56 protein-coding genes and 1 pseudogene (2 of these 57 only partly in view) are annotated in these 55,644 nt (G+C 58.4%); 34 read left to right on the forward strand and 23 right to left on the reverse strand.

The genetic code is table 11. From position 1 onward, the window contains the following. The 4 genes from hemF to betT all read left to right on the forward strand — a co-directional run. Positions 1-336, forward strand: the 3' portion of a protein-coding gene (gene hemF / locus KO536_RS11555) for an oxygen-dependent coproporphyrinogen oxidase (RefSeq protein WP_133074962.1). It extends 579 nt beyond the left edge of the window; only the last 336 of its 915 coding nucleotides appear in the window; its start codon lies off the left edge, out of view; the stop codon is at positions 334-336. Positions 337-358: 22 nt separating this feature from the next. Beyond that, the gene (gene aroE, locus KO536_RS11560) at positions 359-1,180 is read left to right on the forward strand and encodes a shikimate dehydrogenase (protein WP_133074963.1); all 822 of its coding nucleotides are present in this window, start codon (positions 359-361) and stop codon (positions 1,178-1,180) included. Positions 1,181-1,285: 105 nt separating this feature from the next. Continuing rightward, entirely contained in the window at positions 1,286-1,612 is a 327-nt protein-coding gene (locus KO536_RS11565; protein ID WP_133074964.1) for a DOPA 4,5-dioxygenase family protein, read from the forward strand. A gap of 350 nt (positions 1,613-1,962) precedes the next feature. After that, positions 1,963-3,921: a choline transporter BetT gene (gene betT / locus KO536_RS11570; RefSeq protein ID WP_219262037.1), complete on the forward strand. Its 1,959-nt coding sequence runs from the start codon at positions 1,963-1,965 to the stop codon at positions 3,919-3,921. Between the two features lie 72 nt (positions 3,922-3,993). Here the strand turns inward: betT and KO536_RS24295 are convergent, their stop codons facing one another. The 11 genes and pseudogenes from KO536_RS24295 to KO536_RS11620 form a co-directional block, all read right to left on the reverse strand. After that, positions 3,994-4,122 carry a hypothetical protein gene (locus KO536_RS24295; protein ID WP_257622897.1) on the reverse strand — a complete coding sequence of 43 codons (129 nt, stop codon included), beginning with the start codon at positions 4,120-4,122 and terminating at the stop codon, positions 3,994-3,996. After that, a pseudogene (locus tag KO536_RS11575) lies at positions 4,119-4,373 on the reverse strand (type II toxin-antitoxin system RelE/ParE family toxin); the annotation flags it as partial. The gene KO536_RS24295 and the pseudogene KO536_RS11575, both read right to left, overlap by 4 nt. 4 nt (positions 4,374-4,377) lie before the next feature. Continuing rightward, positions 4,378-4,569, reverse strand: coding sequence for an antitoxin (locus tag KO536_RS11580; RefSeq protein ID WP_133074966.1), 192 nt, complete (start codon positions 4,567-4,569; stop codon positions 4,378-4,380). A gap of 149 nt (positions 4,570-4,718) precedes the next feature. Then, positions 4,719-4,934, reverse strand: a complete 216-nt coding sequence (locus KO536_RS11585; protein WP_003444581.1) for a molybdopterin-binding protein — start codon at positions 4,932-4,934, stop codon at positions 4,719-4,721. A gap of 34 nt (positions 4,935-4,968) precedes the next feature. Beyond that, positions 4,969-5,775: an aliphatic sulfonates ABC transporter ATP-binding protein gene (gene ssuB / locus KO536_RS11590; RefSeq protein ID WP_219261983.1), complete on the reverse strand. Its 807-nt coding sequence runs from the start codon at positions 5,773-5,775 to the stop codon at positions 4,969-4,971. After that, positions 5,772-6,578, reverse strand: coding sequence for an aliphatic sulfonate ABC transporter permease SsuC (ssuC, locus tag KO536_RS11595; protein ID WP_133074967.1), 807 nt, complete (start codon positions 6,576-6,578; stop codon positions 5,772-5,774). Before ssuC ends, ssuB begins: the two co-directional genes overlap by 4 nt. Before the next feature lie 7 nt (positions 6,579-6,585). Further along, entirely contained in the window at positions 6,586-7,734 is a 1,149-nt protein-coding gene (gene ssuD, locus KO536_RS11600; protein WP_019828602.1) for an FMNH2-dependent alkanesulfonate monooxygenase, read from the reverse strand. Between the two features lie 31 nt (positions 7,735-7,765). Then, on the reverse strand, positions 7,766-8,731 hold the full coding sequence (locus KO536_RS11605) for a sulfonate ABC transporter substrate-binding protein (RefSeq protein WP_219261984.1): 966 nt from the start codon (positions 8,729-8,731) through the stop codon (positions 7,766-7,768). A 100-nt stretch (positions 8,732-8,831) separates the two neighbouring features. Continuing rightward, positions 8,832-9,425, reverse strand: coding sequence for an NADPH-dependent FMN reductase (gene ssuE / locus KO536_RS11610; protein WP_133074969.1), 594 nt, complete (start codon positions 9,423-9,425; stop codon positions 8,832-8,834). Between the two features lie 293 nt (positions 9,426-9,718). Then, positions 9,719-10,357 (reverse strand): peroxiredoxin, encoded by a 639-nt coding sequence (locus KO536_RS11615; RefSeq protein ID WP_095027738.1) that lies wholly within the window; start codon positions 10,355-10,357, stop codon positions 9,719-9,721. Between the two features lie 293 nt (positions 10,358-10,650). Beyond that, positions 10,651-12,009, reverse strand: a complete 1,359-nt coding sequence (locus KO536_RS11620; protein WP_133074970.1) for an OprD family porin — start codon at positions 12,007-12,009, stop codon at positions 10,651-10,653. Between the two features lie 498 nt (positions 12,010-12,507). On the opposite strand from KO536_RS11620, the gene tauA reads away from it, so the two are divergent. From tauA to tauD, 4 genes are read left to right on the forward strand one after another with little or no spacing between them, the layout of a single operon-like run. Beyond that, positions 12,508-13,491 carry a taurine ABC transporter substrate-binding protein gene (gene tauA, locus KO536_RS11625; RefSeq protein ID WP_219261985.1) on the forward strand — a complete coding sequence of 328 codons (984 nt, stop codon included), beginning with the start codon at positions 12,508-12,510 and terminating at the stop codon, positions 13,489-13,491. 26 nt (positions 13,492-13,517) lie between these two features. Continuing rightward, entirely contained in the window at positions 13,518-14,312 is a 795-nt protein-coding gene (gene tauB, locus KO536_RS11630) for a taurine ABC transporter ATP-binding subunit (protein ID WP_133074971.1), read from the forward strand. After that, on the forward strand, positions 14,309-15,145 hold the full coding sequence (gene tauC, locus KO536_RS11635; RefSeq protein ID WP_019828595.1) for a taurine ABC transporter permease TauC: 837 nt from the start codon (positions 14,309-14,311) through the stop codon (positions 15,143-15,145). The genes tauB and tauC overlap by 4 nt, the downstream gene beginning before the upstream one ends. Positions 15,146-15,195: 50 nt before the next feature. After that, positions 15,196-16,029, forward strand: a complete 834-nt coding sequence (gene tauD / locus KO536_RS11640) for a taurine dioxygenase (RefSeq protein ID WP_133074972.1) — start codon at positions 15,196-15,198, stop codon at positions 16,027-16,029. A gap of 157 nt (positions 16,030-16,186) precedes the next feature. Here tauD and KO536_RS11645 read toward each other — a convergent pair whose 3' ends face one another. From KO536_RS11645 to KO536_RS11655, 3 genes are all read right to left on the reverse strand, one after another. Beyond that, complete coding sequence (locus tag KO536_RS11645; RefSeq protein WP_133074973.1) at positions 16,187-16,834, reverse strand: TetR/AcrR family transcriptional regulator; 648 nt, start codon at positions 16,832-16,834, stop codon at positions 16,187-16,189. Between the two features lie 67 nt (positions 16,835-16,901). Next, complete coding sequence (locus tag KO536_RS11650) at positions 16,902-17,645, reverse strand: carbonic anhydrase (RefSeq protein ID WP_219261986.1); 744 nt, start codon at positions 17,643-17,645, stop codon at positions 16,902-16,904. A gap of 188 nt (positions 17,646-17,833) precedes the next feature. After that, positions 17,834-19,210: a glutamine synthetase family protein gene (locus tag KO536_RS11655; RefSeq protein ID WP_019828592.1), complete on the reverse strand. Its 1,377-nt coding sequence runs from the start codon at positions 19,208-19,210 to the stop codon at positions 17,834-17,836. A gap of 278 nt (positions 19,211-19,488) precedes the next feature. Between KO536_RS11655 and KO536_RS11660 the strand changes: the two genes are divergently transcribed. From KO536_RS11660 to KO536_RS11695, 8 genes are all read left to right on the forward strand, one after another. Further along, positions 19,489-20,265, forward strand: a complete 777-nt coding sequence (locus KO536_RS11660; RefSeq protein ID WP_219261987.1) for a gamma-glutamyl-gamma-aminobutyrate hydrolase family protein — start codon at positions 19,489-19,491, stop codon at positions 20,263-20,265. Positions 20,266-20,301: 36 nt separating this feature from the next. Then, positions 20,302-21,660 (forward strand): glutamine synthetase family protein, encoded by a 1,359-nt coding sequence (locus tag KO536_RS11665; protein ID WP_133074976.1) that lies wholly within the window; start codon positions 20,302-20,304, stop codon positions 21,658-21,660. Positions 21,661-21,721: 61 nt separating this feature from the next. Then, positions 21,722-23,086: an aspartate aminotransferase family protein gene (locus KO536_RS11670; protein ID WP_133074977.1), complete on the forward strand. Its 1,365-nt coding sequence runs from the start codon at positions 21,722-21,724 to the stop codon at positions 23,084-23,086. Positions 23,087-23,270: 184 nt separating this feature from the next. After that, the gene (locus KO536_RS11675; protein WP_133074978.1) at positions 23,271-24,383 is read left to right on the forward strand and encodes a polyamine ABC transporter substrate-binding protein; all 1,113 of its coding nucleotides are present in this window, start codon (positions 23,271-23,273) and stop codon (positions 24,381-24,383) included. Between the two features lie 267 nt (positions 24,384-24,650). Continuing rightward, positions 24,651-25,745 carry a polyamine ABC transporter substrate-binding protein gene (locus KO536_RS11680; RefSeq protein ID WP_219261988.1) on the forward strand — a complete coding sequence of 365 codons (1,095 nt, stop codon included), beginning with the start codon at positions 24,651-24,653 and terminating at the stop codon, positions 25,743-25,745. A gap of 69 nt (positions 25,746-25,814) precedes the next feature. Further along, entirely contained in the window at positions 25,815-26,957 is a 1,143-nt protein-coding gene (potA, locus tag KO536_RS11685; protein ID WP_046808802.1) for a polyamine ABC transporter ATP-binding protein, read from the forward strand. Further along, positions 26,954-27,874 (forward strand): ABC transporter permease subunit, encoded by a 921-nt coding sequence (locus tag KO536_RS11690; protein WP_133074980.1) that lies wholly within the window; start codon positions 26,954-26,956, stop codon positions 27,872-27,874. Before potA ends, KO536_RS11690 begins: the two co-directional genes overlap by 4 nt. Further along, positions 27,871-28,761 carry an ABC transporter permease subunit gene (locus tag KO536_RS11695; protein WP_133074981.1) on the forward strand — a complete coding sequence of 297 codons (891 nt, stop codon included), beginning with the start codon at positions 27,871-27,873 and terminating at the stop codon, positions 28,759-28,761. Before KO536_RS11690 ends, KO536_RS11695 begins: the two co-directional genes overlap by 4 nt. Before the next feature lie 82 nt (positions 28,762-28,843). Here the strand turns inward: KO536_RS11695 and KO536_RS11700 are convergent, their stop codons facing one another. Continuing rightward, positions 28,844-29,224, reverse strand: a complete 381-nt coding sequence (locus KO536_RS11700) for a hypothetical protein (protein WP_133074982.1) — start codon at positions 29,222-29,224, stop codon at positions 28,844-28,846. A gap of 152 nt (positions 29,225-29,376) precedes the next feature. Here KO536_RS11700 and phoB point away from each other — a divergent pair, with 152 nt between their 5' ends. The 7 genes from phoB (at position 29,377) to epsC (ending at position 38,837) form a co-directional block, all read left to right on the forward strand. After that, positions 29,377-30,069 carry a phosphate regulon transcriptional regulator PhoB gene (gene phoB / locus KO536_RS11705; RefSeq protein WP_016782809.1) on the forward strand — a complete coding sequence of 231 codons (693 nt, stop codon included), beginning with the start codon at positions 29,377-29,379 and terminating at the stop codon, positions 30,067-30,069. 44 nt (positions 30,070-30,113) lie between these two features. Further along, complete coding sequence (gene phoR, locus KO536_RS11710; protein WP_133074983.1) at positions 30,114-31,436, forward strand: phosphate regulon sensor histidine kinase PhoR; 1,323 nt, start codon at positions 30,114-30,116, stop codon at positions 31,434-31,436. Between the two features lie 99 nt (positions 31,437-31,535). Continuing rightward, positions 31,536-32,876, forward strand: coding sequence for a hemolysin family protein (locus KO536_RS11715; protein WP_219261989.1), 1,341 nt, complete (start codon positions 31,536-31,538; stop codon positions 32,874-32,876). A 266-nt stretch (positions 32,877-33,142) separates the two neighbouring features. Further along, positions 33,143-34,450 carry a CitMHS family transporter gene (locus KO536_RS11720; protein ID WP_133074985.1) on the forward strand — a complete coding sequence of 436 codons (1,308 nt, stop codon included), beginning with the start codon at positions 33,143-33,145 and terminating at the stop codon, positions 34,448-34,450. Positions 34,451-34,695: 245 nt separating this feature from the next. Next, positions 34,696-36,354: a Na/Pi cotransporter family protein gene (locus tag KO536_RS11725; RefSeq protein WP_133074986.1), complete on the forward strand. Its 1,659-nt coding sequence runs from the start codon at positions 34,696-34,698 to the stop codon at positions 36,352-36,354. An 83-nt stretch (positions 36,355-36,437) separates the two neighbouring features. Continuing rightward, entirely contained in the window at positions 36,438-37,814 is a 1,377-nt protein-coding gene (locus KO536_RS11730) for a pitrilysin family protein (RefSeq protein WP_219261990.1), read from the forward strand. A gap of 96 nt (positions 37,815-37,910) precedes the next feature. Beyond that, the gene (gene epsC / locus KO536_RS11735) at positions 37,911-38,837 is read left to right on the forward strand and encodes a serine O-acetyltransferase EpsC (protein ID WP_133074988.1); all 927 of its coding nucleotides are present in this window, start codon (positions 37,911-37,913) and stop codon (positions 38,835-38,837) included. A gap of 67 nt (positions 38,838-38,904) precedes the next feature. On the opposite strand, the gene trpA is transcribed toward epsC, so the two are convergent. Then, the gene (gene trpA, locus KO536_RS11740; protein WP_219261991.1) at positions 38,905-39,711 is read right to left on the reverse strand and encodes a tryptophan synthase subunit alpha; all 807 of its coding nucleotides are present in this window, start codon (positions 39,709-39,711) and stop codon (positions 38,905-38,907) included. Next, complete coding sequence (trpB, locus tag KO536_RS11745) at positions 39,711-40,931, reverse strand: tryptophan synthase subunit beta (RefSeq protein ID WP_133074990.1); 1,221 nt, start codon at positions 40,929-40,931, stop codon at positions 39,711-39,713. Before trpB ends, trpA begins: the two co-directional genes overlap by 1 nt. A 113-nt stretch (positions 40,932-41,044) precedes the next feature. On the opposite strand from trpB, the gene KO536_RS11750 reads away from it, so the two are divergent. Continuing rightward, entirely contained in the window at positions 41,045-41,941 is an 897-nt protein-coding gene (locus tag KO536_RS11750) for a LysR family transcriptional regulator (protein ID WP_133074991.1), read from the forward strand. On the opposite strand, the gene KO536_RS11755 is transcribed toward KO536_RS11750, so the two are convergent. Next, the gene (locus KO536_RS11755) at positions 41,938-42,264 is read right to left on the reverse strand and encodes a YqjD family protein (RefSeq protein WP_133074992.1); all 327 of its coding nucleotides are present in this window, start codon (positions 42,262-42,264) and stop codon (positions 41,938-41,940) included. The two genes, KO536_RS11750 and KO536_RS11755, sit on opposite strands and share 4 nt — an antisense overlap. Before the next feature lie 154 nt (positions 42,265-42,418). On the opposite strand from KO536_RS11755, the gene KO536_RS11760 reads away from it, so the two are divergent. Both KO536_RS11760 and KO536_RS11765 read left to right on the forward strand, forming a co-directional pair. Beyond that, entirely contained in the window at positions 42,419-42,634 is a 216-nt protein-coding gene (locus tag KO536_RS11760) for a dodecin (RefSeq protein WP_133074993.1), read from the forward strand. 121 nt (positions 42,635-42,755) lie between these two features. Then, complete coding sequence (locus KO536_RS11765; RefSeq protein ID WP_095027717.1) at positions 42,756-42,980, forward strand: DUF1161 domain-containing protein; 225 nt, start codon at positions 42,756-42,758, stop codon at positions 42,978-42,980. A gap of 120 nt (positions 42,981-43,100) precedes the next feature. Here the strand turns inward: KO536_RS11765 and KO536_RS11770 are convergent, their stop codons facing one another. After that, the gene (locus KO536_RS11770; RefSeq protein ID WP_133074994.1) at positions 43,101-44,105 is read right to left on the reverse strand and encodes an LLM class flavin-dependent oxidoreductase; all 1,005 of its coding nucleotides are present in this window, start codon (positions 44,103-44,105) and stop codon (positions 43,101-43,103) included. A gap of 215 nt (positions 44,106-44,320) precedes the next feature. Between KO536_RS11770 and KO536_RS11775 the strand changes: the two genes are divergently transcribed. Beyond that, positions 44,321-44,752 (forward strand): OsmC family protein, encoded by a 432-nt coding sequence (locus KO536_RS11775; RefSeq protein ID WP_133074995.1) that lies wholly within the window; start codon positions 44,321-44,323, stop codon positions 44,750-44,752. 147 nt (positions 44,753-44,899) lie between these two features. Then, entirely contained in the window at positions 44,900-45,145 is a 246-nt protein-coding gene (locus KO536_RS11780; RefSeq protein WP_133074996.1) for a DUF1161 domain-containing protein, read from the forward strand. Here the strand turns inward: KO536_RS11780 and KO536_RS11785 are convergent. Next, on the reverse strand, positions 45,137-45,553 hold the full coding sequence (locus KO536_RS11785) for a hypothetical protein (protein WP_133074997.1): 417 nt from the start codon (positions 45,551-45,553) through the stop codon (positions 45,137-45,139). The genes KO536_RS11780 and KO536_RS11785 overlap by 9 nt on opposite strands. Before the next feature lie 169 nt (positions 45,554-45,722). Here KO536_RS11785 and KO536_RS11790 point away from each other — a divergent pair, with 169 nt between their 5' ends. Next, positions 45,723-46,772, forward strand: a complete 1,050-nt coding sequence (locus KO536_RS11790; protein ID WP_219261992.1) for an aminopeptidase — start codon at positions 45,723-45,725, stop codon at positions 46,770-46,772. Here the strand turns inward: KO536_RS11790 and KO536_RS11795 are convergent, their stop codons facing one another. Then, complete coding sequence (locus KO536_RS11795) at positions 46,773-47,408, reverse strand: dual specificity protein phosphatase family protein (protein ID WP_219261993.1); 636 nt, start codon at positions 47,406-47,408, stop codon at positions 46,773-46,775. It lies immediately after the preceding gene. A gap of 289 nt (positions 47,409-47,697) precedes the next feature. Here KO536_RS11795 and KO536_RS11800 point away from each other — a divergent pair, with 289 nt between their 5' ends. Genes KO536_RS11800 through KO536_RS11810 form a run of 3 tightly spaced genes read left to right on the forward strand, consistent with a single transcriptional unit; the run spans position 47,698 to position 51,491 of the window. Further along, entirely contained in the window at positions 47,698-48,435 is a 738-nt protein-coding gene (locus KO536_RS11800; RefSeq protein ID WP_133075000.1) for a gluconate 2-dehydrogenase subunit 3 family protein, read from the forward strand. A 2-nt stretch (positions 48,436-48,437) separates the two neighbouring features. Next, positions 48,438-50,222: a GMC family oxidoreductase gene (locus tag KO536_RS11805; RefSeq protein ID WP_133075001.1), complete on the forward strand. Its 1,785-nt coding sequence runs from the start codon at positions 48,438-48,440 to the stop codon at positions 50,220-50,222. A gap of 12 nt (positions 50,223-50,234) precedes the next feature. Further along, positions 50,235-51,491: a cytochrome c gene (locus KO536_RS11810; RefSeq protein WP_219261994.1), complete on the forward strand. Its 1,257-nt coding sequence runs from the start codon at positions 50,235-50,237 to the stop codon at positions 51,489-51,491. A gap of 101 nt (positions 51,492-51,592) precedes the next feature. Here the strand turns inward: KO536_RS11810 and KO536_RS11815 are convergent, their stop codons facing one another. Beyond that, the gene (locus KO536_RS11815) at positions 51,593-52,234 is read right to left on the reverse strand and encodes a transporter substrate-binding domain-containing protein (RefSeq protein WP_133075004.1); all 642 of its coding nucleotides are present in this window, start codon (positions 52,232-52,234) and stop codon (positions 51,593-51,595) included. Positions 52,235-52,373: 139 nt separating this feature from the next. On the opposite strand from KO536_RS11815, the gene KO536_RS11820 reads away from it, so the two are divergent. After that, positions 52,374-52,811 carry a DUF4399 domain-containing protein gene (locus tag KO536_RS11820; RefSeq protein ID WP_037032682.1) on the forward strand — a complete coding sequence of 146 codons (438 nt, stop codon included), beginning with the start codon at positions 52,374-52,376 and terminating at the stop codon, positions 52,809-52,811. Between the two features lie 58 nt (positions 52,812-52,869). Here KO536_RS11820 and serA read toward each other — a convergent pair whose 3' ends face one another. Continuing rightward, positions 52,870-54,099, reverse strand: coding sequence for a phosphoglycerate dehydrogenase (gene serA, locus KO536_RS11825; protein WP_219261995.1), 1,230 nt, complete (start codon positions 54,097-54,099; stop codon positions 52,870-52,872). Positions 54,100-54,305: 206 nt separating this feature from the next. On the opposite strand from serA, the gene KO536_RS11830 reads away from it, so the two are divergent. Then, positions 54,306-55,644, forward strand: the 5' portion of a protein-coding gene (locus KO536_RS11830) for an FAD-binding oxidoreductase (protein ID WP_019828298.1). Its footprint extends 56 nt past the window's final position; only the first 1,339 of its 1,395 coding nucleotides appear in the window; it begins with the start codon at positions 54,306-54,308; its stop codon lies beyond the right edge, outside the window.

The following is a 55,644-nucleotide window of genomic DNA, read 5'->3' on the forward strand; positions in this document are numbered from 1 at the left end:
TGGGATTTCGATACCTGTTTCGCCTTTATTCGTGCCATTGGCGACGCCTATATCGACGCCTACCTTCCGATCGTTCAGCGCCGCAAAAACGACGAATACACCGCCCAGCAGCGTGAATTCCAGGAATTCCGCCGTGGCCGCTACGTGGAATTCAACCTGGTCTATGACCGTGGCACCCTGTTTGGCCTGCAATCGGGCGGTCGCACCGAGTCGATCCTGATGTCGCTGCCGCCGCAAGTTCGCTGGGGCTACGACTGGAAAGCCGAGCCGGGCAGCCCGGAAGCGCGTCTGACGGATTACTTCCTGCAAGACCGCGACTGGTTAGCCAACGCCTGACATTGCCCGAGGAGCTTGCCTGATGGACCGTTACGTCGTTTTTGGTAACCCGATTGCCCACAGCAAATCCCCGGTACTGCATCGCCTGTTTGCCGAGCAAACCGGTCAAGTCATGCAATACGACACCTTGCTCGCGCCGCTGGATGATTTTTCCGGCTGTGCCACGGCGTTCTTTCAAGAGGGGCGCGGTGCCAACGTCACCGTGCCATTCAAAGAAGATGCCTACCGCCTGGCCGATCAACTGACCGCCCGCGCGCAACGGGCCGGTGCCGTCAATACGCTGAGCAAGCTGGCCGACGGCAGTTTGCTGGGGGACAACACTGATGGCGCAGGGCTGGTGCGCGACCTGACAGTCAATGCCGGTTTCAGCCTCAAGGGCAAACGCATCCTGGTACTGGGCGCGGGCGGTGCGGTGCGTGGCGCATTGGAACCCTTGCTGGCCGAGGGGCCGGCCTCGGTGACAATCGCCAATCGCACGGTTGAAAAGGCCGAACTGCTGGCTGAACTGTTCTGCGACCTGGGCCCGGTGGCGGCCAGTGGTTTTGACTGGTTGCACGAGCCTGTCGACCTGATCATCAACGCCACCTCGGCCAGCTTGAGCGGCGAACTGCCACCTATTGCCAGCAGCCTGATCGAGCCGGGTAAAACCCTGTGCTACGACATGATGTACGGCAAGGAGCCGACGCCTTTTTGCGTGTGGGCCAGCGGGCATGGCGCGGGTCAGGTGATGGACGGTTTGGGGATGCTCGCTGAACAGGCGGGTGAGGCGTTTTACCTGTGGCGCGGTGTGCGGCCGGACACGGCCCCGGCGTTGGCTGAGTTGCGGCGGTTGCTGGCGCTTTAACTGTGTGTGGGCTTGCTTGCGATTCGGCTGGTGCGGTGTATCAGCAACCCTGTGCCGATCCCATCGCGAGCAAGCCCGCTCCCACATCACCCGTACGAGAGCGATATGCAGAGAATCAAGGGCTACCACGCTCACATCTATTTCGACGCCTCGACCATCGATCAGGCGCGGGCCTTGTGCGAAGAGGCGAAGCAACTGTTTGGCGTCACCATGGGCCGCGTCCACGAACGCCTGGTCGGCCCGCACCCGGACTGGAGCTGCCAGCTGGCGTTCGGCCCGGAACTCGTGGGTATCGTCCTGCCGTGGCTGGCGCTCTATCGCCACGGGCTGGTGGTGTTTATGCACCCCGATACCGGTAATGACCTGCTGGACCACACCGACCATGCGATCTGGATGGGCGCGATTCGGCCACTGGATTTGTCTGTTTTTTGATCAATTTAGCAGGGGGTAAATTTTTTTTCGGCTCTCCCTGGTCCTGCTGTTCCCAACCACCTCCCACCCCCCTGACAGCCCCACCCCACAACGGCTGAACGTTGATCATGGCCATGTGTCATACCCAGTCATGAGCTAACGTATCAGACGTGTAGCCGTGGGCAGCGATTAGTGCTGAAAGGCCATCCATGTTTAACTTGAATGCTCGTTCAACTTAAACCGGTGGTCCGCTGCCCGCTCACAACAGGAGGCTAACCCTTGCCGAATCCGCTCTTTTTGATCCCGTTTTACCTCTATAAGGTGCACATCCAATGAGTGTACCGATCACGCCTGAAACGTCTTCGATCCGCATGAACCCGCCGGTATTTTACTTTGCCGCCGTGTTTATCCTGATCTTTGGCCTGGTGGTCATCGCCATGCCACAAGCGGCCGGTGAATGGCTGCTGGCCGCACAGAACTGGGCGGCCAATACGGTCGGCTGGTACTACATGTTAGCGATGACCCTGTATCTGATCTTCGTGGTCGTCACCGCCTTGTCCGGCTACGGCAAGATCAAGCTCGGTGCCGACCACGACGAACCCGAGTTCAGTTACCTGTCCTGGGCGGGCATGCTGTTCGCCGCCGGGATCAGCATCACGCTATTTTTCTTCTGTGTGTCCGAACCCCTGACCCATATGCTCGCCCCGCCCCAAGGCCCGGCCGGTACGTCAGAGGCTGCGCGCCAGGGCATGCAGCTGCTGTTCTTGCACTGGGGCCTGCATGGCTGGGGCGTGTTCGCCTTTGTGGGCATGGCGCTGGCCTACTTCGCCTACCGTCACAACCTGCCGCTGGCGCTGCGCTCGGCGCTCTACCCGCTGATCGGCAAGCGCATCAACGGGCCTATCGGCTATGCGGTGGATGGCTTCGGCATCATCGCCACCGTGTTTGGCCTGGGCGCCGACATGGGCTTTGGGGTGTTGCACCTCAACTCCGGGCTCGACTACCTGTTCGGCTTGCCGCATACCCAATGGGTGCAAGTGGGCCTGATCACGCTGATGATGGGCGCGGCAATTCTGGTGGCCATTGCGGGCGTCGATAAAGGCGTGCGGGTGATGTCCGACATCAACATGCTGCTGGCATGCGCGCTGCTGCTGTTTGTGCTGTTCGCAGGCCCCACCCAGCATCTGCTCAACACCCTGGTGCAAAACATCGGTGACTATCTTGGCGCCTTGCCGACCAAGAGTTTCGACGTGTACGCCTATGACAAACCCAGCGACTGGCTGGGCGGCTGGACGGTGTTCTACTGGGCCTGGTGGATCGCATGGTCGCCGTTTGTGGGCCTGTTCATTGCGCGTATTTCACGGGGCCGTACCATCCGCGAGTTCGTGTTCGGCGTACTGCTGATTCCGTTGGGCTTCACCCTGGCGTGGATGTCGATTTTCGGCAACAGCGCCATTGATCAGGTGCTCAACCACGGCATGGTTGCCCTCGGCCAGTCTGCCATCGACGACCCGTCGCGCACGCTGTACCTGCTGCTGGAGACCTACCCGTGGAGCCGGACCGTGATTGCGGTGACGGTGTTTATCAGCTTTGTGTTCTTCGTGACCTCGGCCGACTCCGGCACCGTGGTGCTGTCCACCCTCTCGGCGCGTGGCAATAACGCGGATGAGGACGGCCCTAAATGGCTGCGGGTGTTCTGGGGTGCGATGACGGCGCTGGTTACCAGTGCGCTGCTGTTCTCGGGCAGTATCGATGCGCTCAAGTCAGCGGTGGTGCTGACCTCGCTGCCGTTCTCGCTGATTTTGCTGCTGATGATGTGGGGCCTGCATAAGGCGTTCTACCTTGAGTCGCAAAAGCAGATTGCGCAGATGCACTCCCTGGCGCCGGTTTCGCACTCCCGTCGCGGCGGTTGGCGTCAGCGCTTGAGCCAGGCCGTGCACTTCCCGTCCCGTGACGAGGTGTATCGCTTCATGGATACCACCGTGCGCCCGGCGATTGAAGAAGTGAGCGCGGTGTTCCTGGAGAAAGGCCTGAATGTCGTCACCCAGCCGGACCCGGCCAACGACAACGTGAGCCTGGAAATCGGCCACGGCGACGAACATCCGTTCATCTACCAGGTGCAGATGCGTGGCTACTTCACGCCTTCCTTCGCCCGTGGTGGCTTTGGCAAAAAAGAGCAACTGCGAAACCGCCGTTACTACCGCGCTGAGGTGCATTTGGCCGAAGGCAGTCAGGATTACGACCTGACGGGCTACACCAAAGAGCAAATCATCAACGACATCCTCGACCAGTACGAACGTCATATGCAGTTTTTGCATTTGGTGCGGTGACAGCCAAGGCCCGCCTGCAATGGGCGGGCCTTGATTTTGTAGTTGCTGCTACGGGGGGCGACTCTAAAGAAATTACAGGGATAGCGATCTGACAGTTTCATCGCGTTTTGGCAGATCCAGTTCCACGTATCCGGCTTTCTCGAAGCGTTTATGGATACGGCTGCCCAGCCCTCTGTTCTGCTGCTTGTTGTTTTTGCTCATGGATATTCCTGCCTTGCGTGCAGAACGGTGACTATCTCGATCCGATTCGTGACTCTGTAGACCACCAGGTAATTGGGATGCACGACAATTTCCCGAGTCCCGGGTACTCGACCGAATCTATACAAATAGGGATGCTGAGGTAGAGCGGATATAGCAGCTTCAATGTTCTTGTAGAGCTCACTGGCCGCGACAAGATGGCGGTCGCTGATGTACTCAAGGATCTCGCTGAGTTGAGCCCGAGCAAGGGGCCGTCACTCAAACAGCATCGCGCTCTTTGCGTTTTGACTCGATCAGGGCCTGCATCTGGGCCATTACTTGATCGTGGGGGATACCCGGGCGCGGATCATCAAGTGCGGCCTGTACCTTGGCTCGGAACCAGCGATCATAACTGGCGGCCTGCTCTTCGGTTTCGAACTCTGAAACGATCGGGGAAAGGTGGGCGCTCATGGAGACCTCCTGCGAGGGTGCCTTTGAGTCTAATCCGTCCACCGCTTGCTGTCTTTGTAGCCACGACGAAGTGCACCTCAAGGGGTGTTTTTCAGCCACAAAAAACCCCGAAGGGCTCACACCTTTCGGGGTTGTGGATAAACCACGGTTTACAGCTTGGCGATGGACACTTCGGTGGATTTTACAAACGCGATCACTTCGCTGCCGACCACCAGTTCCAGCTCTTTGACCGAGCGGGTGGTGATCACGGAGGTCACGATGCCCGATGCGGTCTGTACGTCGATTTCCGACAGCACGTCGCCCAGCACGATTTCCTTGATGTGGCCTTTGAACTGGTTGCGAACGTTGATGGCTTTAATGGTCATGGTGTCGATTCCTGTCTTGGGATAGAAAGTGGTTTTATTGCGCCCAGCGCAGTTGCGTAGGCAGCGGTGCAACGGGTTCCGGCTCAGGTGGCGAGCCAGGCAGTGCGAGAACACGGTTCAGTACTTCGGTTTCCAGTGCGGCCAGGCGGTGCGAGCCGCGTACCCGAGGGCGTTGCAGATCGACGGTGAGGTCAAGCCCCACCTGCCCTTCTTCAATCAAAATCACCCGGTCAGCAATCGCGACGGCTTCGCTGACGTCGTGTGTCACCAGCAACACGGTAAAACCATGCTGGCGCCACAGGCGTTCGATCAGGTCCTGCATTTCAATCCGGGTCAGGGCATCCAGCGCGCCCAGCGGTTCGTCGAGCAGCAGCAAGCGCGGCTGGTGGATCAGGGCGCGGGCCAGGGCCACACGCTGTTTTTGCCCGCCCGACAGTGCTGCTGGCCATTCATTGGCGCGTTCGGCCAGGCCGACTTCTTCCAGTGCCTTGAGCGCTTTGGGGCGCCAGTCGCCTTTAAGGCCAAGGCCCACGTTGTCGATGACTTTTTTCCAGGGCAGCAAACGTGCTTCCTGAAACATCAGTCGCGTGTCTTCACGGGCCGCTTGCAGCGGTGCGCTACCGGCCAGCAATTGGCCGGCGGTGGGCTGGTCTAGCCCGGCCAGCAGGCGCATCAGGGTGCTTTTGCCGCAACCGCTGCGCCCGACAATGGCGACAAATTGCCCCGCCGGGATATGCAGATTGATCTCTCGCAGCACCAGCCGCTCGCCGAAGGCTTTTTGCAGGCCGTTGATGGCCAGCGGGATGCCCTGGCGCAAACGTGGAGGTTGTTGAGCTGTCATGCTGCACCGCCTTTAACGACTTGATACGCCGGGTGCCAGCGCAACCAGATGCGCTCCAGACCACGGGCCGCGGTATCGGCCAGCTTGCCGAGCACGGCGTACAAAACAATTGCCAGCACCACCACGTCGGTTTGCAGGAACTCCCGGGCGTTCATCGCCAGGTAGCCGATGCCGGAGCTGGCGGAGATGGTTTCGGCCACGATCAACGTCAGCCACATAAAGCCCAGGGCAAAGCGCACGCCCACCAGGATCGAAGGCAACGCCCCCGGCAAGATCACCTGCCAGAACAGGCTGAAACCGGACAACCCGTAGTTGCGCGCCATCTCGACCAGCGCCGGGTCGACGTTGCGGATGCCGTGGTAGGTGTTGAGGTAGATCGGGAATAAAGTCCCCAGTGCTACCAGAAAAATCTTCGCCGACTCATCGATACCGAACCACAGGATGACCAGCGGAATCAGCGCCAGGTGCGGCACGTTGCGGATCATTTGTACCGAGCTGTCGAGCAGGCGTTCGCCCCATTTCGACAGGCCGGTAATAAAGCCCAGCGCCAGGCCGATGCTGCCGCCGATGGCAAAGCCCAATCCGGCACGCCAGCCGCTGATGGCCAGGTGTTTCCAGATTTCGCCACTGCGTACCAGCTCGATCCCGGCCGTGATCACGGCACTGGGGGCGGGCAGGATGCGTGTCGACAACCAGCCCGCCGACACGGACAGCTGCCATACCGCCAGCAGCAACACAGGCAAGGCCCAGGGCGCCAGGGTGTGACCGATTTTATTGAGGCCCGAGGCCTTGCCTGAACTCATGGCGACCTCAGCTCTGCGACGCGGCTTTAGGGAGAATGTCATTGGCGACCATTTCGCCAAACGGGCTCACGTAGCTGGCGCCTTTTGGCAGTTCCGGGCGCTCGATATCCAGGTGCGGGAACAGCAGTTCGGCAACGCGGTACGACTCTTCCAGGTGGGGATAACCCGAGAAGATAAAGGTGTCGATGCCAAGGTCGGCGTATTCCTGAACCCGGGCTGCCACGGTTGGGCCGTCACCGACCAGTGCCGTGCCGGCACCGCCACGCACCAGGCCCACGCCGGCCCACAGGTTGGGGCTGACTTCGAGGTTGTCGCGGCTACCGCCATGCAGGGCGGCCATGCGTTGCTGGCCGACCGAGTCGAAGCGCGACAGCGAGGCTTGAGCGCGGGCGATGGTGTCGTCATCCAGATGGGAAATAAGTTTGTCGGCGGCTTTCCATGCCTCTTCGTTGGTTTCACGCACGATCACGTGCAGACGAATGCCGAAGCGTACGGTGCGGCCCAGCTTGGCGGCCTTGGCACGTACCTGTTCGATTTTCTCGGCGACGGCGGCCGGTGGCTCGCCCCAGGTCAGCACCATTTCAACTTGTTCGGCAGCCAGGTCTTGCGCAGCTTCCGACGATCCACCGAAGTACAGCGGCGGGCGCGGCTGCTGGATCGGCGGGTAAAGCAGTTTTGCGCCTTTGACGGTGATGTGTTCGCCGTCGTAGTCCACGGTTTCGCCTTCGAGCACACGACGCCAGATGCGGGTGAACTCCACCGAGGCCTGATAACGCTCTTCGTGGCTGAGGAACAGGCCATCACCGGCCAGTTCCTCCGGGTCGCCGCCAGTCACCAGGTTAAACAGTGCGCGGCCACCGGACAGACGGTCCAGGGTCGCGGCCTGACGTGCCGCCACCGTGGGCGAGACAATGCCAGGGCGCAGGGCCACCAGAAACTTCAGGCGCTGGGTAACGGGGATCAGCGCTGCGGCCACCAACCAGGAGTCTTCGCACGAACGTCCTGTCGGAATCAGTACTCCGCCAAAGCCCAGACGGTCTGCGGCCTGTGCGACTTGTTGCAGGTAGCCGTAGTCAACGGCACGAGCGCCTTCGGAGGTGCCAAGGTAATGGCCGTCACCGTGGGTAGGCAGGAACCAGAAAATATTGAGGCTCATGGAGTGGTCTCCTAAATGGGGGCAGCAAGCGTTAGTTGGCTTTGGCCAGATTGGCCGGGGGCGTCCAGATCACGTCTTTCACAACCAGCGGCTTGGGGATCAACTTGAGTTGGTAAAAGGTGTCAGCGATTTTTTGCTGCGCGTTGACCACTTCAGGGGTCAGAAACTGTGCCCCATAGCCTTGGCGTTTGACCGCTGTCAGGGTGATTTCAGGAGACAGGCCCAACAGGGGCGCGACTTGTTGGGTCACGTCGTCAGGGTGGGCTTTGGCCCATTCGCCAATGTTGCGCACTTCATCGACCAGGGTTTCGATCACCTTGGGATGCTGTTCGGCATAAGGCTTGGTGGCCAGATAGAACTGATGGTTGTCGGCGATACCGCTGGCGTCACGCAGGGTGCGCGCTTGCAGCTGTTGTTCGGCGGCGGCCTGGTACGGGTCCCAGATCACCCAGGCATCGACACTGCCGCGCTCGAAAGCGGCGCGGGCATCGGCGGGTGGCAGGAACACGGTCTGGATATCGGTGTATTTCAGGCCAGCGTCTTCAAGGGCCCGCACCAGCAGGTAGTGAACGTTGGAGCCTTTGTTGAGCACGACCTTTTTGCCTTTGAGGTCTTTGACCGAGGTGATCGGTGAGTCCTTGGGCACCAGAATCGCTTCGCTGGTAGGGGCTGGTGGCTCGTAGGCCACGTAGAGCAGGTCGGCGCCGGCGGCCTGGGCGAACACGGGCGGGGTTTCGCCGGTCACGCCGAAGTCGATGGAGCCCACGTTCAGGCCCTCAAGCAGTTGCGGGCCGCCGGGGAATTCGGTCCATTGCACGTCAACGCCCTGCTCGGCCAGACGCTTTTCCAGCGTGCCTTTGGCCTTGAGCAGCATCAGCGTGCCGTATTTTTGATAACCGATGCGCAGGGTATCGGCTTGAGCCTGGGTAACAGCGCCGAAGGACACAGCCGCAGCTAACAGTGCGACCAGACCGCGACGCAAAATGACAGGGCGCATGGCGCTCTCCTTTTGAGGTTCGAGATTCGGGTAGCACCTGCCGAGCCGTTAGCGGATCAGTAAGGTGGTGAAGCGTGTTGCTGTCTGTGGGGATCTTGCTTTAAATGCTCCAGCGAGCCGTGACCAGGCGCTCGTTGAGGATGCCGGGATCCAGTGGTTTGGGGCGTCGCGCCAGGGCGCTGTAGAACTGTTCAAGGGATTCGTTCATGCGCTGTTCCAGCACGGGCACCAGTTGCGCTTGTGCGCTGCCTTCGCCGTAAGCGATCTGGCTGTCTTCGGCAAAAATGCCGTGCAGCATTTCCTGAGCCTTGAGCGCCGACAGTACGGGCTTGAGTGCGTAGTCCACGGCCAGCATATGGGCGATGCTGCCACCGGTGGCGATGGGCAACACCACTTTGTGGCTCAGGGCGCGCTCGGGCAGCAAGTCGAGTACGGTTTTGAGTGCGCCGCTGAACGAGGCCTTGTAAACCGGCGTCGCAATCACCAGGCCGTCGGCGTTTTCAATCTGTTGTAGCAGGTCGATAATTTTTGGGCTGTCGAAGCGTGCGTGCAGCAAGTCTTCGGCCGGGAAATCACGTACCTGATAACTCACCACTTCGACGCCTTGCTGGTTGAGCCAGCGTTTGGCGTGCTCCAGCAACACTCCCGAACGGGATCGTTGGCTTGGGCTTCCTCCGAGTGTCACGACCAGCATCTAGACGTTTCCTTGAATGAATATGTGCAATTCGCTGTTAGCGTTTTCGCTTGAGTGAACAGACCTTAACAGGTGATTTATATATCTATAAATCATATTTATTCATTTGTTTATTCTTAAAATGCATATGCGATTTTGTTAAATGAAACGCAAAAAAAAGGCCGTCGAAACGGCCAAAAACCCTGTGGAAGACACTGGCAAACTGAGTAGTCGCTGCCGTAGGCTGCGAAGGATTGCGCAGCAACCCGTTTATCCGAGTCGCCTCAGTCCTTCGCAGCCTGCGGGTGTATGGATTACTTATTTGGCTGCGGCGTGAGGCGCAGGTAGGGCTTCACGGCGCGGTAGCCCTTGGGGAAGCGTTTCTTGATTTCGTCTTCGTCCTTGAGCGATGGCACGATGACCACCTCGTCGCCGTCCTGCCAGTTGGCCGGTGTCGCGACTTTGTGGCTGTCCGTCAGTTGCAGGGAATCAATCACCCGCAGAATTTCGTTGAAGTTGCGCCCGGTGCTGGCCGGATAGGTGATGGTCAGGCGGATTTTTTTGTTCGGGTCAATCACGAACAGCGAGCGCACAGTCAGGGTGTCGCTGGCATTGGGGTGGATCAGGTCGTAGAGGTCGGACACCTTGCGATCGGCATCGGCCAGGATCGGGAAGTTGACCACGGTGTTCTGGGTCTCGTTGATGTCTTCGATCCACTTGTGGTGCGAATCCACCGGGTCTACCGACAGCGCGATGGCTTTGACGCCACGCTTGGCAAACTCATCCTTGAGCTTGGCGGTAAAGCCCAGTTCGGTGGTGCACACCGGGGTGAAGTCCGCCGGGTGCGAGAACAACACGCCCCAGCTGTCGCCCAGCCATTCATGGAAGTGAATCTTGCCAGCGCTGGAATCCTGTTCGAAATCGGGGGCGATGTCGCCGAGTCTGAGGCTCATGGTGCAGTTCCTTTTTATAGGGAATGGCAGGGCGTGATGGCTTTACTCTGCCTGCGTCACGAGTTAATTAAAAAGAATAAATATCGATTTGGTTAGGTCTGAATGGAATATTAAAAACTGTTTCATTGGACGCAACAATGCACCAGGTCCAGTCTGGACTCAGTTGGGCAAGGGGAGCGGCAGGGAGCTGCGACATTTGAATGTGTTGCGAATTGACCGTTCAGGTCTTCGGTAAACACCCTGCCCGGCATTGCGCCGGGCAGGATTTTTCTAACCTTTGATCTACACCAGGCTTACAGCAACGGGATCGAGTAGCTGACGATCAGACGGTTTTCGTCTTGATCACGCTGGCCAGCGATGTCGTTGCGCCACATGGCGTTTTTCCACATGAAGCCCAGGTTTTTCAGCGTGCCTTCCTGGATAACGTAAGCCACGGTGATATCGCGTTCCCACTCGGAAGCGCCATTGCTGGTCTGCACACGGTTGGCGTTGTAGGTGTCGATGTTATCGCCACGCAGGTAAACCGCGCCCGCCGTCAGGCCAGGAACGCCCACTTTAGCGAAGTCATACGAGTAGCGTGCCTGCCAGGTGCGTTCGCCAGCACGGGCAAATTTCGAGATCTGCATGTCGGTAGGGATGTAAGCCGATGCACCGTCGCCCTGGTTCAGGAACGGGAAGTCGCTGCTGCCGTTGCTGACCTGATAACCGCCACCGAAGGTGTGACCTTCAACGGTGTACAGGAACAGGCCGCTGATCAGGTTGTTGTCGACCTTGCCCTTGCCGTTGGCCTGGGTGTGGTAATCGCCTGTGGTGTAGTAGGCCGGCTCGTTACCGTTCTTGCCGTCGTCGGAGCTGTTGAAGTAACGCAGGTCAGATTTCAACACGCCCGGGCCAATGGACCAGTTGTGGGTCAGACCCAGAAAGTGTTGCTTGTAGAAGTCTTCCAGGTTGCCGTAGTAGTACTGCAGCAACAGGTCTTTGTTGAGTTTGTAGTCAACGCCGCCGTAGTAGAACTTGTTAACGAACTTGCCCGCGCTGTAGTTCGAGCTACCGTTGGCGCCGCCAAGCGACAGGCCTTCGTTGTTGCTGGAGTTACGACCCTTGGCGTGTTCGATCTGGCCGCCGGTGAAGGTCAGGTCCTTGAACTCGCTGGAGGTGATCTGGCCACCCTGGAAGGTTTGCGGCAGCAAACGACCGTCGTTGCTGACGATAACCGGCAGTTTTGGCTGCAGGGTACCGATGCGCAGTTCGGTCTGGGAAATCTTGGCTTTAGCGGTCAGGCCCAGGCTGGAGAAATCGTCTACAGCGTGGTTGCCGTCGCTTGGGAATACCGAGCCGCCAGCATTCAGACCCGTCGGGTTGCCGTGTTTGGCTGCGCTGGAGTCAAGTTTGACGCCCAGCAGGCCAATGGCGTCCACACCAAAGCCGACTGTGCCCTGGGTGAAACCCGAGGTGTAGTCCAGCTGGAAGCCTTGGCCCCATTCAGCGGTGTAGTTGGAGTTTTTCGGCGCACCCGAATCACGGTTGTCGTTGTTGATGTAGAAGTTACGCAGTTTCAGCGTGGCTTTGCTGTCTTCAATGAAGCCTGCAGCGCTTGCTTGTTGTGCCAACAACCCTACGGCCACAGCGATGGCCAAGGTGGACTTGTTCATTGTGTTGCTCCTTTGCGTTTCTAATTTTTGTATTTCATTAGCCCCGGATCTGAGGTCTGGGTGCTGCAGATGCGCGATTAGCGCCAGACGGTGACTGGCAAGTCAATCGTAACCAATCATGTCTACGACCTTTGTCTAGTCTCCCGTCGTTTGTGCGCAGATTAATGGCTATTTAATAAACCTAAAAAGAATTATTTATGATCTTTTAAGATCGAATAGGCATAAAGCAGGATATTTCCTACGCGCACGAAAAGGAATGCTATCGGTCTTTCGTCTAATTCCTAAACATAATTTCATGAATCTTTTAATAGCGTTTGGTTCTTAAACCCTGGCTTCGATCACAGACAGGGAAAATGCCTTGGCATCTGTGGCACGAGCCTGCCTGCGGATGTCGCGGAACTACATAAGCTAATGCTTAAAAGTTATTTATTTAGAGTTTCTTAGATCATTTAACCTCGCATTCTGCCGATATCCGGCCGCCTGCCGAGGAGCTTCCTGATGAAATTGCATTCTCCCTTACGCCTTCTGGCTGCTTTGTCTCTGGCGGGTGCCAGCTTCTTTGCGCAGGCCGCCAGCACGGATGTCACCGTGGCTTACCAGACCACCGTGGACCCGGCAAAAGTTGCCCAGGCCGATGGCGCCTACGAGAAAGCCACGGGGGCCAAGATCAACTGGCGCAAGTTCGATAACGGTGCCGACATCATTGCCGCCATCGCCTCGGGAGATGTGCAGATTGCTTACCTGGGCTCAAGCCCGCTGACGGCAGCAGTGACTCGCAACGTTCCGGTTGAAACCTTTCTGATCGCTACCCAGCTGGGCGGCTCTGAAGCCCTGGTCGCTCGCGACGGTTCCGGCATCAACGGTCCGCAGGATCTGGTCGGCAAAAAAGTGGCCGTGCCCTTTGTGTCCACCGGTCATTACAGCCTGCTGGCCGCTTTGAAGCACTGGAACATCGACCCTTCGAAAGTACAGATTCTGAACCTGGCGCCACCGGCCATCGTGGCGGCCTGGAAGCGTGGCGATATCGATGCCACCTACGTGTGGGATCCGGCACTGGGTACGGCCAAGGAAAACGGCAAGGTGCTGATTACTTCGGGTGAGCTGGGCAAGCTGGGCGCACCGACCTTTGATGCCTGGATCGTGCGCAAGGACTACGCCGCCAAGCACCCGGAAGTGGTCAAGCAGTTCGCCAAGGTGACGCTGGATGCCTATGCCGACTACCACAAGGATCCAAAAGCCTGGCTGGTCAATCAGAGCAACATCGACAAGGTGGTGAAACTGTCGGGCGCCAAGGCAACGGATATCCCTCTGTTGCTGCAAGGCAACGTGTACCCGCTGGCGGCTGACCAGGTTGTCTTGCTGGGCGCACCGACCACCAAAGCCCTGGCCGACACCGCTGCCTTCTTGAAAGAGCAGAAAAAAGTCGACGCCGTACTGCCGGACTACGCGCCGTCGGTCAACGCCACTTTTGTTACTCAATAATCAACGCAGCTGAGGAGTCGACGGTCATGGCCTTGTTATCGCTGGAGCGCATCAGCGCACAGTATCCTGGCGCCGCTGAGCCGGTGCTGTCGGACATCTCCGTCAGCCTCGGCCCTCAGCAACTGCTGGTCGCCCTCGGCCCTTCGGGCAGCGGTAAAACCTCGTTGCTGAATTTGATTGCAGGCTTTGTCGAGCCCAGCAGTGGTCGAATCACCCTGGATGGCGTGCCGGTACATGGCCCCAGCGCAGAGCGCGGCGTCGTGTTTCAGGATGATGTGTTGCTGCCGTGGCAAGACGTGCTGGCGAACGTGGCCTTTGGCCTTGAACTGGCCGGTGTCCCGCGCAGCAAACGCGAAGCCCGCGCCCGTGAAATGCTTGCGCTGGTGGATTTGTCCGGTTTTGAGAAGCGCCGGGTGTGGGAGCTGTCGGGCGGGCAAAAACAGCGTGTGGGCCTGGCCCGAGCGCTGGCTGCCGACCCCCGTGTGTTGCTGATGGACGAACCGTTCGGCGCCCTCGATGCCTTTACCCGTGAGCAAATGCAGGAGCTGCTGCTGCAAGTGTGTCGTCGCACCGACAAGCCCGTTTTCCTGATTACCCACGACATTGAAGAAGCGGTGTTTCTGGCCACGGATCTGATTTTGCTGGCGCCCAACCCGGGTCGCATTGTTGAACGGTTGACCCTGGATTTTGGCCAGCGCTACAACGCGGGCGAGTCTGCCCGCTCGATCAAGTCCGACCCTCGTTTTATCGAAACCCGTGAACATGTGCTTGAGCGCGTGTTTTCACAACGCGGTGCCGCCCAGCGGCAGGAGCGCGCATGAGCAGTTATGAAGCCGTTACTGGCGCCCCCGTTGCCGTGCCCCACGCACCGCGCCCGGTTAAACGCAGCCTGAGCACGCGCTGGATCAGCGTCCTGACCCTCGTCACTCTGATCGCCGTCTGGTGGGCTGTCACTGCGGGCGGATGGATCGAGCCGCTGTTTTTGCCACCGCCCTCTGCCGTGCTGCAAAAAGGCTGGTTGCTCGCGACTGCTGGCTATATGGACTCCACCCTGTGGCAACACTTGGGCGCGAGTTTGAGCCGTATCGGGCTGGGGCTGGGCTTTGCGATTCTGACGGCAGTGCCGGTGGGTATCGCCATTGGTCACAACCGGATTGCACGTGGCATTTTCGACCCGCTGATCGAGTTCTACCGCCCGATACCGCCTTTGGCCTACTTGCCGCTGATCGTGATCTGGTGCGGGATTGGCGAGTTGTCGAAAGTGTTGCTGATTTACCTGGCGATCTTTGCCCCTATCGCCATTGCTACCGCCACGGGCGTGCGGACGGTCGACCCGGCCAAAGTGCGCGCGGCGCAGTCGTTGGGCGCCACGCGCTGGCAGCTGATTCGCCATGTGATTTTGCCGAGTGCCTTGCCGGATATTTTGACCGGAGTACGCATTGGTCTGGGCGTGGGCTGGTCGACCCTGGTGGCCGCCGAGCTGATCGCCGCCACCAGTGGCCTGGGCTTCATGGTGCAGTCCGCTGCGCAATTTCTGGTCACCGATGTGGTGGTGCTGGGGATTCTGGTGATCGCCATCATCGCCTTTGCCATGGAAATGGGCCTGCGGGCCCTGCAACGCAAGCTGGTGCCGTGGCACGGCCAGGCTCACTAATTAACAGAACTCGACGCTGATTAATCGGCGCGCTGATAAAGAGACAGATCATGAGCCTGACCATTACCCCGATTAGCTCTGCCCTTGGCGCCCAGATTGACGGCGTTGACCTGACTCAGCCCCTGAGTCTTGAGTACCGTGATGCCATCGAGCAAGCGTTGTTGGCGCATCATGTGGTGTTCTTCAGGAATCAGTCGATTACACCCCAGCAGCAGGCACGTTTTGCCGCCAACTTTGGCGATCTGCATATTCATCCGATTTATCCCAACGTGCCGGAGCAGCCTGAAGTGCTGGTGCTGGACACGGCCGTGACCGACGTGCGCGACAATGCGGTGTGGCACACCGACGTGACTTTTTTGCCGACGCCGGCCATGGGCGCGGTGTTGAGTGCCAAGCAACTGCCGGCGTTTGGTGGCGATACATTGTGGGCGGCCGGGATCGCGGCTTTTGAAGGGTTGTCCGGGCCGCTGCAAGTGCTGCTGGAGGGGTTGACGGCCACCCATGACTTCACCAAGTCGTTCCCGCTGGAGCGTTTTGGATCGACCCCTGAAGACCTGGCGCGCTGGGAGCAAACCCGCAAGAACAATCCGCCGTTGTCGCACCCGGTGATCCGTACGCACCCGGTGAGCGGGCGCAAATCGCTGTTCGTCAACGAAGGCTTTACCACGCGGATCAATGAGCTGTCTGAAGCCGAAAGCGAAGCGATCCTGAAGCTGCTGTTCGCCCATGCCACCCGTCCGGAATACACCATTCGCTGGCGCTGGCAGGAAAATGACGTGGCATTTTGGGACAACCGCGTGACCCAGCATTACGCCGTGGATGACTACCGTCCTAACCGCCGCGTGATGCATCGTGCGACCATTTTGGGTGATGCGCCGTTCTGATGAACACACGCATGATGTGTAGTCGCTGTCGAGGCACGAGGCTGCGATCGGCGACAAGGTCGTCGTAAATTCAGGTGATGAGGCGTATCAGTTGGTTCCGGGGCTCAGGTTTTGCGATCGCTTCGCAATCGATCGCAGCCTCGTGCCTCGACAGCGGCTACAGGTTCCCTGCGGGGATCTCGCGCTTGGGCAAAAAAGTCGGCAAGTACAGTCCCAGATAAGCATCCACCACGCGCATCCCTTCTTCGGCCATGCGCGGGGTGATGCAGTCGTGCAACTGGATGGAGCGCGCATACACGCGGTCGCCCAGTTCCATCGCCAAGGCAAATACGTCCACGTCCTGTGGCAGTACTGGCAGCTCAAAATGACGCATAAACAAACCATGCATCAGTTGGCCCAGTTCAAGGTCGTGCTGGCGGTCGGCCCGGGTGACTTCGGTGAGGCCATGCTGGGCCAGGATCAGTTGCCGGGCGGCAGCATCTTCGCTGTAGATCGTCAGCATGCGCTGCTCAATAATGCGCGACAAATCTCCCCAACCCTTTAAGCCGTCATGTTCGATCGGCACCTGCAGGCAGGCGCGGAATGCGCCATGCACGTCACCGGTCAGCGCTTCGAGGAGCGCGGGCACTCCCGCAAAGAAGTGATAGACCGATGACGGCGGGATTTGCGCGCGTTCGGCCACGCTGTAAATCGACAGGCTGGACACCCCTTCTTCTGCCAGCAATGTGCGGGCAGCATTGAGTATCAAATCGATCCGGACCTGGCTGCGGGCGCGTGACTTTCGAGGGGTGGCAAGGCGCGTCATGGGTGTCTCCTGCGGGGCAGTCGGCATTGTACGAGCCGGGTCCGAGGTTGTCTGTAAACCCGCAGCGTTAGCCCGCGAACTTCACCATGCGATCGTTAGTCGGCTGGATTGGGCGCGCATTCATCGGGAACAACTGCTTGAAGGCATTGAGTTGTTGTTGGGATACCGTGCCCGGCACCTTCAACACCTGCCAGCGAACGCCTTCGGTACAGGGCGGAGTCGTCAGCGATCCCATGAACGTGAAGTAATCCAGCTTTTCAGGAAACAGGCTCTGCAGATCCAGGTTGTTCAAGGTCACTGAGTCACCGTCATGACGCGGCAGGCTTGAAAACAGGGAGTCCAAGGCTTTGTTCTTTGCTCCGACGTCAAACAACAGGGCAATGACTGCCAGGTTGCCAACGGCATCACGGTGTACCAAATGAGCGCTAAATGGGTACTTTCGGCCATCGATTTGCATTTCAGCGGGGGTATGGAAGTGCATTTGCACGAAGTCATGGGTTCCTGACGCCAAGGTCACATCGCCTTTTGATTCAGTGGTGACTTCCAGGCTATGACCATTATGTTTCACCACGGCCGGGCCAGCCGGGTAGTGAATGGCCAGGGCAGGCAGAACTGCGGGGGTGTTGGCCTTGATATTGATCGGAGATTGCTGGGTGCCAACGCTGCACAGGGCGTGCTCTTCGTGCAGGTCGCCCCACTCGTCAGGCCCTGTGGGCGACAGGTAATTCCAGTGCGTGTGGCTGGTCGGGGCAGCGGTTACGGGGCCAAGGCCGATGGCAAACAGGGCGATGCCCAGGTAATGGAGTTTCATGAGTGTGTCTTCGTGGACGGTGGCTGGTAAGGACAGCCGGGAAAACATTTTGAAACAATCTGTGCGGTGTTTATGTAGGGGGTTTCTGGAGGAGCGGGTAGGAAAATACGATTCGATGGGTGGTCGATGCCCATAAAAAAACGCCGCAGGCCGTGAGGCCTGTGGCGTTCTTTGTGGATCGCAATCGCTTACACGGTATGCAAGTACCAGTTGTATTCGAGGTCGGAGATGGAGTGTTCAAACTCTTCCAGCTCGCTCTCTTTACAGGCGACAAAAATATCGATGTATTTCGGATCGATGTATTTGGCCATGACTTCGCTGTCATCCAGCTCGCGCAACGCATCGCGCAGGTTGTTTGGCAGGCTTTGCTCGTTCTGCTCGTAGCTGTTGCCTTCGACTGGCGCACCCGGTTCGATCTTGTTGGTCAGACCGTGGTGAACACCGGCCAGCACAGAGGCCATCAACAGGTACGGGTTGGCATCGGCACCGGCAACCCGGTGTTCGATACGTACCGAGTCGGACGAGCCGGTGGGTACGCGAATGGCCACGGTACGGTTGTCCAGGCCCCAGCACGGCGAGTTCGGCACGTAGAACTGTGCGCCGAAACGACGGTAGGAGTTGACGTTCGGGCAAAGGAAGGCCATCTGCGCTGGCAGGGTCTCCAGCACACCGCCGATCGCGTGACGCAATGCGGCGTTCTGCTCGGGATCCTCGCTGGCAAAAATATTTTTGCCCTCTTTGTCCAGAATCGATATGTGAACGTGTAGTCCGTTGCCTGCCTGGCCCGGGTAAGGCTTGGCCATGAAGGTGGTGTCCATCTCATGGTCGTAGGCGATGTTTTTGATCAGACGCTTGAGCAGTACCGCGTAGTCGCAGGCCTTGATCGGGTCGGCAACGTGGTGCAGGTTCACTTCGAATTGCGCCGGGGCACTTTCTTTAACGATGGCGTCAGCCGGGATGCCTTGCTCTTTGGCACCTTCCAGAATGTCCTGGAGGCAGTCGACGTATTCATCGAGGTCGTCGATCAGGTAAACCTGAGTGGAGTGCGGACGTTTGCCGGAGATCGGCGAACGTGGAGGCTGTGGGCGACCGTTAACGTTCTCCTGGTCAATCAGGTAGAACTCCAGCTCGAAAGCCGCGCAGATGGTCAGGCCCATTTCGTCAAATTTGGTAACAACTTGACGGAGCACTTCCCGTGGGTCGGCGAAGAAAGGTTCGCCTTCAAGCTCGTGCATGGTCATCAGCAGTTGCGCGGTTGGGCGCTTTTGCCAAGGCTCGTTGCACAGGGTGTCGGGGATGGGATAACAGATTCTGTCTGCGTCACCGATATCCAGACCCAGGCCGGTGCTTTCCACCGTTGAGCCATTGATATCAAGGGCAAATAGAGAGGCCGGCAGGTTGATGCCTTTCTCGTAAACCTTGTGCAGGCTGGTGCGTTCGATGCGCTTACCGCGCACCACACCATTCATATCCGCAATGAGAAGGTCTACGTACAGAACCTCAGGATGATCCTTAAGGAACGCGTTCGCTTCGTTAAGCTGAACGGCACGCGGGGGTACCGACATGATGCAACACCTTTGTTGTTAAAAATATCAATCATTGAGCGCTACGGGTTTCAGTCAACCCGAACGGCATACCGAAGTCAAGCAGCCTCTTTTATGCCCTTAAAAAGCGCCGAAAGGCCATTTTTGACGCTTTTTGGGGCGTGTTTGGCCTGTTTCAATTCTTGCCGACCGCGGGCTTGAGCGGACCGTGTTGTATTTTTTACGGGGGTGTTGTGTAAAAAAATGAACAAGGCTAAGCTCGATTCAAACCCATAACAGCAATAATACCGGGGTGTTACATGTCACGCCTGCCGTTAATCGGCGTTACCGCCTGCACCAAGCAGATCGGTTTGCATCCTTATCACATCACTGGCGATAAGTACGTGCGAGCAGTTGCAGTGGCTGCCAAAGGCTTGCCTCTGATCATTCCGTCATTGGCGCAACTGATTGATCCGACCGATATTCTTGACGGTCTGGACGGCATTCTCTTTACCGGATCGCCCTCCAATATTGAACCCCATCTCTATGGCGGTACCGCCAGTGTGCCAGGCACGTTGCATGATCCTGAACGTGATCTGACTACCCTCCCCTTGATTCGTGCTGCGTTGGCGGCTGGTGTTCCGGTGCTCGGTATTTGCCGCGGCTTTCAGGAATTGAATGTAGCTCTGGGTGGCTCACTTCACCAGAAATTGCACGAAGTCGAAGGCTTTATTGAGCATCGCGAAGATCCCAGCGCCCCGGTTGAAGTGCAATACGCGCCGAGCCACGCCATGCACGTTCAACCCGGCGGCGTCCTGGCAGGCCTGGGCTTGCCTGCGGAGTTCGAGGTCAATTCGATTCATACCCAGGGCATCGAGCGGGTAGCGCCGGGCCTGCGGGTTGAAGCGATTGCCCCGGACGGTCTGGTTGAGGCGGTGTCGGTGGAGGGCGGCAAGGCTTTTGCTTTAGCGGTTCAGTGGCACCCCGAATGGCAGGTAAGCTCTAACTCGATTTATCTCGCCCTCTTCCAGGCATTTGGAGATGCCTGCAGAAGGCGCGCAACACAACGCGACGCGGATGCGTCAGTAAACGCCTGACTTATTCAAGTCAGGACACTCAGCCCAGAGGCATTTATGAGTAACAACCTCGACCAGCTCACCGATTGGTTGAAAGACCACAAGATCACAGAAGTCGAATGCATGATCGCCGACCTCACCGGGATTACTCGCGGGAAGATTTCGCCGACCAACAAGTTCATTGCTGAAAAAGGCATGCGCCTGCCCGAAAGCGTCCTGCTGCAAACCGTAACGGGCGACTATGTCGAAGACGACATCTATTACGAACTTCTGGATCCGGCCGATATCGACATGATCTGCCGCCCTGACCAGAACGCAGTCTTTGTGGTGCCGTGGGCGATTGAGCCGACCGCTCAGGTGATTCACGACACCTACGACAAGCAGGGCAACCCGATTGAGTTGTCGCCGCGCAACGTGCTTAAAAAAGTGCTCAAACTCTATGCCGACCACGGCTGGCAGCCGATTGTGGCGCCAGAAATGGAGTTTTACCTGACCAAGCGCAGCGACGACCCGGATTACCCGTTGCAGCCGCCGGTCGGTCGCTCCGGTCGCCCTGAAACCGGTCGTCAGTCCTTCTCCATTGAAGCGGCCAACGAATTCGATCCGCTGTTCGAAGACGTTTACGACTGGTGCGAGCTGCAAGAGCTGGATCTGGACACGCTGATCCATGAAGACGGCACGGCGCAGATGGAAATCAACTTCCGTCATGGCGACGCACTGTCGCTGGCCGACCAGATTCTGGTGTTCAAGCGCACGATGCGCGAAGCCGCACTCAAGCACGACGTAGCCGCCACGTTCATGGCCAAACCCATGACCGGTGAGCCTGGCAGTGCCATGCATTTGCACCAGAGCATTATCGACATCAACACGGGCAAGAACATCTTCTCCAATGAAGACGGGACCATGAGCCAGTTGTTCCTCAATCACATCGGCGGGTTGCAGAAGTTCATTCCAGAACTGCTGCCCCTGTTCGCGCCGAACGTGAACTCCTTCCGCCGCTTCCTGCCGGACACCTCGGCACCGGTAAACGTGGAATGGGGCGAAGAGAACCGCACCGTGGGCTTGCGTGTGCCGGATGCAGGCCCGCAAAACCGCCGGGTTGAAAACCGTTTGCCGGGCGCCGACGCCAACCCGTACCTGGCCATTGCGGCCAGCTTGCTGTGTGGCTACATCGGTATGGTCGAGGGCATCAATCCGAGTGCGCCAGTGGTCGGGCGTGGTTATGAGCGTCGTAATTTGCGTCTGCCTCTGACCCTCGAAGAGGCATTGGCCCGCATGGAAAGCAGCAAGACTGTCGAGAAGTACCTGGGCACCAAGTTCATTGCAGGCTACGTGGCCGTCAAACGTGCCGAGCATGAAAACTTCAAGCGCGTCATCAGTTCGTGGGAGCGGGAATTCCTGCTGTTCGCCGTCTGACACGCCGAGGGGCTGCGCCTTGGAGGCGCGCCCCTCCTCTACTGAATAAAAGGAGAGCTGTATGACTAACAAGAACCCGCAAACCCTTCAATGGCAACAACTGAGTAACGACCACCACCTGGCACCATTCAGCGACTTCAAACAGTTGAAGGAAGTGGGCCCACGTATCATCACGCACGCCAAGGGCGTGTATCTGTGGGACAGCGAAGGCCACAAGATTCTCGACGGCATGGCCGGCCTGTGGTGTGTTGCCATCGGTTATGGCCGTGACGAGCTGGCCGAAGCTGCCAGCAAGCAAATGCGCGAGCTGCCGTACTACAACCTGTTTTTCATGACCGCGCACCCGCCGGTGCTCGAGCTGTCCAAAGCCATCGCCGAGATCGCGCCTGAAGGCATGAATCACGTGTTCTTCACCGGCTCAGGCTCTGAAGGCAACGACACCATGTTGCGTATGGTTCGCCACTACTGGGCGATCAAGGGCCAGCCCAACAAGAAAACCATCATCAGCCGCAAAAACGGCTACCACGGTTCCACCGTGGCCGGCGCCAGCCTGGGCGGCATGACCTACATGCACGAACAGGGTGACTTGCCGATCCCGGGCATTACCCACATCCCGCAGCCGTACTGGTTCGGTGAAGGTGGCGACATGTCCCCGGAAGAGTTCGGCATCTGGGCTGCCAATCAGCTTGAAGAAAAAATCCTCGAACTGGGCGTCGATAATGTCGGTGCCTTCATTGCCGAGCCGATCCAGGGCGCAGGCGGCGTGATTGTGCCGCCCGCCACTTACTGGCCACGCATCAAGGAAATCCTGGCCAAGTACGACATTCTCTTTGTTGCCGATGAAGTGATTTGTGGTTTTGGTCGCACCGGCGAGTGGTTCGGCAGTGATTTTTACGACCTCAAGCCGGACATGATGACCATCGCCAAGGGCTTGACCTCGGGCTACATCCCGATGGGCGGCCTGATCGTGCGCGACGAGGTGGTTGCCGTGCTCAACGAAGGTGGCGATTTCAACCACGGCTTCACCTACTCGGGACATCCGGTGGCAGCGGCAGTGGCACTGGAAAACATCCGCATCCTGCGCGAAGAAAAAATTATCGAGAAGGTCCACGCTGAAACGGCACCGTATTTGCAAAAGCGTTTACGTGAACTGAACGATCACCCGTTGGTGGGCGAAGTGCGTGGTGTAGGCCTGTTGGGTGCCATTGAACTGGTGCAGGACAAAGCCACCCGCAAACGTTACGAAGGCCGTGGTGTTGGCATGATCTGCCGCCAATTCTGCTTCGCTAACGGTCTGATCATGCGTGCCGTAGGTGACACCATGATCATCTCGCCGCCTCTGGTGATCAGCAAAGACGAGATCGACGAGCTGGTGACCAAGGCGCGTAAGTGCCTGGATCTGACCTTGGAAACATTGCAAGGTTAACTGCTAGGCTTTGGGCGCAAGACAACTTCGGTTTTAAAGTAGGCAATTGCGCTCAGAGCCTTAAGAATCAAGGCTCTTTCCTTGAAAGCCTGCCCCAGATCTTGCCAGACTAGCCTCCGGCTTTAGTCACCTTGAGATCAGGTCGCTGAATCGGTGGTTTAAAAGAACAATTGGAGCATTACAGATGACGGCATCCGGATTTAAAAAAGCTGGCAAGACACTTCTCGCTCTCTCCTTGATGGGCGTGATGGCTGGGGCAGCTCAAGCTGCGGACAAGGTTCTGCACATTTACAACTGGTCCGATTACATCGCACCCGACACCGTTAAAAAATTCGAAGACCAAACCGGTATCAAGGTGGTCTACGACGTGTTCGACAGCAACGAGACCCTTGAGGCCAAGCTGCTGGCGGGCAAGTCCGGCTACGACATCGTCGTGCCGTCCAACAATTTCCTGGCCAAGCAGATCAAGGCCGGGGTTTACCAGGAGCTGGACCGTTCCAAGCTCCCTGACTGGAAAAACCTCGATCCTGCGTTGCTCAAGGCCGTTGGCGATGCCAGCGACAAAGACAACAAACATGCGTTCCCCTACATGTGGGGCACCATCGGTATTGGCTACAACCCTGAGAAGGTCAAGGCTGCCCTGGGCGTCGACACCATCGATTCCTGGGACGTGCTGTTCAAGCCAGAGAACGCTGCCAAGCTCAAGAGCTGCGGCATAAGCTTCCTCGATTCGCCGACCGAAATGATCCCGGCCGCCCTGCACTACCTGGGCTACCCGACCGACTCCCAAGACAAGAAGCAACTGGCTGAAGCCGAAGCGCTGTTCTTGAAAATTCGTCCTTCGGTTGGCTACTTCCACTCCTCCAAGTACATCTCCGACCTTGCAAACGGAAACATCTGCGTCGCAGTGGGTTACTCGGGTGACCTGGAGCAGTCCATCTCCCGCGCCAAAGAAGCCGGTGACAAGGTCAAGCTCAAGTACGTGATTCCTAAAGAAGGTGCTGGCAGCTTCTACGACATGGTCGCCATTCCCAAGGATGCCGAAAACGTTGACGCCGCTTACGCCTGGATGAACTTCCTGATGCAGCCAGAAGTCATGGCCGAGATCACCAACAGCGTGCGCTTCCCGAACGGTAACAAGGCTGCAACGCCACTGGTAAATAAAGACATCTCTGGCGACCCGAGCATTTATCCGTCCGATGAAGTGAAAGCCAAGCTGTACGCCATCAGCGATCTGCCACCTACAACGTTGCGTTTGCTGACGCGCAGCTGGACCAAGATCAAGTCCGGTAAATAACCAAGCGCTGTGTAGTCGCTGCCGAAGGCTGCGAAGGGTTGCGTAGCAACCCGTTGTCCCAAAGGCCCCGCGATCCCCTCGCAGCCTGAAGCAGCGGCTACAGAATCTTGGATAAACGGATACAAATCAGGGCTTTACGGTAATTAATCGCGGAAAACTTTGCTGTGTCGGTTTATCGAGGGTAAGTTGCGCGCCGGTTTTGTCTTTGGCGGTTCGACTGCCGTGTGACGCGGGCAACTCAGGCCCACCTATTTAGAGGACCATCACGTGTCTATATCTTTGTTTCGCAAGACCTTGTTGGTCGGGGCCGGTTTGACGCTCGCCGTCAGCGTGCAAGCGGCACCTACGGTGCATATTTACAACTGGTCGGATTACATCGCGCCGAACACGCTGGCTGATTTTGAGGCCGCTACCGGCATCAAGCCCGTGTATGACGTCTTCGATTCCAACGAAACCCTGGAAGGCAAACTGCTGGCCGGGCGTACCGGTTATGACGTGGTCGTTCCGTCTAACCACTTCCTGGGCAAGCAGATCAAGGCGGGTGCGTTCCAGAAGCTCGACCTGTCGCAACTGCCGAACTATTCCAATCTCGACCCGGCCTTGCTCAAGCGTCTACAGGCCAATGATCCGGGTAACCACTATGCCGTGCCGTATCTGTGGGGCACCAATGGCATTGGTTACAACGTCGACAAAGTAAAAGAAGTACTGGGCGTCGACAGCATCGACTCCTGGGATGTGGTGTTTAAACCCGAGAACATGGAAAAGCTCTCCAAGTGCGGCGTGGCCTTCCTGGATTCGGCGGATGAAATGCTGCCTACCGTACTCAACTACCTGGGCCTGGATGCCAACAGCACCAACCCCAAGGACTACAAGAAAGCTGAAGAAACACTGATGTCGGTGCGTCCATACGTCACCTACTTCCACTCTTCCAAATACATTTCCGACCTGGCCAACGGCAACATCTGTGTTGCGATCGGTTTTTCCGGTGATGTATTCCAGGCCAAGGCCCGCGCCGAGGATGCCAAAAAAGGCGTGAACATCGCCTATATCGTGCCCAAGGAAGGCGGCGCCCTGTGGTTTGACATGCTGGCCATTCCCAAGGACTCCGGCAACGTCAAGGAGGCCCACACGTTCATCAACTACTTGCTCAAGCCTGAAGTGATTGCTCAGGTCAGCGACTATGTCGGTTACGCCAACCCAAACCCTGCGGCCGACAAAGTGATGGATGAGTCCATTCGTACCGATGAAGCGGTTTACCCGACCCAGGCGGTGCTGGACAAGACTTACGTATCAATCGAGCTGCCCGCGAAAATACAGCGTCTGATGACGCGTACGTGGACCAAGGTCAAGACGGGCAAGTAATCTCGCAAGACCACCTATCCAAGGCCCGACCATCTAGGTCGGGCTGCTAAATTTGTTGGGAGTTTCGTAATGGCTGTTGCCTCCGGCGCCTATAAGAAAGCCCTCGAGGGCGACCAGACACCTAAAAAGGTGTTGGTCAAAATCGACCGGGTCACGAAAAAATTCGACGAGACGATTGCCGTGGACGATGTGTCCCTGGAAATCAACAAGGGCGAAATCTTCGCCCTGCTCGGCGGATCGGGATCGGGCAAATCGACTTTGCTGCGCATGCTCGCCGGTTTCGAGCGCCCAACAGAGGGCCGTATTTTCCTCGACGGTGTAGACATCACTGACATGCCGCCTTACGAGCGGCCGATCAACATGATGTTCCAGTCCTATGCCCTGTTCCCGCATATGACTGTGGCCCAGAACATCGCCTTCGGCCTCAAGCAGGACAAAATGTCCAATGCCGAGATCGATGCCCGCGTGGGCGAAATGCTCAAGCTGGTCCACATGAGCCAGTACGCCAAACGCAAGCCCCATCAGTTGTCCGGTGGTCAGCGTCAGCGTGTGGCTCTGGCCCGTTCGCTGGCCAAGCGTCCGAAACTGCTGCTGCTCGATGAGCCGATGGGCGCACTGGACAAAAAACTGCGTTCGCAGATGCAGCTTGAACTGGTGGAAATCATCGAGCGCGTCGGCGTGACCTGCGTCATGGTGACCCACGATCAGGAAGAGGCCATGACCATGGCCCAGCGAATCGCGATCATGCACCTGGGCTGGATCGCCCAGATCGGCAGCCCGATCGACATTTACGAGACACCGGTCAGCCGTCTGGTGTGCGAGTTCATCGGTAACGTCAACCTGTTTGACGGTGAAGTGGTTGACGACGCTGAAGGCTATGCGCGCATCAAGTGCCCGGAGCTGGAGAACGACATTTACGTCGGTCACGGCGTCAGCACTTCGGTGGAAGACAAACACACCACCTACGCCATCCGCCCGGAAAAAATGCTCGTCACCACCGAAAAACCGGCCTGTGAGTACAACTGGTCGCGGGGCAAGGTGCATGACATCGCCTACCTGGGTGGTCACTCGGTGTTTTACGTCGAATTGCCGAGCGGCAAGCTGGTGCAGTCCTTTGTGGCCAACGCCGAACGCCGTGGCGCGCGCCCTACCTGGGACGACGAAGTCTACGTGTGGTGGGAAGACGACAGCGGCGTGGTACTGCGCTCATGAACATGCGGAAGCTCAAACGCCGACTGCAACGAATAACCCCCGGTGGCCGTCATGTGGTCATCGGGATTCCATTCCTGTGGCTGTTTCTGTTTTTCATGCTGCCGTTCTTCATCGTCTTGAAGATCAGTTTTGCCGAAGCTGATGTCGCGATTCCGCCGTATACCGAGATCTACAGCTACGTTGACCAGAAAATCCAGCTGCTGCTGAACCTGGGCAACTACGCCATGCTGGGCGACGACGAGCTGTACATCGCCGCCTACCTGGGCTCGCTGAAGATGGCCTTTTTCAGCACGGCGTTGTGCCTGCTGATCGGTTATCCAATGGCCTATGCCATCGCCAATGCGCGCAAAGAGATGCAGACCGTGCTGGTGCTGCTGATCATGATGCCGACCTGGACCGCGATCCTGATCCGGGTGTATGCCTGGATGGGCATCCTCAGCAACAACGGCCTGCTCAATGGTTTCCTGATGTCGATGGGCTGGATCAGCGAACCGCTGCAGATCCTCAACACCAACATCGCGGTGTACATCGGCATCGTCTATTCGTACCTGCCGTTCATGATCCTGCCGCTGTACGCCAACCTTGTGAAGCACGACACCAGCCTGCTGGAAGCCGCGTCTGACCTGGGTTCGAGCACGTTCAACAGCTTCTGGAAAATCACGGTCCCGTTATCGAAAAACGGCATCATCGCCGGCTGCATGCTGGTGTTTATCCCGGTGGTGGGCGAGTTCGTGATTCCGGAACTGCTCGGCGGCCCGGAAACCCTGATGATCGGTAAAGTGTTGTGGCAAGAGTTCTTCAACAACCGTGACTGGCCGGTGGCGTCTGCGCTTGCCGTGGTCATGCTGGCGATCCTGATCGTGCCCATCATTCTGTTCAACCGCAGCCAGGCTAAAGAGCTGGAGGGCAAGATATGAATCGCATCCGTTTTTCTAGCTTCATGTTGGTCGCGGGGTTGCTGTTCATCTACCTGCCGATGCTGATCCTGGTGATCTACTCGTTCAACGCCTCCAAGCTGGTCACGGTGTGGGGCGGCTGGTCGCTGAAGTGGTATGTGGGCCTGCTGGACAACACGCAACTGATGGGCTCGGTGATGCGCTCGCTGGAGATCGCGCTGTACACGGCGATAGCAGCGGTGGCGCTGGGGACGTTGGCAGCATTCGTGCTGACCCGTATCAGTCGCTTCAAGGGCCGTACGTTGTTTGGCGGCCTGGTGACGGCGCCGCTGGTGATGCCTGAAGTGATCACCGGTCTGTCGCTGTTGCTGCTGTTCGTGGCCATGGCGCAGATGATCGGCTGGCCGCAAGAGCGTGGCCTGGTCACTATCTGGATCGCCCACACCACGTTCTGTTCGGCCTATGTGGCCGTGGTGGTGTCGTCGCGTCTGCGTGAGCTGGACCTGTCGATCGAGGAAGCGGCGATGGACCTGGGTGCCAAGCCGTGGAAGGTGTTCTTTCTGATCACCATCCCGATGATCGCGCCATCGCTGGCCGCAGGCGCCATGATGTCCTTTGCCCTGTCGCTGGACGACCTGGTACTGGCCAGCTTCGTGTCGGGGCCGGGTTCCACAACCTTGCCGATGGAAGTGTTCTCGGCGGTGCGCCTGGGGGTCAAACCCGAGATCAACGCCGTGGCCAGCCTGATCCTGCTGGCGGTATCGCTGGTGACCTTCATGGTGTGGTTCTTCAGCCGTCGTGCTGAAGAGCACCGCAAAAAGGCCATTCAGCAAGCCATCGACGAATCGGCGGCAGAGTCCTGGAAGCAACCTGATGTGCGTCGTGCACAGTCGACAAACGCGGTTTAAGCCTGCGTCATAAAAAAACCTCGCCTCCTGTGACAGGGTGGCGAGGTTTTTTTATGGGCCAGGGTGAGGGCTTTTGATCCTTCTAAGGCTTGGCCACCATCCAGGCTCCGTCCATTTTGCCGTCACCGGTGGCGTCGCCAGCCTTTTTGTCCATGACAAAGGTATACAGCGGCTTGCCGTCATAGGCCCACTGCATGGTGCCGTCATCACGCTTGATCATGGTCCATTTGCCCATGTCTTTGTGGTCGCCACTGACCATCAGAGGTGGCCAGTTAGCTGCGCACTTGTCATTGCACATGGATTTACCGCCCGCATCCTTGGCGAAGGTGTAGAGCGTCATACCGTTGTGGTCGACAAGCATGCCATCCTTGGTCATCGCCGGATCAGCCGCAAATGCCAGACTTGGCAAGGTAAAGGCTGCAGCTAACAGCAATGTCTTTAGGGAAAACGAGCTAGAAGTCATCGGAATCGTCCTCTTTGTGGTTGTACGATTTGCACTCAAAGCGTAGTTCACTAACCGCTAGCGCGCGTTCCAACCCCAAAGCTGTCACACGACTGCAATAATTCCGTTATCTAATGCGCCACAAGACAGTTAAATGACACGAGGATTACGGCATGGTTGGCAGGAGCATTTTGATCGTTGATGACGAGGCGCCGATTCGCGAGATGATCGCCGTGGCCTTGGAAATGGCGGGCTACGACTGCCTTGAAGCCGATAATGCTCAGGACGCCCACGCCATCATCGTGGACCGCAAGCCGGACCTTATCCTGCTCGACTGGATGCTGCCTGGTGGCACTTCGGGGATCGAACTGGCCCGACGTCTCAAGCGTGAAGAGCTGACCAGCGATATTCCGATCATCATGCTCACGGCCAAGGGCGAAGAAGACAACAAGATCCAGGGGCTCGAAGTGGGCGCTGATGACTACATCACCAAGCCATTTTCCCCCCGTGAACTGGTTGCCCGCCTCAAGGCCGTGCTGCGCCGTGCAGGCCCTGCCGATGCCGAATCCCCTATCGAGATCGGCGGCTTGCTGCTCGACCCCATCAGCCACCGCGTGACCATCGACGGCACCCCCGCCGAAATGGGCCCTACCGAATACCGCCTGCTGCAGTTCTTCATGACCCACCAGGAACGTGCTTACACCCGCGGCCAATTGCTCGACCAGGTCTGGGGCGGCAACGTGTACGTGGAGGAGCGCACCGTGGACGTGCACATCCGCCGCCTGCGCAAAGCCCTCGGTGAGGCTTATGAAAATCTGGTACAAACCGTGCGTGGCACCGGTTACCGGTTTTCGACCAAGGCCTGATCCCGGCTTTATCTGATCCAACGGCAAGCAAGGACCCGCGCGACGTGAATCAAAACTGGCATGGCACTCTGATTCGTCATTTGTTGCTTCTGGTCGCCGGCTGCCTGGTGGTCGGGCTGCTCAGTGGCTATTACGGCTGGAGCCTGGCCATTGGCCTGGCGTTCTATCTGGGCTGGACACTCAAGCAGTTGTTGCGTTTGCACGAATGGCTGCGCCAGCACAAACCCGACGAAGCCCCCCCCGATGGCTACGGCCTGTGGGGCGAAGTGTTCGACAGCATCTACCATCTGCAACGCCGCGATCAGCGTGTGCGCGGGCGTCTGCAAGCGGTGATCGATCGGGTACAAGAGTCTACGGCCGCCCTACAGGACGCCGTGGTGATGCTCGACAGTGATGGCAATCTGGAATGGTGGAACCGCGCGGCAGAGACCCTGCTGGGGCTCAAGACGCCCCAGGACAGCGGCCAGCCTGTGAGCAATCTGGTGCGTCACCCGCGCTTCAAGGAATATTTCGAGCTGGGCAATTACGTTGAACCGCTGGATATCCCTTCACCGGTCAACGACCACCTGCGCATCCAGCTCTACATCACGCGCTATGGCAACAACGAACACCTGATGCTGGTGCGCGACGTGACGCGGATTCATCAGCTGGAGCAAATGCGCAAAGACTTTATCGCCAACGTGTCCCACGAACTGCGTACGCCGTTGACGGTGATCTGCGGCTATCTGGAAACCCTGCTCGATAATGTCGAAGACGTGAACCCGCGCTGGAAACGGCCCTTGTCGCAAATGCAGCAACAGGGCGAGCGCATGCAGACCCTGCTCAACGACTTGCTGCTTCTGGCCAAGCTCGAAGCCACGGACTACCCCTCGGACAACCAGCCGGTGGCCGTCGACCTGTTACTGCGCTCGATCAAAAGCGACGCCCAGGCGTTGTCCGGGCAGCGCAACCAGACGATTACCCTGGACGTCGAAGCCGATTGTGCCCTCAAAGGCAGTGAAGCCGAATTGCGCAGCGCGTTTTCCAATCTGGTCTTTAACGCGGTCAAATACACCCCCGATGGTGGCAGCGTGCGCATTCGCTGGTGGGCGGACAGCAGCGGAGCGCACCTGAGCGTGCAGGACTCGGGCGTGGGCATCGACAACAAGCACTTGTCGCGCCTGACCGAACGCTTCTACCGCGTGGACTCCAGCCGAAACGCCAGCACTGGCGGCACCGGGTTGGGACTGGCCATCGTCAAACATGTCTTGTTGCGCCATCGTGCGCGCCTGGAGATCAGCAGTGTGTTGGGCCACGGCAGCACCTTCACCTGCCATTTCGCGCCGACCCAAGTGACAAAATCATCGCCCGGTACGCTGATCGACTAGGCCCTGCGGCCTTTGCCCACTAGGCAAGGGCCACATCAGCCGTTACATTGTTTGGCCATATCTCCCCATTTGTAACGACGGAACCCGTAAAACTCCATCATGGACCCTTCCCCTGGCTTGACCCTCGCGACACTCTTCGCCGACTTCGGCATGATTCTTTTTGCTCTGATCCTGGTTTTGCTCAACGGTTTTTTCGTTGCGGCCGAATTCGCCATGGTCAAATTGCGCTCGACCCGGGTCGAAGCGATTGCCGAGGACAACGGCTGGCGCGGACAGATCCTGCGCACCGTTCATAACCAGCTCGACGCCTACCTTTCGGCTTGCCAACTGGGTATCACCCTGGCATCGCTGGGTCTGGGCTGGGTCGGTGAGCCGGCGTTCGCCCACATACTGGAGCCGCTGCTGGGCGCCGTCGGTGTCGAATCGCCTGAAGTGATCAAGGGCGTATCGTTCTTTACCGCCTTCTTCATCATTTCGTACCTGCACATCGTGGTCGGCGAACTGGCCCCCAAATCCTGGGCCATTCGCAAGCCAGAGACCCTGTCGCTGTGGACCGCCGTGCCGCTGTACCTCTTTTACTGGGCCATGTACCCGGCGATCTACCTGCTCAACGCCAGCGCCAACGCCATTTTGCGCATTGCTGGCCAAGGTGAGCCCGGTGCCCATCACGATCACGCCTACAGCCGCGAAGAACTCAAACTGATCCTTCACTCCAGCCGCGGTCAGGACCCGAGTGACCAGGGCATGCGTGTACTGGCTTCGGCGGTGGAAATGGGTGAACTGGAAGTGGTCGACTGGGCCAACTCCCGGGAAGACCTCGTGACCCTGGACTCCAAGGCCCCGCTCAAGGAAATCCTGGCGCTGTTCCGTCGTCACAAATTCAGCCGCTACCCGGTCTATGACGCAGACACCAATACCTTCGTCGGTCTGCTGCACATCAAAGACCTGCTGCTCGAACTGGCTGATCTGGATCACTTGCCCGAGACCTTCAACCTTGAAGAGCTGACCCGGCCGCTGGAGCGCGTGTCGCGCCACATGCCGCTGTCGCAATTGCTGGAGCAGTTCCGCAAGGGCGGTGCTCACTTTGCCCTGGTTGAAGAAGCGGACGGCAAGGTGGTGGGCTACCTGACCATGGAAGACGTGCTGGAAGTACTGGTCGGCGATATCCAGGACGAACACCGCAAGGCCGAGCGCGGCATCCTGTCTTATCAGCCCGGCAAGCTGCTGGTACGTGGCGACACGCCGTTGTTCAAGATCGAACGCCTGTTGGGTGTTGACCTTGACCACATTGAAGCCGAGACCATTGCAGGCCTGATCTACGACACCCTCAAGCGGGTGCCCGAAGAAGAAGAACAGCTGGAAGTCGAAGGCCTGCGCATCATCATCAAAAAGATGAAAGGCCCGAAAATCGTCTTGGCTAAAGTCCTGAAGATGGATTAAAGCCCGTATGACTCGTAGTCGCTGACGAGGAACGAAGGCTGCGAGCTTTTAGCAATCAAAAGCTCGCAGCCTTCGTTCCTCGTCAGCGGCTACAGGGTTTGTTTTACCCAGCAACCATTCCCCTCCGTCTGTAAGAACTTTTACCAGCGAAAGCTGGTTGAAAGGATTCCCCTCTAGCATCGAGTCATTACCGGCAACAGACCGGTTGGCCTGCCACGCGAACAACACGCGGTCAGCGCCCTACTACAACAATAATGGTGACTTTTATGCTGACCTTCCTTGGCTTTGCCATGGTCATTACATTTATGTACCTGATCATGACCAAGCGTCTTTCCGCCCTGATCGCCCTTATTCTGGTTCCCATCCTGTTTGCCGTGTTTGGTGGTTTTGCGCCAAAAATCGGCCCGATGATGCTCGAAGGCATCACCAAGCTTGCCCCGACCGGGGTGATGCTGATGTTCGCCATCCTCTACTTTGCCCTGATGATCGACTCCGGCCTGTTTGACCCGGCAGTGCGCAAGATCCTCAAGCTGGTCAAGGGCGACCCGCTCAAGATCTCGGTGGGCACTGCGGTGCTGGCCCTGGTGGTTTCTCTGGACGGTGACGGCGCGACCACTTACATGATTTGCGTGGCTGCCATGCTGCCGCTCTACAGCCGCATCGGCATGAGCCCGCGGATCATGGCCGGCCTGATCATTCTGGCCGGTGGCGTGATGAACATGACGCCCTGGGGCGGCCCGACCGCCCGGGCGGCCAGCGCCCTGCACGTCGACCCTTCGGACATTTTTGTACCGATGATCCCGGCAATGCTCGCAGGCTGCGCAGCGATCCTGGTGATTGCCTGGTTCTACGGCAAGCGTGAGCGTGCGCGTCTGGGTGAACTGCACCTGCATGGCGATGAAATCGACCACAGCGAAATCAGCGTCTCGCAATATCCGGATGCCCGTCGGCCAAAACTGATCTGGTTCAACGGTGCCCTGACCCTGGCGCTGATGGTTGCCCTGATCGCCGGTTTGCTGCCTCTGCCTGTCCTGTTCATGGTCGCGTTCAGCATCGCGATGATCGTTAACTACCCTTGCCTGCAACAGCAAAAAGACCGCGTTGCGGCCCATGCTGGCAGCGTACTTGCGGTGGTCGGATTGATTTTTGCGGCGGGTATTTTTACCGGAATCCTGTCGGGCACCGGCATGGTCGACGCCATGTCCAAAAGCCTGCTGGCGGTGATCCCGCCTGCGCTGGGACCGTATCTGGCCGTGATTACCGCACTGGTGAGCATGCCGTTTACCTTCTTCATGTCCAACGATGCGTTCTACTACGGCGTACTGCCGGTACTGGCCGAAGCCGCCAGCCACTACGGCATCACTGCCGCTGAAATGGCCCGTGCTTCGATTGTTGGCCAGCCTGTGCATTTGCTGAGCCCATTGGTGCCATCGACTTACCTGCTGGTGGCGCTGGCCGGTATCGAGTTCGGCGATCACCAGCGCTTCACCCTCAAGTGGGCCATCCTGGTGTGCCTGGTCATCATGGTTGCGGCGCTGCTGCTGGGGACGTTCCCGCTGTTCAGCACGCTTTAACCCCCTCCGGTGTGGGAGCGGGCTTGCTCGCGATGCAAACGACGCGGTGTTTGAGTTAAACCGTGTCGAAGCCATCGCGAGCAAGCCCGCTCCCACAATGCCATCATCGTCCCCAAGTGTTTCAACCTTCCCCCCGCTATGCGATGCTGGCGCTCTGCTCAATTGCCGACTACATCTTAAGAAACATCTGTAGGAACGGCCCGCAGCTATCTGATCCTTAGACACATCTATTACAGGGAGCCAGCATGCTGACCCTGCTCAATTTGCTTTCTGCTGTTGCCTTGCTGATCTGGGGCACTCACATCGTCCGAACCGGCATTTTGCGGGTCTACGGCACCAACCTGCGTCATGTCATCGGGCAAAACGTCTCCAGACGCATGTTCGCCTTTGTCGCCGGGATTGTGGTCACGGCCATGGTGCAGAGCAGCAACGCCACGGCCATGCTGGTCACTTCATTCGTCGGTCAGGGGCTGATGGCCCTGACTCCCGCCCTGGCGACCATGCTTGGGGCCGATGTCGGTACGGCCTTGATGGCCCGGGTGCTGACCTTCGACCTCTCGTGGTTGTCGCCGCTGTTGATTTTTCTGGGTGTGATTTTCTTTCTGACACGCAAGCAAACCCGCGCCGGGCAACTGGGCCGGGTGGGGATTGGTTTGGGCCTGATCATTCTGGCGCTGCAGCTGATCGTCGAAGCGGCTGCGCCCATCACCCACGCCCAGGGCGTGAAGGTGATCTTTGCCTCGCTGACCGGCGATATCCTGCTGGATGCCCTGGTCGGTGCCCTTTTCGCGATGGTCTCCTACTCAAGCCTGGCGGCCGTGCTGTTGACCGCAACACTGGCCGGCGCAGGCGTGATCAGCCTGCACGTGGCAATCGGCCTGGTGATTGGTGCCAACATTGGCAGCGGTGTGCTGGCCTTTCTCAGCACCAACATGCAAAACGCCGCCGGGCGTCAGGTGGCATTGGGCAGCCTGCTGTACAAGCTCATCGGCCTGTTGCTGATCATGCCCGTGCTCAACCCGCTGGTGGCCTGGATGGACAGCCTGAGCTATAGCGCCCAGGAGCTGGTCATCGGTTTTCACCTGCTCTACAACACCGTTCGCTGCTTCTTGATGCTGCCCACCGTGGGCGTGATGGCGCGAATTTGTGCCTGGCTATTGCCCGAGCGCGCGCAAGCGAACGGCGTGGTCAAGCCGCGCCACCTGGACCCGGCAGCCCTCGATACGCCGAGCCTGGCCCTCACCAACGCCGTGCGCGAAACCCTGCGCATTGGCGACCTGATCGACACCATGTTGGTCAATATGCTCGACGTTCTGCGCGGCAAGCAAACCGCTGTCACCCAGGAAATGCGTACCCTGAGTGATGAAGTCGAGGTGCTCTACAGCGCGGTCAAACTGTACCTGGCACAGATGCCCCGGGAGGACTTGAGCGAACAGGACAGCCGGCGCTGGGCAGAGATCATCGAACTGGCGATTAACCTCAAACTCGCCAGCGATGTGATCGAACGCATGCTGCGCAAAGTCCAGCAGCAGAAAACCTCCCAGCGCCGATCGTTTTCAGAAACAGGGCTGGAGGAGCTGGTGGGCTTGCAAACCCAACTGATCGAAAACCTGCGGCTGGGGCTGACCGTGTTTCTGAGTTCAGACCCGCAAAGCGCCCGCCAACTGCTGCGCGAGAAGCGCCGCTTCCGCGCCCAGGAACGGCGACTGGCCCACGCCCACGTGAGTCGTTTGCAGCGCAAGGTCACGCAAAGTATCGAGACCAGCTCGATGCACCTGGAGCTGATCGCTGATATGAAGCGCTTGAACTCGCTGTTTTGCGGCAGTGCCTACGTGGTCCTTGAAACCTCTGAAACCGGCGCGCTGGAGCTGGATGACGCAGCGGACACGCAACATTTCCCTTGAACGTTGTAGGTCGGGGTGTTGTCAGCCGGTATGCAGCGACTAAGCTGCACCGGCTCAAGGACTCGAGAATTCAGGGATTTTTTATGCGTTGCCTGCTGTTCATCTGTTTACTGCTTGGCGCGACTCAGGGCTTTGCCCTCGATCGTTACAGCGTGGAGGGTTATCAACTCCCCAACGGTCTGCAACTCATCCTCAAGCCCGGTAATGATCGCGGGCACGTGGCGATTCGGCTGGTGGTGGGCGTAGGGCTGGATGACTTTTCATGCGCCGATCAGCAATTGCCGCACCTGCTGGAGCATCTGCTTTTCAGCGGCACCGATGACACCGGTGAAGGCGGCCTGGAGGAGCGCATGCAGGCGCTGGGTGGCGAGTGGAACGCCTTTACCAGTCATGCCGACACCACATTCGTGATCGAGGCACCGGCTAAAAATCAGCGCAAAATCCTCGACCTGCTCCTGGGGTTACTGACCCGCACGCAACTTACCGAGCAACGTATCAGCGATGCCAAGCAAGTGGTTGAGCGTGAAGACGGTGGCCATTATTCGCACTTGCAGCGTTGGCTGGATCGCCAGGATCTGGGCCACAGCGCGAGTAATCAACTGGCGGTCGAACTGGGGCTCAAATGCGCTGAGCGGGCCGAAGTGCATGACCTTACGCGCCAACAGCTGGAAGCCGTGCGCCAGAACTGGTACGCGCCCAACAACATGACGCTGATTATCGTGGGTGATCTGGACCGGTTGCTGCCGGCCTATCTGGAGCGCACCTACGGCGCCCTCGAACCGGTTGAGCCCAGCGAGCACAGGCCCCTGGCCGCGATCGATGCCAAGGCCCAGGCTGAGCGTGAACTGGTGCGCGGGGTGGTGGGTGACACCGCGACCCTGCACTGGGTGTTGCCGGAGCCGGTGATCGAGGGGCAGTCCGATGAAACCTGGAGCTTGCTGCGCGATTATCTGGAGTGGGCGCTGTACAGCGAGCTGCGGCTCAAGCACGGGTTGTCCTACGGGCCCTGGGCTGAGCGCGAAGTGTTTGGCGGTGTGAGTTTTTTGAGCCTGAATGCGGATCTTGAGCGCGAAAATGTACCTCAAGCCCGGCAGGTGATTGAGCAACTCAAGGCCCGGCTTCTCAAGGACGGCCTGGACTCGCAGGTGTTTGCCCGGCTCAAGAACGCCGCGATTGCCCGTCAGGCGTGGGCGGTGCAAGGCAACAGCGCGCTGGCCGATTACTATTGGGCTTCACTGGGTGACTACGATGAGGGGCACTTCGCCGATCCGGCCAAGCAGCTACAGGCCATCAGCCTTGAACAGGCCAATACGGCACTGCGCGAGTTGCTTGCAGAGCCGGGTTATATCCGCATCGAGAAGCCATTGTTCGGTTATCACAGCTTGAGCATGGCCATTCTGGGTGCGCTGGCGTTACTGATTATCGTCGCGGTGAGCTGGCGTGCATGGCGTCGACGTTAAGCGGTCATTTGCGCCACTGCGAAACTCTTTGATACCGTAAAATCATTGCCAATTCGCGGCTGGTTGATCCAGCCGCCAGCGTGCGGAGTATTCATCGTGAGTGATCGTTCCAATCCTTGGCAATTGCAGGCCATCGTCTGCCAACTGCGCGCGGCGCGAAATCAGTGGCGCACGCAAAACGGGCGGGTCAGTGGTGAGCAGGGTGGCCGCGAGCTGCCTTCGCGTGCCGCGATGGCCGATATCCTTGAGGCCCTGTGCGGTGCGTTGTTCCCCATGCGTCTGGGCCCGGTGGACCTGCGTGAGGAAAGTGAAGACTTCTACGTGGGCCACACGCTCGATGTTGCGCTCAACGCGCTGTTGACCCAGGCCCGGCTGGAGCTGCGCTACGCGGCCCGCCAAGGTGGCCTGCCCGATGAGGGCGTGGATGCGACCGCGACCTTGCTGATTCAGGACTTTGCCCTGGCTTTGCCGGGCTTGCGCAGCATTCTGGATACCGACGTATTGGCGGCGTACCACGGTGATCCGGCGGCACGTAGCGTGGATGAAGTGCTGTTGTGCTATCCGGGGATTCTGGCGGTGATTCATCACCGGCTGGCCCATCACCTGTATCGCGCCGGGTTGCCTTTGCTGGCGCGGATCAGCGCAGAGATTGCGCACTCGGCCACCGGCATTGATATACACCCCGGCGCGCAGATCGGGCCGAGTTTCTTCATCGATCACGGGACAGGTGTTGTGATCGGAGAAACCGCGATCATCGGCGAGCGTGTGAGGATCTACCAGGCCGTGACCCTTGGGGCCAAGCGTTTCCCGGCAGATGAATCGGGGCAACTGCAAAAAGGTCATCCACGCCATCCGATCGTTGAGGATGATGTGGTGATCTACGCGGGGGCGACCATTCTGGGGCGTATCACCATTGGTCAGGGATCAACCATTGGCGGCAACGTGTGGCTGACCCGCAGCGTACCGGCGGGCAGCAACCTGACCCAGGCCAACTTGCTGCACGATGACGGGACGCAGAAGTAAGATCGGGTGACACCTTGCCCCTCACCACGCCTCTTCCGAGGGCGAAACGTGGTGAGGGGTTCTTGATTTAGCGAGCGTTGCGCACGCCTTCAGCCAGTGCTGCGCACAGGCTCAGTACACCATCCACCGCCTGTTCAGGGGTCGCGGCATTTTCGATCTTGTCGATCAATGCCGAGCCGACCACCACGCCATCGGCCAGTCGTGCAATCGCTGCCGCCTGTTCAGGGGTGCGAATGCCAAAGCCCACGCTGATTGGCAGGTCGGTATGGCGACGCAGGCGCTCGATGGCCGCGCTCACCTGTTCAGTGGTAGCTGAACCTGCTCCGGTCACGCCTGCCACCGATACGTAGTACACAAAGCCCGAGCTGCCAGCCAGTACGGTCGGCAAGCGCCCGTCGTCAGTGGTCGGCGTGGTCAGGCGGATAAAGTCGATGCCTGCGGTCTGCGCGGGGTCGCACAGCTCGCTGTTGTGCTCGGGTGGCATGTCGACCACGATCAGGCCGTCTACGCCTGCCGCAACGGCGTCGGCAATGAACGCGGGCACACCGTAATGATGGATCGGGTTGTAGTAACCCATCAGCACCAGCGGCGTGTCGCTGTTGCCTTCACGAAACTCGCGAACCATCTGCAGGGTTTTTGCCAGGTTTTGCTTGGCGCCCAGTGCACGGATATTGGCCAGCTGAATCGCCGGGCCATCGGCCATCGGATCGGTGAAGGGCATGCCCAGCTCGATCACGTCGGCGCCCGCCGCAGGCAAGCCCTTGAGGATCGCCAGCGAGGTGGCGTAATCCGGGTCACCTGCGGTGATGAAGGTCACCAGGGCCGCGCGGTTTTGTTCCTTGAGTTCGGTAAAGCGCGTTTGCAGGCGGCTCATCAGTGTTGCTCCTGTTGAGACTGTTCCATGTGGTGCATCACGGTTTGCATGTCCTTGTCGCCTCGCCCCGAAAGGTTGACCACCATCAGGTGATCGGCCGGCAGGGTCGGTGCGCGCTTGAATACTTCAGCCAGGGCGTGGGCGCTCTCAAGGGCCGGGATGATGCCTTCAAGGCGGCAGCACTTGTGGAAGGCATCCAGGGCTTCGTCGTCCGTCACCGAGGTGTATTCGACGCGACGGATGTCGTGCAACCAGGCGTGCTCAGGGCCGATGCCAGGGTAGTCGAGACCGGCGGAAATGGAGTGGGCGTCGATGATCTGGCCATCGTCGTCCTGCAGCAGGAAGGTGCGGTTGCCGTGCAGCACGCCCGGTTCGCCGCCGTTGAGGCTGGCCGCGTGCTTGCCGGTTTCGATGCCGTAACCCGCCGCTTCCACGCCGATGATTTCAACGCTGGTGTCATCCAGGAACGGATGGAACAGGCCCATCGCGTTGGAACCGCCGCCGATGCATGCCACCAGGCTGTCCGGCAGGCGGCCTTCCTGGGCTTGCATCTGGTCGCGGGTTTCCTTGCCGATCACGGCCTGGAAGTCGCGCACCATCGCCGGATACGGGTGTGGGCCCGCCACGGTGCCGATCAGGTAGAAGGTGCTGTCAACGTTCGTCACCCAGTCGCGCAGGGCTTCGTTCATGGCGTCCTTGAGGGTGCCGGTACCCGCTACAACCGGGATCACTTCAGCGCCCAGCAGTTTCATGCGGAACACGTTTGCCTGCTGGCGCTCGATGTCGGTGGTGCCCATGTAGATCACGCACTGCAGACCAAAGCGGGCCGCCACGGTGGCGGTGGCCACACCGTGCATCCCGGCACCGGTCTCGGCGATGATGCGTTTTTTGCCCATGCGCCGCGCCAGCAGGATCTGGCCGATGCAGTTGTTGATCTTGTGCGCGCCAGTGTGGTTCAGCTCTTCGCGCTTGAGGTAAATCTTGGCGCCGCCACAGAACTCGGTGAGCCGCTCGGCGAAGTACAGCGGGCTTGGGCGGCCCACGTAGTCGCGCTGGAAGTAGGTCAGTTCCTTGATGAACTCAGGGTCTTTTTTGGCCAGCTCGTACTCGCGATCCAGATCAAGGATCAGCGGCATCAGGGTCTCGGCTACGTAACGGCCGCCGAATGAGCCAAACATGCCATTGGCGTCAGGGCCGGTACGTAAAGTGGATTGAGTCATGTGACGCTCCAGATAAAAAGTTACGAAGGTCGATGGGCCAGACTTTACCCGCGACAGCCCGGGATGAAAACCGATAAGATCGCCACAACATGTCAGGAAAACTCACAGATACCATGAGTCGAGATCTCCCGCCCCTGAATGCCCTGCGCGCATTCGAAGCCGCCGCCCGCCTGAGCAGTGTCAGCCAGGCCGCCGAGCAGTTGAACGTCACCCACGGCGCTGTCAGTCGACAGTTGAAAGTGCTTGAAGAGCACTTGGGCGTGAGCCTGTTCGTAAAGGAAGGCCGCGGCCTGAAGCTCACTGACGCCGGAATCCGCCTGCGCGACGCCAGCAGCGAGGCGTTCGATCGCTTGCGTAATCTGTGCGCAGAACTCACGCAAAGCCAGGTCAATGCCCCTTTTGTGCTCGGTTGCTCGGGCAGTTTGCTGGCGCGCTGGTTTATTCCGCGCCTGGGTCGATTGAATGCCGATTTACCGGACTTGCGCTTACACCTGTCCGCCGGTGAGGGTGATCTGGACCCCCGCCGTCCCGGGCTGGACGCCTTGCTGGTGTTTGCCGAGCCACCGTGGCCCGCCGATATGCAGGTGTATGAGTTGGCCAGCGAGCGTATTGGCCCGGTGGTCAGCCCGCGCTATGTCCGTTATGCGCAACTGTGTGGTGCGCCCGTCAGCGCCTTGCTCGACGAATCATTGCTGCACACCACTTCTCGGCCCCAGGCATGGCCAAGCTGGGCACAGCAGAACGCCATCGAGGCGAAGGATTTGAAATACGGGCAGGGGTTTGAGCACTTGTATTACTTGCTTGAAGCCGCCGTTGCGGGGCTGGGTGTGGCGATCGCTCCCGAGCCGCTGGTGGCGCAGGACCTGCAAGCCGGACGTCTGGCTGCGCCCTGGGGCTTCAACGAAACCCCGGCGCAGCTGACGTTATGGTTGCCCAAGCGCGCCGCAGACGGGCGCGCCGGGCAACTGGCGCAATGGCTCAAGGCTGAGCTTGCGCGCAGCGCAGATTAGTTGCCGCGCTTGCACAACAGGAAAGCAGCCAGCAGACCCAGCGCGCCGATGGCAACGCCAGCGGTGGCGTACGGATGCTCCTGGGCGTACTCACGGGTAGCGATCGCGGTTTCGCGAGTCTTGTCTTTCACTTCTTCGTAGGCGTCGCTGAGCAGGTGGCGCGAATGCTTGAGTGCGTTTTCGGCATTGTTCTTAAGGATGCCAAGGGTCTTTTTGGACTCGTCTGAAGCGTCGTGCTTGAGGCTTTCCAGAGACTTGAGCAGGCTCTCGATCTCTGCTTCCATGCTTTGCAATGAGGCTTTACGTAGGGAATTGCTAGCCATTAGGGCTCTCCTGCATTGATGAGTGAGGTGCTTGTTAAGTCCGACTACAGAGATTTCAGAAAGTGCAGTTGGCCTGAACTTTTCCGTTCAAATTGCCTACAAAGTATTTAGCACAATCGCTGCTAGGCTTTGATCTACGACAAAGGAGAACGTTATGTCTGACCATCACACCTACAAGAAAGTTGAACTGGTAGGCTCGTCCCCGAGCAGCATAGAAGACGCCATCAGTAATGCACTGGCCGAGGCCAACAAAAGCATCAAACACCTGGAATGGTTCGAGGTGGTCGACACCCGTGGGCACATCAAGGACGGTAAAGTTGCGCACTATCAGGTGACGCTCAAGGTCGGATTCCGGATTGCCAGCAGCTAAAGAGTGATGGCGTTTTGAACTTACTTGCTGGCCGTTTGCCATAAACTCGGCTACACCGTCTGGGTGCAGCACGGCACATGCCGCGTTGCACCCTTTTCGTTTTGACCGGGGAATGTCACCGATGAAAAAGATTTTATTGGCTGTAGGTTTGCTGAGTCTGGCAGGAACGGCGTTTGCAGCGGGCAAGCCATGCGAAGAGTTGAAAAGCGAAATCGCGGCGAAGATTGAGGCCAATGGCGCCAAGCATTATTCGCTGACTGCTGTAGAGAAAGGCACTTCGGCTGACGGCAAAGTGGTGGGTACCTGTGAAGGCGGTACCAAGGAAATCGTGTACAAGCGCGGGTAAGTCCAGCGCAGTAGTAAATCTTGTGGGAGCGGGCTTGCTCGCGATGTGCACGCCGCGGTGTTTCAGATCAATCGCGTCGATACCATCGCGAGCAAGCCCGCTCCCACACTTCCCTTTGCGTCAGGCCCCTTTCATCACCTGCGACAGCAATTCATATGAATGAATGCGGTCTGCGTGTTCATACAAATCACAGGTAAAGATCAGCTCGTCAGCCTGTGTCTGCTCCACCAGCACGTCCAGCTTGGCCTTGATTTTCTGCGGGCTGCCGACCATCGCCAGGCCCAGGAAGCTCATCACCGCCTCTTTTTCGTGGGGCAGCCACAACCCGTCCATGGTCTCCACCGGTGGGCGCTGCACCAGGCTCTGCCCACGCATCAACGCCAGAATCCGCTGTTGTACGGAGGTCGCCAGGTACTCGGCCTGTTCATCGGTATCGGCCGCCACCAGCGGGATACCGAGCATCACATAGGGCTTGTCGAGGGTCGCTGATGGCTTGAAGTGATTGCGATAGACGCGAATCGCTTCGTGCATCAAACGCGGTGCGAAATGCGAGGCAAAGGCGTAAGGCAAACCAAGTTCACCGGCCAGTTGCGCGCTGAACAAGCTGGAGCCCAGCAGCCAGACAGGAACGTTGGTTCCTGTGCCCGGCATGGCGATGATCCGTTGGTCCGGGGTGCGGGGGCCGAGGTAGCGCATCAGTTCAGCCACATCTTCGGGGAACTCATCGGCACTGCCCGAGCGCTCGCGGCGCAGGGCGCGGGCGGTCATCTGGTCTGAACCCGGTGCACGGCCCAGGCCCAGGTCGATGCGTCCCGGGTACAGGCTTTCGAGGGTGCCAAACTGCTCGGCAATGACCAGCGGCGCATGGTTGGGCAGCATGACACCGCCCGAACCCACGCGAATGGTCGAGGTGCCGCCTGCCAGATAGCCAATCAAAACGGAGGTCGCCGAACTGGCGATGCCGTCCATGTTGTGGTGCTCAGCCACCCAAAAGCGGTTATAGCCAAACTTTTCTACGTGCTGTGCCAGATCCAGCGAATTGCGCAACGACTGGGCCGCGCTGCCATTTTCGCGCACAGGCACCAGGTCGAGGGTCGAGAATTTGATGTCAGACAATCGTTTCATCAGCCGGCTACTCCAGGTGGGGTGCAGGTCAAGGTGCTCGCATAACCTGCCAGTGATTACAGAAATATGGGCATATACCCGAGTTTCAATGGCAGTCCGGGAATTGAGTGACTAAAAAAGACGACTGGTCCGACAAGATGAACTTTGTGGAGCCGACTACCCTCACAACCTTAGTCATGGCGTGAAACCTTCACGCCGCTCTTCAGGAGGCACGCATGAGTATCAAAAAGAAAGCATCGGCTCATTGGGCAGGCGACCTTAAAACCGGTATCGGCTCCATCTCCACTGAAACCGGGGTACTGCGCGACGCGCCGTATGGTTTCAAGGCGCGGTTTGAAGGCGGCAAGGGCACCAACCCCGAAGAGCTTATTGGCGCAGCCCATGCAGGCTGTTTTTCGATGGCGTTGTCGATGATTCTCGGTGATGCCGGGCTCAAGGCCGACAGCATCGACACCACGGCTGAAGTAACGCTCGACCAGGTGGACGGCGGCTTTGCAATCACTGCCGTGCATCTGGTGCTCAAGGCCAAAGTGCCCGGCGCAACCCAGGCGCAGTTCGACGAGCTGACCACCAAGGCCAAAGAAGGCTGCCCGGTGTCCAAAGTGCTGAACGCAAAAATCACCCTCGACGCTACGCTGGTGAGCTGACGACATCCCTGTGCCCCGCTTGCCGCAAGCGGGGTACAGTTGATGCCCGGCTGCGACAGATCAGTCTTGCGCTGCGCCAGATGTGATCGAATGATCACCACTCGCGTCAGATCATGACTTAGCGTTCTGCCTCAAGGGAGTCTCACCATGAAACGTTTTGCTTTGGCTGTAGTTTGCTGTGCAATGGCCACCTCGGCTTTGGCGGCCCCCAAGCCGTGTGAAGAACTGAAAGCCGAAATCGAAGCCAAGATCCAGGCCAACAACGTGTCGTCCTATACGCTTGAAATCGTGGCCAATGAAGAAGTCCATGACGAGAACATGGTGGTAGGGTCGTGCGAATACGGCAGCAAAAAAATCATCTACCAGAACAACGACCGCCAGGTTTCACGGTAAGCAATTGACCAGCCGCTCCTCGGCAATCACCTTGCCCGCTGCGTTGTACAGTCGGGCGTAGGCGTTGAAGCCCAGTGAGCGCGCTTGCAACCGGTAACGTTGGCCCGGCTGGAAGTTGTCGTAATTCAGGGTGACGTAGCACAGGCGTTCCTGCGGGTCGCTGAACATGCCCATACCGCCTACAAACACCTCGAAATCGAAGCGCACCATCAATTCGTGACTGCCCGGCGTGACTTGAAAATAGCGACCGTCGGTCATGCGCTGGTTGTCCAGGCGCTCGGCCATCACCAGCTTGCCGGTTTGCGTTTCAAGGTCGACCCAAGCCATTTTCGGGTCAGCCGAAGGCAATGGCGTGCTGGCGCAAGCGCTCAGCAGGCACGCGGTCAACACAAGCAAGAAAGTGCGCATGATGATTTCCAGATAATTTGTTACATAAGCATAGCGTGCAATGCGGCTTTGCGGCTCTGCGCTGTGTGGGAGCCGGGCGATGTGGTTTGCCTGAAGGACCGTGCTGCCTGTATCGCGGGCAAGCCCGTTCCCACACTATTTATTGTCACTTTACCGCCGGGATCGCTTTATGACGCCGCGTGTTCGCTGCCTGCTTGCCATAGCCCTGATACCGCTGATCAATGGCTGTTCCAGTGCGTCGTATTACTCGCAACTGGCGGGAGGGCAATGGCAGATATTGCAGGCTCGCGAGCCGGTGAGCACGGTCATTGCCGACCCGCAGCGCCCGGTTGTATTGCGTGAGCAATTGGTAAAAGCCCAGGCCGCACGAAACTTCGCCAGTCAGCATTTGTACTTGCCGGATAACCAGAGCTATCGGCTGTATGCCGACCTGAAGCGGCCTTACGTCGTGTGGAACGTGTTCGCCACACCGGAGTTTTCCCTCACCCCCGTGACCCATTGCTTCCCGATTGCCGGGTGCGTGGCCTACCGTGGTTATTATTCTCAGGGGGCGGCGCGAGGGGAAGCAGCCCTGCAGCGTCAGGACGGCAAGGACGTGTTTGTCAGCGGGGTTGAGGCCTACTCGACATTGGGCTGGTTCGATGACCCCATTTTCAACAGCATGCTCACCTGGGGCGATGAACGGCTAGCCACCCTGATTTTTCACGAACTGGCCCATCAGCGTTTTTATGTGAAGGACGACAGCGAGTTCAATGAGTCTTTCGCCAGCTTCGTCGAACAGGAAGGCACTCGCCAATGGCGCGCCCGCCAGGGTCTTTCACCGGCCAGCGACAATGGTTTGCAGCAGCGAAAGCAATTTATCGCGTTGGTACTCGACACCCGCCAACGGCTGCAAGACCTCTACGCCCAGCCTTTGCCTGCCGATGAAATGCGTCAGCGCAAAGCGGCTGAATTTGAACGCATGCGCCACGAGTACCGTCAGTTACGGGATCAGCAATGGGGTGGGAACAAGCGCTTCGATGGGTGGGTCAATTCGCCGATGACCAACGCCAAGCTGCTGCCTTTCGGGCTGTATGACCAGTGGGTGCCAGCATTCACCGCGCTGTTTGAATCCGTTGACGGCAACTGGCCGAACTTCTATCGCGAGGTAGAGCAACTGGCAAAACTGCCACTGCAACAGCGCAAGGCGGCGTTGCAGCAGTGGATTGCGCGCCACTAGTCAGCTGGACTTGAGCCAGCCCTTCACGGCGCAGATGGCAAAGGGGCTGGTGCTGCATGCACCGCTGCTCAGGGCTGCGCGCAATTGCGTGATATCAGCTTTCATCATGTAGCTCGCGCCATCCTTGAAATGTGAGTTTTGGCCAAAGCCGCCTTCGGTCATTTCCTTCAGCGCGTCTTCTTTGCTCCAGTCCTGTACCACCACGCGGTACATCGCCGCCATCAGGCCGGTGCGGTCCACGCCGTGCTTGCAGTGCATCAGCACCGGGCCTTTGGCTTGTGCCGTCTGGATGGCGCGCAGGGCGGCCAGTACGTCGGTGTCATCCACATGGTTGGTGCGATAAGGCAACTGGACCTGTGCTACATCGGGGCTCTTGAGCCAGGAGGCATCGGCCTCAGGCAAGAAGTTGATCACCGTGGCGATCTGCAGTTTTTCCAGCAACGGCTGTGCAGCGCTGTCAGGCAAGGCGCTGCGGTACAGGGTTGGGGACATTTGATACAGGTTGTACTGTGCGGCGACAGGTTGAGCCCACTGTGCAGGGCGAGCCTGGGTTGTTTCGTCGGCCTGAGCCTGGGGCAATGCAAACGCTGCCAGCAATGTCAGGCACAGGGCGGGGAAAAACCGGGCTTTGGGCATATTCAGTTCGACCACTTCAACAGGGATTATCAGGAGGTGGCGGCAGATTGAGTGATTTGTGATCAAAACCCTGTGAGCCATTTGTTAAAAAAACGTGAAGGCGCAAAAGGCAGGTGCGGCAAAATTACGCATGAAACGATTCACCTGGGCGCCCGGCCTGTTAGTATTTGTAACCAAAGTTTGCAAGCGTGTTGTTTTCCTTCGGTCAACATCGACCCGTATCGCTGCCAAAACGAAAAGCTGCCCATGAGCGGCTGTAATCCGTGACTGCCTGATGAGGTGCCCCCGCATGTCTGAGCAAGACAACCCCCGGCGTGAGTTTTTGCGCAAAACCCTGACCCTGATTCCAGTGGTCACTGTCGCCAGCACCGGTCTGGGTAGCACGGTGATGATGGCCACGCCTGCGGTCGCCGCGCCTGAACCTGCACAGCGCCCTTCGAGCCCTGGCAAAGCGTATGAGCCGACGTACTTCACGGCTGAGGAGTGGGCGTTCGTAAACGCCGCTGTCGCACGCCTGATCCCTGCAGACGAACAAGGCCCAGGCGCTTTGGAAGCCGGTGTACCGGAATATATCGACCGCCAGATGAACACGCCTTACGCCAGCGGTGCGCTGTGGTTCATGCAAGGCCCGTTCAATGCCGACGCGCCACCCGAGATGGGCTGGCAGAGCAAACTGGTACCAAAACAGATCTATCGCTTGGGCATCGCTGCCACGGAGGAGCTCTGCAAAAAAGCCTATAACTCAACATTTGCTGGGCTAGACAGCGCTACCCGAGACGAAGTGCTCAAACAACTGGAGGCCGGTACGCCTAAATTCGATAGCGTTCCGGCCAAGATGTTTTTCAGCTTTTTGCTGCAAAACACCAAGGAAGGCTTCTTTTGCGACCCTATTCACGGTGGCAACAAAGGCATGGTCGGCTGGACCATGATCGGCTTCCCCGGCGCGCGCGCTGATTTCATGGACTGGGTCGAACGCAACGAGCAGTACCCCTTCCCGGCAGTTTCCATTCGCGGCGAGAGGGCTTGAGCATGTCGACCGTTATGAAAAAAGTTGATGCAGTTATCGTCGGTTTCGGTTGGACAGGCGCGATCATGGCCAAAGAGCTGACCGAAGCTGGCCTGAATGTTGTGGCCCTTGAGCGCGGCCCAATGCAGGACACCTACCCGGATGGTAACTATCCACAGGTGATTGATGAGCTCACCTACAGCGTGCGTAAAAAGCTCTTTCAGGACGTCTCCAAAGAAACCGTCACCATCCGCCATAGTGTCAATGACGTGGCCTTGCCCAACCGCCAGCTGGGCGCGTTTTTGCCTGGCAACGGTGTGGGCGGCGCGGGTTTGCACTGGTCGGGCGTGCACTTTCGGGTCGATCCGATGGAGCTGCGCATGCGCAGTCATTACGAAGAGCGCTACGGTAAAAACTTTATCCCCAAGGACATGACCATCCAGGACTTCGGCGTCAGCTATGAAGAGCTGGAGCCGTTTTTCGACTACGCCGAGAAAGTCTTCGGAACGTCGGGCCAGGCCTGGACCGTAAACGGCCAATTGGTCGGTGAAGGCAAGGGTGGCAACCCTTATGCAGCGGATCGCTCCGATCACTTCCCGCTGGTGTCGCAGAAGAACACCTACTCGGCACAGCTGTTTCAGAAGGCGGCCAATGAAGTGGGCTACAAGCCTTACAACCTGCCGTCGGCCAACACCTCGGGGCCTTATACCAACCCTTATGGCGCGCAGATGGGCCCGTGCAACTTCTGCGGCTTTTGCAGTGGTTATGTCTGCTACATGTACTCCAAGGCATCGCCCAACGTAAATATTCTGCCAGCGCTCAAGCCGCTGCCGAATTTTGAGCTGCGCCCTGACGCCCATGTCATCCGGGTCAATCTGGACAGCACCAAGAGCAAAGCCACCGGTGTGACCTACATCGATGCACTGGGCCGTGAGATCGAACAACCGGCCGATCTGGTGATCCTGGGTGCATTCCAGCTGCATAACGTGCGTTTGATGCTGCTGTCGGGGATTGGCAAACCCTATGACCCGAAAACCGGTGAAGGTGTGGTGGGCAAAAACTTCGCCTACCAGAACATGGCCACCATCAAGGCGTACTTCGACAAAGACGTACACACCAACAACTTCATCGGCGCTGGCGGCAATGGCGTGGCGATCGATGATTTCAATGCGGATAACTTCGACCACGGGCCGCACGGCTTTGTCGGCGGTTCGCCGATGTGGGTCAACCAGGCGGGCAGCCGGCCGATTGCCGGAACTTCAAACCCGCCGGGCACCCCGGCCTGGGGCAGTGCCTGGAAGCGTGCAACCGCCGATTACTACACCCACCAAGTGTCGATGGATGCCCACGGTGCGCATCAGTCCTACCGTAGCAACTACCTCGATCTGGACCCGGTGTATCGCGATTCCTTCGGCCAGCCGCTGCTGCGCATGACGTTCGACTGGCAAGAAAACGACATCAAAATGAACCGTTTCATGATGGGGAAAATGGGCAAGATCGCCGAAGCGATGAACCCGAAAGCCATTGCCCGGATCGGCAAGCAAGTCGGTGATCACTTCAATACGGCCTCCTACCAGACCACTCACCTTAACGGTGGCGCGATCATGGGCACGAATCCGAAAACCAGTGCACTGAACCGTTACCTGCAGAGCTGGGACGTGCACAACGTGTTTGTGCCGGGTGCGTCTGCCTTCCCGCAAGGCTTGGGATACAACCCGACAGGTCTGGTTGCTGCGTTGACCTATTGGTCGGCTCGGGCGATCCGCGAGCAGTACCTGAAAAACCCCGGCCCACTGGTTCAGGCATAAGGAGCGATGACCATGAAAGCATTTGTTATCGCGACCCTGACACTCTTCGCCAGCCTCTCGGCGGTGGCTGCAGACAGTGACCCGCAAGCGTTGGTCAAGCAAGGTGAATACCTGGCTCGCGCCGGTGACTGTGTGGCCTGCCACACCGCCAAGGACGGCAAGCCGTTCGCCGGTGGCCTGGCGATGGAAACCCCGATCGGTACGATTTATTCGACCAACATCACGCCGGGCAAAAGCGGCATTGGCAGCTACAGCTTTGAAGATTTCGACAAAGCCGTGCGCCACGGCGTCGCGCAAAATGGCAGCACCTTGTATCCGGCCATGCCGTATCCGTCCTATGCGCGGGTCAATGAGGCCGATATGCAGGCGTTGTATGCCTACTTTATGAAGGGCGTGAAACCTGTCGAGCAAGTGAACCAGGAGGCCGATATTCCGTGGCCGCTGAGCATGCGCTGGCCGTTGGCGATATGGCGCTGGCTGTTTGCTCCGCAGGTTGAAGACTTCAAGCCGCAAACCGGGCAAGACGCGGTGACAAGTCGCGGTGCGTATCTGGTGGAAGGCCTTGGGCACTGCGGTGCGTGCCACACGCCACGGGCACTGACCATGCAGGAAAAAGCCCTGAGTGCCAGCGACAGCCCGGCGTTTCTGTCAGGCAGCACACCACTGGAAGGCTGGATCGCGAAGAACCTGCGCGGTGACCACAAGGACGGTCTGGGCAGTTGGAGCGAGGCGCAACTGGTGCAGTTCCTCAAGACCGGGCGCAGTGATCGCAGTGCTGTATTTGGTGGCATGAGTGATGTGATCGTGCACAGCATGCAGTACATGTCCGAGGATGATCTGACCGCTATCGCTCGATACTTGAAGTCGTTGCCTGCGGTTGATCCGGCTGACGTGCCCCATCAGTACGATCCGGCGGTAGCGGATGCCCTGTGGAACGGTGACGACAGCAAGCGCGGCGCTGCGGTGTATATCGATAACTGCGCGGCCTGCCATCGCACTGACGGTCATGGCTACACCCGAGTGTTCCCTGCCCTGGCGGGTAACCCGGTGTTGCAGTCGGCGGACCCGACGTCGCTGATTCATATCGTGCTTAAAGGTGGGACGTTGCCGGCGACGCATACGGCGCCGTCGACCTTCACCATGCCTGCTTTCGACTGGCGTTTGTCGGATCAGGAAGTGGCCGATGTGGTCAATTTCATCCGCACCAGTTGGGGTAACAAGGCGGGTGAAGTGAAGGCCGGGGATGTGAAGGCGATTCGCACACCCTGAGTATCGGTTGGGAGCGGGCTTGCTCGCGATGCAGTTGACTCGGTATGCCTGAATTACCGATTCGATCCCATCGCGAGCAAGCCCGCTCCCACAGTGGGTATTCAGGGTTGTTTTGCACCCATCCCGAACCATTTCTGCGACAAGGCCTCCAGCCGGCCATCGGCCTTGATCCGCTGCAGTGCCTTGTCCAGGCTGGCCTGGAACGCCGGGTTGCCTTTCTGGAAGGGAATGGCCAGGGCAACTTCCTCATCAGTGACCGGCGCTTTCTGCGCCACGGTTACCAATGGCCCGCGGTCGACAAACGCGTTGCCCTGAACTACGCCTAATGTCTGGCCCTGCAACATGGCAAGGCTGTTGGGTGAGCGCGGTGGTTCCTGCCGGGCTATCGTCTGCGCTTGCAGGTGGCTGTAAGGCTCGCTGAAGTCGAAACGATCCTGAAGTTCGGGAGTCAAAGCGATGTGGTTGATGGCAACGTCGTATTTGCCGCTCTCAACGCCCGGCAACAGGTCATTGCTGTCCGTCACAAGAATGGAGGGATGCACTTCCAGTTCCTGAGCCAGCAGCTCGCCCAATTCAACGTCAAAGCCGGTCAGGCGCCCGTCTTGCTTGAAGCTGAACGGGGGCATGTCGGCCTCAAGGGCGATGCGCAGTTCGCCTCGGTCGTTCACGTCGTCGATCAGTTCGGCTTGAGCAAAAGGGCTCGCCAATGGCAGTAAAAGCATCAGGCCTGGCAGGAAACGCATGGACACTCCTTGGAATTTGTTGCAAGCGATTCGCAATTGGCGTCCGCTTTGCTTTATGTTGGTCAGTTGCGGCGTTGGACAACAGATTGGCTCAAAGTTGTCCGGCGTCGAAGAATTTTGCAAAAAACCGGAGAAAAAAATGAAAGCTCTACTGTCTCGTGTTGCGTTGGCTTCTGTGTTGATGGGCGCTTCGGTCATGGCGACTGCGGCGGGCCTGGAATCGGAACCGGCTCCAAAAGGCGCCAAGGTTTTCATCGTCGAACCTAAAGACGGTGCCACCGTTGATCAAACGTTCACCGTTAAATTCGGTATCGAAGGCATGCCTCTGGCGCCTATTACCGAAGCCACTCCCCATGCTGGCCACCACCACCTGCTGATTGACGTCGACCAGTTGCCAGCCGAGAACGCACCCATTCCGGCCGATGCCAACCATATCCACTTCGGCAAGGCCCAGACCGAAACCCAGGTAACCCTGCCACCCGGCAAGCACACCCTGCAACTGGTGCTGGGCAACCAGGTGCACGTGCCGTTCAAGCCAAGCATCGTGTCGAAGAAAATCACGGTTGATGTGAAATAAGTATTTTCGACCCACAAAAAAGGGAGACCCGAGGGTCTCCCTTTTTAGTAACGCACGTTTAGAACAAAACGCGGCAACGGATCGTGCCGTTGACGGTCTGCAACTTCTCTTGCGCCAGGTCCGAAGACTCGGCATCCACGTCGATCACTACATAGCCAACTTTTTCGTTGGTTTGCAGGAACTGACCGGAGATGTTGATCCCGTTTTCGGCGAAGATCTTGTTGATCTCGCTCATCACACCCGGGATGTTCTCGTGGATGTGCAGCAGACGGTGCTTGCCAGGGTGAGCCGGCAGGGCCACTTCAGGGAAGTTCACGGACGATACCGAGGTACCGTTGTCGCTGTACTTGACCAGTTTTTCTGCCACTTCCAGACCGATGTTGGCTTGCGCTTCAGCGGTGGAACCGCCGATGTGCGGGGTCAGGATCACGTTGTCCAGGCCGCGCAGCGGGCTTTCGAACACGTCGTCGTTGGAGCGCGGCTCAACCGGGAACACGTCGATGGCGGCGCCGATCAGGTGCTTGTCCTTGATCGCGTCAGCCAGGGCATCCAGCTCAACCACGGTGCCACGTGCGGCGTTGATCAGAATCCCGCCCTTTTTGATGGCGCGGATTTCTTTCTCACCGATCATCCACTGGGTGGCTGCGGTTTCAGGAACGTGCAGGGTGACGATGTCGGACATGCCCAGCAGTTCGTGCAGATTGCCAACCTGGGTTGCGTTGCCCAATGGCAGCTTGGTCACGGTGTCGTAGAAGAACACTTGCATGCCCAGGCTTTCAGCCAGTACCGACAGCTGAGTGCCGATAGAGCCGTAACCGACGATACCCAGCTTCTTGCCACGGATTTCGAAGGAGTTGGCCGCGCTTTTGATCCAGCCACCACGGTGGCAGGAAGCGTTTTTCTCAGGGATGCCACGCAACAACAGGATCGCTTCAGCCAGCACCAACTCAGCCACCGAACGGGTGTTGGAGTACGGTGCGTTGAAAACAGCGATACCGCGTTCGCGAGCAGCGTTGAGGTCGACCTGGTTGGTGCCGATGCAGAAACAACCAACAGCGACCAATTTCTTGGCGCAGTCGAACACTTCTTCGGTCAGCTGGGTACGAGAACGGATGCCGATAAAGTGGGCATCAGCGATCTTTTCCTTCAGCTGGGCTTCAGGCAAGGAACTGGTGATGTACTCAATGCTGGTGTACCCGGCAGATTTGAGCACTTCAACAGCGGATTGGTGGACGCCTTCCAAAAGAAGGAACTTGATCTTGCTCTTATCGAGAGAAGTCTTGCTCATCTGCGTAAACCTGTGTCCCAGAGAAAAAATGGCAGGGAATGGACAGCGAGAGCTGACCTGGCCGGCGTGAAGACCGGCACCGAGAATCGTCCTACGGCTCGATTCTGCGGGGGGGTCGTATGCTAGCATAAGCGCCCCGCTAAACACCCATTCCTGCGACGTGAAGCGTTCTCAGGATGACCATGAATTGTTCGAGAGTTCTGTTGATGACCCATCCTGCCTTGATTGATGAGCTGAAGACCCTGGTAGAGCCTGGCAAGGTCCTGACCGATGCCGACTCCCTTAATGCTTACGGCAAGGACTGGACCAAGCATTTCGCCCCGGCCCCGCTGGCCATTGTGTTCCCGAAAACCACTGAACAAGTGCAGGCCATCGTGCTGTGGGCCAACGCCCATGACGTGGCGCTGGTGCCATCGGGTGGCCGTACCGGTTTGTCCGCCGCCGCCGTGGCCGCCAATGGCGAAGTGGTTGTGTCGTTCGACTACATGAATCAAGTGCTGGACATCAACCTGACCGACCGCACCGTGGTCTGCCAGCCGGGTGTGGTTACCGAGCACCTGCAAAACCTGGCCGAAGAAAACGGCCTGTACTACCCGGTGGATTTTGCTTCGGCAGGTTCCAGCCAGATTGGCGGCAACATCGGCACCAATGCTGGTGGTATCAAGGTTATTCGCTACGGCATGACCCGTAACTGGGTTGCGGGCATGAAAGTCGTGACCGGCAAGGGCGACGTGCTGGAGCTGAACAAGGACCTGATCAAAAACGCCACCGGCTACGACATGCGCCAGCTGTTCATCGGCGCTGAAGGCACCCTGGGCTTTGTGGTGGAAGCCACCATGCGCCTGGATCGCGCACCGAAAAACCTGACGGCGATGGTGTTGGGTACAGCCGATTTCGACTCCATCATGCCGGTGTTGCATGCCTTCCAGAGCAAGCTGGATCTGACGGCTTTTGAGTTCTTCTCCGACAAGGCGCTGACCAAAGTCATGGACCGTGGCGACGTGCCTTCGCCGTTCGAGACCGACTGCCCGTTCTACGCGCTGCTGGAATTCGAAGCGACCACCGAAGAAGTGGCCAATGCTGCGCTGGAAACCTTCGAACATTGCATGGAAGAAGGCTGGGTGCTTGATGGTGTGATGAGCCAGAGCGAAACCCAACTGCAGAACCTGTGGAAACTGCGCGAGTACATCTCCGAGACAATCTCCCACTGGACGCCTTACAAAAACGACATTTCGGTCACTGTGTCGAAAGTCCCGGCATTCTTGAAAGAAATTGACGCGATCGTCGGCGAACACTACCCGGATTTCGAAATTGTGTGGTTCGGTCACATCGGTGACGGCAACCTGCACTTGAACATCCTCAAGCCTGAAAACCTGAGCAAGGACGAGTTCTTCGCCAAGTGCGCGACGGTGAACAAGTGGGTGTTTGAAACCGTTGAGAAGTACAACGGTTCGATCTCTGCCGAGCACGGCGTGGGCATGACCAAGCGTGATTACCTGACCTATAGCCGCTCGCCGGTCGAGATCGAATACATGAAAGCCCTCA

The sequence above is a fragment of the Pseudomonas sp. NKUCC02_KPG genome (assembly GCF_019345465.1).
Classification (GTDB): Bacteria; Pseudomonadota; Gammaproteobacteria; order Pseudomonadales; family Pseudomonadaceae; genus Aquipseudomonas.

What these genes read in the sequence shown, in the direction of transcription:
- tauD (WP_133074972.1), top strand. Translation starts at nt 15,196, where the DNA reads ATGAGCCTGACCATTACCCCGATTAGCTCTGCCCTTGGCGCCCAGATT.
- KO536_RS24295 (WP_257622897.1), bottom strand. Translation starts at nt 4,122, where the DNA reads ATGAGCAAAAACAACAAGCAGCAGAACAGAGGGCTGGGCAGCCGTATC.
- KO536_RS11695 (WP_133074981.1), top strand. Translation starts at nt 27,871, where the DNA reads ATGAATCGCATCCGTTTTTCTAGCTTCATGTTGGTCGCGGGGTTGCTG.
- KO536_RS11670 (WP_133074977.1), top strand. Translation starts at nt 21,722, where the DNA reads ATGACTAACAAGAACCCGCAAACCCTTCAATGGCAACAACTGAGTAAC.
- KO536_RS11765 (WP_095027717.1), top strand. Translation starts at nt 42,756, where the DNA reads ATGAAAAAGATTTTATTGGCTGTAGGTTTGCTGAGTCTGGCAGGAACG.
- KO536_RS11620 (WP_133074970.1), bottom strand. Translation starts at nt 12,009, where the DNA reads ATGAACAAGTCCACCTTGGCCATCGCTGTGGCCGTAGGGTTGTTGGCA.
- KO536_RS11755 (WP_133074992.1), bottom strand. Translation starts at nt 42,264, where the DNA reads ATGGCTAGCAATTCCCTACGTAAAGCCTCATTGCAAAGCATGGAAGCA.
- KO536_RS11730 (WP_219261990.1), top strand. Translation starts at nt 36,438, where the DNA reads ATGCGTTGCCTGCTGTTCATCTGTTTACTGCTTGGCGCGACTCAGGGC.
- KO536_RS11720 (WP_133074985.1), top strand. Translation starts at nt 33,143, where the DNA reads ATGCTGACCTTCCTTGGCTTTGCCATGGTCATTACATTTATGTACCTG.
- KO536_RS11795 (WP_219261993.1), bottom strand. Translation starts at nt 47,408, where the DNA reads ATGCCCAAAGCCCGGTTTTTCCCCGCCCTGTGCCTGACATTGCTGGCA.
- tauC (WP_019828595.1), top strand. Translation starts at nt 14,309, where the DNA reads ATGAGCAGTTATGAAGCCGTTACTGGCGCCCCCGTTGCCGTGCCCCAC.
- KO536_RS11580 (WP_133074966.1), bottom strand. Translation starts at nt 4,569, where the DNA reads ATGAGCGCCCACCTTTCCCCGATCGTTTCAGAGTTCGAAACCGAAGAG.
- KO536_RS11800 (WP_133075000.1), top strand. Translation starts at nt 47,698, where the DNA reads ATGTCTGAGCAAGACAACCCCCGGCGTGAGTTTTTGCGCAAAACCCTG.
- KO536_RS11585 (WP_003444581.1), bottom strand. Translation starts at nt 4,934, where the DNA reads ATGACCATTAAAGCCATCAACGTTCGCAACCAGTTCAAAGGCCACATC.
- KO536_RS11790 (WP_219261992.1), top strand. Translation starts at nt 45,723, where the DNA reads ATGACGCCGCGTGTTCGCTGCCTGCTTGCCATAGCCCTGATACCGCTG.
- KO536_RS11820 (WP_037032682.1), top strand. Translation starts at nt 52,374, where the DNA reads ATGAAAGCTCTACTGTCTCGTGTTGCGTTGGCTTCTGTGTTGATGGGC.
- ssuD (WP_019828602.1), bottom strand. Translation starts at nt 7,734, where the DNA reads ATGAGCCTCAATATTTTCTGGTTCCTGCCTACCCACGGTGACGGCCAT.
- trpA (WP_219261991.1), bottom strand. Translation starts at nt 39,711, where the DNA reads ATGAGCCGCCTGCAAACGCGCTTTACCGAACTCAAGGAACAAAACCGC.
- KO536_RS11660 (WP_219261987.1), top strand. Translation starts at nt 19,489, where the DNA reads ATGTCACGCCTGCCGTTAATCGGCGTTACCGCCTGCACCAAGCAGATC.
- KO536_RS11605 (WP_219261984.1), bottom strand. Translation starts at nt 8,731, where the DNA reads ATGCGCCCTGTCATTTTGCGTCGCGGTCTGGTCGCACTGTTAGCTGCG.
- KO536_RS11675 (WP_133074978.1), top strand. Translation starts at nt 23,271, where the DNA reads ATGACGGCATCCGGATTTAAAAAAGCTGGCAAGACACTTCTCGCTCTC.
- ssuE (WP_133074969.1), bottom strand. Translation starts at nt 9,425, where the DNA reads ATGCTGGTCGTGACACTCGGAGGAAGCCCAAGCCAACGATCCCGTTCG.
- phoB (WP_016782809.1), top strand. Translation starts at nt 29,377, where the DNA reads ATGGTTGGCAGGAGCATTTTGATCGTTGATGACGAGGCGCCGATTCGC.
- KO536_RS11770 (WP_133074994.1), bottom strand. Translation starts at nt 44,105, where the DNA reads ATGAAACGATTGTCTGACATCAAATTCTCGACCCTCGACCTGGTGCCT.
- KO536_RS11665 (WP_133074976.1), top strand. Translation starts at nt 20,302, where the DNA reads ATGAGTAACAACCTCGACCAGCTCACCGATTGGTTGAAAGACCACAAG.
- KO536_RS11655 (WP_019828592.1), bottom strand. Translation starts at nt 19,210, where the DNA reads ATGTCGGTACCCCCGCGTGCCGTTCAGCTTAACGAAGCGAACGCGTTC.
- KO536_RS11715 (WP_219261989.1), top strand. Translation starts at nt 31,536, where the DNA reads ATGGACCCTTCCCCTGGCTTGACCCTCGCGACACTCTTCGCCGACTTC.
- potA (WP_046808802.1), top strand. Translation starts at nt 25,815, where the DNA reads ATGGCTGTTGCCTCCGGCGCCTATAAGAAAGCCCTCGAGGGCGACCAG.
- betT (WP_219262037.1), top strand. Translation starts at nt 1,963, where the DNA reads ATGAACCCGCCGGTATTTTACTTTGCCGCCGTGTTTATCCTGATCTTT.
- KO536_RS11750 (WP_133074991.1), top strand. Translation starts at nt 41,045, where the DNA reads ATGAGTCGAGATCTCCCGCCCCTGAATGCCCTGCGCGCATTCGAAGCC.
- ssuB (WP_219261983.1), bottom strand. Translation starts at nt 5,775, where the DNA reads ATGACAGCTCAACAACCTCCACGTTTGCGCCAGGGCATCCCGCTGGCC.
- KO536_RS11785 (WP_133074997.1), bottom strand. Translation starts at nt 45,553, where the DNA reads ATGCGCACTTTCTTGCTTGTGTTGACCGCGTGCCTGCTGAGCGCTTGC.
- KO536_RS11775 (WP_133074995.1), top strand. Translation starts at nt 44,321, where the DNA reads ATGAGTATCAAAAAGAAAGCATCGGCTCATTGGGCAGGCGACCTTAAA.
- KO536_RS11760 (WP_133074993.1), top strand. Translation starts at nt 42,419, where the DNA reads ATGTCTGACCATCACACCTACAAGAAAGTTGAACTGGTAGGCTCGTCC.
- ssuC (WP_133074967.1), bottom strand. Translation starts at nt 6,578, where the DNA reads ATGAGTTCAGGCAAGGCCTCGGGCCTCAATAAAATCGGTCACACCCTG.
- KO536_RS11650 (WP_219261986.1), bottom strand. Translation starts at nt 17,645, where the DNA reads ATGAAACTCCATTACCTGGGCATCGCCCTGTTTGCCATCGGCCTTGGC.
- KO536_RS11700 (WP_133074982.1), bottom strand. Translation starts at nt 29,224, where the DNA reads ATGACTTCTAGCTCGTTTTCCCTAAAGACATTGCTGTTAGCTGCAGCC.
- KO536_RS11645 (WP_133074973.1), bottom strand. Translation starts at nt 16,834, where the DNA reads ATGACGCGCCTTGCCACCCCTCGAAAGTCACGCGCCCGCAGCCAGGTC.
- trpB (WP_133074990.1), bottom strand. Translation starts at nt 40,931, where the DNA reads ATGACTCAATCCACTTTACGTACCGGCCCTGACGCCAATGGCATGTTT.
- KO536_RS11805 (WP_133075001.1), top strand. Translation starts at nt 48,438, where the DNA reads ATGTCGACCGTTATGAAAAAAGTTGATGCAGTTATCGTCGGTTTCGGT.
- KO536_RS11615 (WP_095027738.1), bottom strand. Translation starts at nt 10,357, where the DNA reads ATGAGCCTCAGACTCGGCGACATCGCCCCCGATTTCGAACAGGATTCC.
- serA (WP_219261995.1), bottom strand. Translation starts at nt 54,099, where the DNA reads ATGAGCAAGACTTCTCTCGATAAGAGCAAGATCAAGTTCCTTCTTTTG.
- KO536_RS11725 (WP_133074986.1), top strand. Translation starts at nt 34,696, where the DNA reads ATGCTGACCCTGCTCAATTTGCTTTCTGCTGTTGCCTTGCTGATCTGG.
- tauB (WP_133074971.1), top strand. Translation starts at nt 13,518, where the DNA reads ATGGCCTTGTTATCGCTGGAGCGCATCAGCGCACAGTATCCTGGCGCC.
- aroE (WP_133074963.1), top strand. Translation starts at nt 359, where the DNA reads ATGGACCGTTACGTCGTTTTTGGTAACCCGATTGCCCACAGCAAATCC.
- KO536_RS11815 (WP_133075004.1), bottom strand. Translation starts at nt 52,234, where the DNA reads ATGCGTTTCCTGCCAGGCCTGATGCTTTTACTGCCATTGGCGAGCCCT.
- KO536_RS11565 (WP_133074964.1), top strand. Translation starts at nt 1,286, where the DNA reads ATGCAGAGAATCAAGGGCTACCACGCTCACATCTATTTCGACGCCTCG.
- tauA (WP_219261985.1), top strand. Translation starts at nt 12,508, where the DNA reads ATGAAATTGCATTCTCCCTTACGCCTTCTGGCTGCTTTGTCTCTGGCG.
- KO536_RS11690 (WP_133074980.1), top strand. Translation starts at nt 26,954, where the DNA reads ATGAACATGCGGAAGCTCAAACGCCGACTGCAACGAATAACCCCCGGT.
- KO536_RS11780 (WP_133074996.1), top strand. Translation starts at nt 44,900, where the DNA reads ATGAAACGTTTTGCTTTGGCTGTAGTTTGCTGTGCAATGGCCACCTCG.
- KO536_RS11810 (WP_219261994.1), top strand. Translation starts at nt 50,235, where the DNA reads ATGAAAGCATTTGTTATCGCGACCCTGACACTCTTCGCCAGCCTCTCG.